53 protein-coding genes, 1 pseudogene and 1 riboswitch (1 of these 55 only partly in view) are annotated in these 56,724 nt (G+C 73.5%); of the genes and pseudogenes, 39 read left to right on the forward strand and 15 right to left on the reverse strand.

Annotated features, from left to right (window positions below; all coding sequences use genetic code 11):
* From ADL08_RS16840 to ADL08_RS16880, 9 genes are all read left to right on the forward strand, one after another.
* Positions 1-217 (forward strand): hypothetical protein (locus ADL08_RS16840; RefSeq protein ID WP_159043087.1); only part of this gene is annotated, 217 nt, incomplete at its 5' end.
* A gap of 79 nt (positions 218-296) precedes the next feature.
* Positions 297-1,406: a quinone-dependent dihydroorotate dehydrogenase gene (locus ADL08_RS16845; RefSeq protein ID WP_053643710.1), complete on the forward strand. Its 1,110-nt coding sequence runs from the start codon at positions 297-299 to the stop codon at positions 1,404-1,406.
* The gene (pyrF, locus tag ADL08_RS16850) at positions 1,403-2,248 is read left to right on the forward strand and encodes an orotidine-5'-phosphate decarboxylase (RefSeq protein ID WP_053643712.1); all 846 of its coding nucleotides are present in this window, start codon (positions 1,403-1,405) and stop codon (positions 2,246-2,248) included. Before ADL08_RS16845 ends, pyrF begins: the two co-directional genes overlap by 4 nt.
* Positions 2,249-2,558: 310 nt before the next feature.
* Positions 2,559-2,882, forward strand: a complete 324-nt coding sequence (locus ADL08_RS16855; protein WP_053643714.1) for an integration host factor — start codon at positions 2,559-2,561, stop codon at positions 2,880-2,882.
* Between the two features lie 72 nt (positions 2,883-2,954).
* Positions 2,955-3,527, forward strand: coding sequence for a guanylate kinase (gene gmk, locus ADL08_RS16860; protein ID WP_053643717.1), 573 nt, complete (start codon positions 2,955-2,957; stop codon positions 3,525-3,527).
* Between the two features lie 65 nt (positions 3,528-3,592).
* Positions 3,593-3,865: a DNA-directed RNA polymerase subunit omega gene (gene rpoZ / locus ADL08_RS16865; protein WP_005319902.1), complete on the forward strand. Its 273-nt coding sequence runs from the start codon at positions 3,593-3,595 to the stop codon at positions 3,863-3,865.
* A gap of 120 nt (positions 3,866-3,985) precedes the next feature.
* Positions 3,986-5,197: a bifunctional phosphopantothenoylcysteine decarboxylase/phosphopantothenate--cysteine ligase CoaBC gene (gene coaBC / locus ADL08_RS16870; protein WP_053643719.1), complete on the forward strand. Its 1,212-nt coding sequence runs from the start codon at positions 3,986-3,988 to the stop codon at positions 5,195-5,197.
* A 265-nt stretch (positions 5,198-5,462) separates the two neighbouring features.
* A complete protein-coding gene (metK, locus tag ADL08_RS16875) occupies positions 5,463-6,671 on the forward strand; it encodes a methionine adenosyltransferase (RefSeq protein WP_053643720.1) in 1,209 nt (402 codons plus the stop codon).
* Between the two features lie 95 nt (positions 6,672-6,766).
* Entirely contained in the window at positions 6,767-8,899 is a 2,133-nt protein-coding gene (locus tag ADL08_RS16880) for a primosomal protein N' (RefSeq protein WP_053643722.1), read from the forward strand.
* 124 nt (positions 8,900-9,023) lie between these two features.
* Here the strand turns inward: ADL08_RS16880 and ADL08_RS16885 are convergent, their stop codons facing one another.
* Complete coding sequence (locus ADL08_RS16885) at positions 9,024-9,545, reverse strand: hypothetical protein (RefSeq protein ID WP_053643724.1); 522 nt, start codon at positions 9,543-9,545, stop codon at positions 9,024-9,026.
* 258 nt (positions 9,546-9,803) lie between these two features.
* On the opposite strand from ADL08_RS16885, the gene fmt reads away from it, so the two are divergent.
* Positions 9,804-10,736, forward strand: coding sequence for a methionyl-tRNA formyltransferase (gene fmt / locus ADL08_RS16890; RefSeq protein ID WP_053643726.1), 933 nt, complete (start codon positions 9,804-9,806; stop codon positions 10,734-10,736).
* On the opposite strand, the gene ADL08_RS16895 is transcribed toward fmt, so the two are convergent.
* Positions 10,708-11,070, reverse strand: coding sequence for a hypothetical protein (locus tag ADL08_RS16895; RefSeq protein ID WP_053643728.1), 363 nt, complete (start codon positions 11,068-11,070; stop codon positions 10,708-10,710). The genes fmt and ADL08_RS16895 overlap by 29 nt on opposite strands.
* A 162-nt stretch (positions 11,071-11,232) precedes the next feature.
* Between ADL08_RS16895 and ADL08_RS16900 the strand changes: the two genes are divergently transcribed.
* The 6 genes from ADL08_RS16900 (at position 11,233) to ADL08_RS16925 (ending at position 17,027) form a co-directional block, all read left to right on the forward strand.
* The gene (locus ADL08_RS16900) at positions 11,233-12,645 is read left to right on the forward strand and encodes an RsmB/NOP family class I SAM-dependent RNA methyltransferase (protein WP_053643730.1); all 1,413 of its coding nucleotides are present in this window, start codon (positions 11,233-11,235) and stop codon (positions 12,643-12,645) included.
* A gap of 150 nt (positions 12,646-12,795) precedes the next feature.
* Positions 12,796-13,479, forward strand: coding sequence for a ribulose-phosphate 3-epimerase (rpe, locus tag ADL08_RS16905; protein WP_053643732.1), 684 nt, complete (start codon positions 12,796-12,798; stop codon positions 13,477-13,479).
* Positions 13,480-13,647: 168 nt separating this feature from the next.
* Positions 13,648-14,664 carry a sugar-binding transcriptional regulator gene (locus ADL08_RS16910; RefSeq protein ID WP_053643734.1) on the forward strand — a complete coding sequence of 339 codons (1,017 nt, stop codon included), beginning with the start codon at positions 13,648-13,650 and terminating at the stop codon, positions 14,662-14,664.
* Positions 14,665-14,716: 52 nt separating this feature from the next.
* Positions 14,717-15,157, forward strand: a complete 441-nt coding sequence (locus ADL08_RS16915) for a ribonuclease domain-containing protein (protein ID WP_053643736.1) — start codon at positions 14,717-14,719, stop codon at positions 15,155-15,157.
* Positions 15,147-15,479, forward strand: a complete 333-nt coding sequence (locus tag ADL08_RS16920; protein ID WP_053643738.1) for a barstar family protein — start codon at positions 15,147-15,149, stop codon at positions 15,477-15,479. Before ADL08_RS16915 ends, ADL08_RS16920 begins: the two co-directional genes overlap by 11 nt.
* A 105-nt stretch (positions 15,480-15,584) precedes the next feature.
* Entirely contained in the window at positions 15,585-17,027 is a 1,443-nt protein-coding gene (locus tag ADL08_RS16925) for a GuaB1 family IMP dehydrogenase-related protein (RefSeq protein ID WP_053643740.1), read from the forward strand.
* Between the two features lie 139 nt (positions 17,028-17,166).
* Here ADL08_RS16925 and ADL08_RS16930 read toward each other — a convergent pair whose 3' ends face one another.
* On the reverse strand, positions 17,167-18,186 hold the full coding sequence (locus tag ADL08_RS16930; protein ID WP_053643742.1) for a GDSL-type esterase/lipase family protein: 1,020 nt from the start codon (positions 18,184-18,186) through the stop codon (positions 17,167-17,169).
* A 341-nt stretch (positions 18,187-18,527) separates the two neighbouring features.
* Between ADL08_RS16930 and ADL08_RS16935 the strand changes: the two genes are divergently transcribed.
* The 4 genes from ADL08_RS16935 (at position 18,528) to ADL08_RS16950 (ending at position 23,240) form a co-directional block, all read left to right on the forward strand.
* Positions 18,528-20,003 (forward strand): amino acid permease, encoded by a 1,476-nt coding sequence (locus ADL08_RS16935; RefSeq protein WP_053643744.1) that lies wholly within the window; start codon positions 18,528-18,530, stop codon positions 20,001-20,003.
* Between the two features lie 10 nt (positions 20,004-20,013).
* Positions 20,014-20,469 (forward strand): Lrp/AsnC family transcriptional regulator, encoded by a 456-nt coding sequence (locus ADL08_RS16940; protein WP_015032260.1) that lies wholly within the window; start codon positions 20,014-20,016, stop codon positions 20,467-20,469.
* A gap of 217 nt (positions 20,470-20,686) precedes the next feature.
* Positions 20,687-21,493: a carbon-nitrogen hydrolase family protein gene (locus ADL08_RS16945; protein ID WP_053643746.1), complete on the forward strand. Its 807-nt coding sequence runs from the start codon at positions 20,687-20,689 to the stop codon at positions 21,491-21,493.
* Positions 21,494-21,548: 55 nt separating this feature from the next.
* Positions 21,549-23,240 carry a flavin monoamine oxidase family protein gene (locus ADL08_RS16950; protein ID WP_053643749.1) on the forward strand — a complete coding sequence of 564 codons (1,692 nt, stop codon included), beginning with the start codon at positions 21,549-21,551 and terminating at the stop codon, positions 23,238-23,240.
* Positions 23,241-23,250: 10 nt separating this feature from the next.
* Here ADL08_RS16950 and ADL08_RS16955 read toward each other — a convergent pair whose 3' ends face one another.
* From ADL08_RS16955 to ADL08_RS16965, 3 genes are all read right to left on the reverse strand, one after another.
* On the reverse strand, positions 23,251-23,958 hold the full coding sequence (locus ADL08_RS16955; RefSeq protein ID WP_053643751.1) for a DUF5995 family protein: 708 nt from the start codon (positions 23,956-23,958) through the stop codon (positions 23,251-23,253).
* 73 nt (positions 23,959-24,031) lie between these two features.
* The gene (locus tag ADL08_RS16960; protein ID WP_053643753.1) at positions 24,032-25,426 is read right to left on the reverse strand and encodes a uracil-xanthine permease family protein; all 1,395 of its coding nucleotides are present in this window, start codon (positions 25,424-25,426) and stop codon (positions 24,032-24,034) included.
* A 122-nt stretch (positions 25,427-25,548) separates the two neighbouring features.
* Positions 25,549-26,772, reverse strand: a complete 1,224-nt coding sequence (locus ADL08_RS16965; protein WP_053643755.1) for an MFS transporter — start codon at positions 26,770-26,772, stop codon at positions 25,549-25,551.
* A gap of 140 nt (positions 26,773-26,912) precedes the next feature.
* Here ADL08_RS16965 and ADL08_RS16970 point away from each other — a divergent pair, with 140 nt between their 5' ends.
* Complete coding sequence (locus tag ADL08_RS16970) at positions 26,913-28,037, forward strand: ROK family transcriptional regulator (protein ID WP_053643757.1); 1,125 nt, start codon at positions 26,913-26,915, stop codon at positions 28,035-28,037.
* 224 nt (positions 28,038-28,261) lie between these two features.
* Here the strand turns inward: ADL08_RS16970 and ADL08_RS16975 are convergent, their stop codons facing one another.
* Positions 28,262-30,619 carry a chitinase C-terminal domain-containing protein gene (locus tag ADL08_RS16975; RefSeq protein ID WP_053643759.1) on the reverse strand — a complete coding sequence of 786 codons (2,358 nt, stop codon included), beginning with the start codon at positions 30,617-30,619 and terminating at the stop codon, positions 28,262-28,264.
* Between the two features lie 243 nt (positions 30,620-30,862).
* Positions 30,863-30,992: riboswitch (FMN riboswitch) on the forward strand.
* Positions 30,993-31,158: 166 nt separating this feature from the next.
* Here ADL08_RS16975 and ribD point away from each other — a divergent pair.
* The 10 genes from ribD (at position 31,159) to ADL08_RS17025 (ending at position 39,793) form a co-directional block, all read left to right on the forward strand.
* Positions 31,159-32,238 carry a bifunctional diaminohydroxyphosphoribosylaminopyrimidine deaminase/5-amino-6-(5-phosphoribosylamino)uracil reductase RibD gene (gene ribD, locus ADL08_RS16980; RefSeq protein ID WP_107092045.1) on the forward strand — a complete coding sequence of 360 codons (1,080 nt, stop codon included), beginning with the start codon at positions 31,159-31,161 and terminating at the stop codon, positions 32,236-32,238.
* 2 nt (positions 32,239-32,240) lie between these two features.
* Positions 32,241-32,849 carry a riboflavin synthase gene (locus ADL08_RS16985; RefSeq protein WP_053643761.1) on the forward strand — a complete coding sequence of 203 codons (609 nt, stop codon included), beginning with the start codon at positions 32,241-32,243 and terminating at the stop codon, positions 32,847-32,849.
* Positions 32,846-33,481: a nicotinamide mononucleotide transporter family protein gene (locus tag ADL08_RS16990; protein WP_053643763.1), complete on the forward strand. Its 636-nt coding sequence runs from the start codon at positions 32,846-32,848 to the stop codon at positions 33,479-33,481. Before ADL08_RS16985 ends, ADL08_RS16990 begins: the two co-directional genes overlap by 4 nt.
* Positions 33,478-34,755, forward strand: coding sequence for a bifunctional 3,4-dihydroxy-2-butanone-4-phosphate synthase/GTP cyclohydrolase II (locus tag ADL08_RS16995; protein ID WP_053643765.1), 1,278 nt, complete (start codon positions 33,478-33,480; stop codon positions 34,753-34,755). Before ADL08_RS16990 ends, ADL08_RS16995 begins: the two co-directional genes overlap by 4 nt.
* 57 nt (positions 34,756-34,812) lie before the next feature.
* Entirely contained in the window at positions 34,813-35,298 is a 486-nt protein-coding gene (ribH, locus tag ADL08_RS17000; protein ID WP_053643767.1) for a 6,7-dimethyl-8-ribityllumazine synthase, read from the forward strand.
* 35 nt (positions 35,299-35,333) lie between these two features.
* Positions 35,334-35,606, forward strand: a complete 273-nt coding sequence (locus ADL08_RS17005) for a phosphoribosyl-ATP diphosphatase (protein WP_053643769.1) — start codon at positions 35,334-35,336, stop codon at positions 35,604-35,606.
* Positions 35,607-35,655: 49 nt separating this feature from the next.
* Positions 35,656-36,504 (forward strand): ATP phosphoribosyltransferase, encoded by an 849-nt coding sequence (gene hisG, locus ADL08_RS17010; RefSeq protein WP_053643771.1) that lies wholly within the window; start codon positions 35,656-35,658, stop codon positions 36,502-36,504.
* Between the two features lie 51 nt (positions 36,505-36,555).
* On the forward strand, positions 36,556-37,008 hold the full coding sequence (locus ADL08_RS17015) for a PH domain-containing protein (protein WP_053643774.1): 453 nt from the start codon (positions 36,556-36,558) through the stop codon (positions 37,006-37,008).
* Between the two features lie 281 nt (positions 37,009-37,289).
* The gene (locus ADL08_RS17020; RefSeq protein WP_078968241.1) at positions 37,290-38,708 is read left to right on the forward strand and encodes a hemolysin family protein; all 1,419 of its coding nucleotides are present in this window, start codon (positions 37,290-37,292) and stop codon (positions 38,706-38,708) included.
* The gene (locus ADL08_RS17025; protein ID WP_053643776.1) at positions 38,705-39,793 is read left to right on the forward strand and encodes a hemolysin family protein; all 1,089 of its coding nucleotides are present in this window, start codon (positions 38,705-38,707) and stop codon (positions 39,791-39,793) included. Before ADL08_RS17020 ends, ADL08_RS17025 begins: the two co-directional genes overlap by 4 nt.
* 9 nt (positions 39,794-39,802) lie before the next feature.
* Here the strand turns inward: ADL08_RS17025 and ADL08_RS17030 are convergent, their stop codons facing one another.
* The gene (locus ADL08_RS17030; RefSeq protein ID WP_053643817.1) at positions 39,803-41,731 is read right to left on the reverse strand and encodes an AAA family ATPase; all 1,929 of its coding nucleotides are present in this window, start codon (positions 41,729-41,731) and stop codon (positions 39,803-39,805) included.
* A gap of 309 nt (positions 41,732-42,040) precedes the next feature.
* On the reverse strand, positions 42,041-42,670 hold the full coding sequence (locus ADL08_RS17035; protein ID WP_053643777.1) for a uridine kinase family protein: 630 nt from the start codon (positions 42,668-42,670) through the stop codon (positions 42,041-42,043).
* Between the two features lie 473 nt (positions 42,671-43,143).
* Here ADL08_RS17035 and ADL08_RS17040 point away from each other — a divergent pair, with 473 nt between their 5' ends.
* From ADL08_RS17040 to ADL08_RS17045, 3 genes are all read left to right on the forward strand, one after another.
* Positions 43,144-44,514 (forward strand): peptidase C39 family protein, encoded by a 1,371-nt coding sequence (locus ADL08_RS17040; RefSeq protein WP_053643779.1) that lies wholly within the window; start codon positions 43,144-43,146, stop codon positions 44,512-44,514.
* Between the two features lie 75 nt (positions 44,515-44,589).
* Positions 44,590-44,739, forward strand: coding sequence for an SCO1431 family membrane protein (locus ADL08_RS36685; RefSeq protein ID WP_234352161.1), 150 nt, complete (start codon positions 44,590-44,592; stop codon positions 44,737-44,739).
* 128 nt (positions 44,740-44,867) lie between these two features.
* On the forward strand, positions 44,868-46,040 hold the full coding sequence (locus ADL08_RS17045) for an acyl-CoA dehydrogenase family protein (protein WP_053643781.1): 1,173 nt from the start codon (positions 44,868-44,870) through the stop codon (positions 46,038-46,040).
* On the opposite strand, the gene ADL08_RS17050 is transcribed toward ADL08_RS17045, so the two are convergent.
* Positions 46,003-46,518, reverse strand: a complete 516-nt coding sequence (locus ADL08_RS17050; RefSeq protein WP_053643783.1) for a hypothetical protein — start codon at positions 46,516-46,518, stop codon at positions 46,003-46,005. The two genes, ADL08_RS17045 and ADL08_RS17050, sit on opposite strands and share 38 nt — an antisense overlap.
* A 267-nt stretch (positions 46,519-46,785) precedes the next feature.
* Positions 46,786-47,154, reverse strand: coding sequence for a hypothetical protein (locus ADL08_RS17055; protein WP_053643785.1), 369 nt, complete (start codon positions 47,152-47,154; stop codon positions 46,786-46,788).
* A 227-nt stretch (positions 47,155-47,381) separates the two neighbouring features.
* On the opposite strand from ADL08_RS17055, the gene ADL08_RS17060 reads away from it, so the two are divergent.
* The 4 genes from ADL08_RS17060 (at position 47,382) to fxsA (ending at position 51,596) form a co-directional block, all read left to right on the forward strand.
* Positions 47,382-47,822, forward strand: coding sequence for an Lrp/AsnC family transcriptional regulator (locus ADL08_RS17060; RefSeq protein ID WP_053643787.1), 441 nt, complete (start codon positions 47,382-47,384; stop codon positions 47,820-47,822).
* A gap of 87 nt (positions 47,823-47,909) precedes the next feature.
* Positions 47,910-49,553 carry an amidohydrolase gene (locus ADL08_RS17065; protein ID WP_053643789.1) on the forward strand — a complete coding sequence of 548 codons (1,644 nt, stop codon included), beginning with the start codon at positions 47,910-47,912 and terminating at the stop codon, positions 49,551-49,553.
* A 428-nt stretch (positions 49,554-49,981) separates the two neighbouring features.
* A complete protein-coding gene (locus tag ADL08_RS17070) occupies positions 49,982-50,758 on the forward strand; it encodes a polyprenol monophosphomannose synthase (protein WP_053643791.1) in 777 nt (258 codons plus the stop codon).
* Positions 50,759-50,999: 241 nt separating this feature from the next.
* Positions 51,000-51,596 carry an FxsA family membrane protein gene (gene fxsA / locus ADL08_RS17075; protein ID WP_053643793.1) on the forward strand — a complete coding sequence of 199 codons (597 nt, stop codon included), beginning with the start codon at positions 51,000-51,002 and terminating at the stop codon, positions 51,594-51,596.
* Positions 51,597-51,694: 98 nt separating this feature from the next.
* Here the strand turns inward: fxsA and ADL08_RS17080 are convergent, their stop codons facing one another.
* From ADL08_RS17080 to ADL08_RS17095, 4 genes and pseudogenes are all read right to left on the reverse strand, one after another.
* Entirely contained in the window at positions 51,695-52,069 is a 375-nt protein-coding gene (locus tag ADL08_RS17080; protein WP_026278069.1) for an RNA polymerase-binding protein RbpA, read from the reverse strand.
* Between the two features lie 255 nt (positions 52,070-52,324).
* Complete coding sequence (locus ADL08_RS17085; protein WP_053643795.1) at positions 52,325-53,695, reverse strand: MFS transporter; 1,371 nt, start codon at positions 53,693-53,695, stop codon at positions 52,325-52,327.
* A gap of 73 nt (positions 53,696-53,768) precedes the next feature.
* On the reverse strand, positions 53,769-54,533 hold the full coding sequence (locus ADL08_RS17090; protein ID WP_053643797.1) for a glycerophosphodiester phosphodiesterase: 765 nt from the start codon (positions 54,531-54,533) through the stop codon (positions 53,769-53,771).
* 152 nt (positions 54,534-54,685) lie between these two features.
* Positions 54,686-55,372, reverse strand: a pseudogene (locus tag ADL08_RS17095) (YczE/YyaS/YitT family protein); the annotation flags it as partial.
* Between the two features lie 103 nt (positions 55,373-55,475).
* Between ADL08_RS17095 and ADL08_RS17100 the strand changes: the two are divergent.
* Positions 55,476-56,724, forward strand: partial view of a PLP-dependent aminotransferase family protein gene (locus ADL08_RS17100; protein ID WP_107092047.1) — the 5' portion only. The gene runs 254 nt beyond the window's last position; only the first 1,249 of its 1,503 coding nucleotides appear in the window; its start codon is at positions 55,476-55,478; its stop codon lies beyond the right edge, outside the window.

Below are 56,724 nucleotides of genomic sequence, written 5' to 3' on the forward strand. Positions count from 1 at the left end.
CGAGGTCGACCTCATCGTCAACACCCCCTACGGCACCGGCGGCCGCCTGGACGGCTACGAGATCCGCACCGCCGCCGTCGCCCGCGGCGTCCCCTGCCTGACCACCGTCCAGGCACTCGCCGCGGCCGTCCAGGGCATCGACGCGCTCAACCACGGCGGCGTCGGCGTCCGCTCCCTCCAGGAGCACGCCGAGCACCTCGTCGCGGCCCGCGACTAGCAGCCCGTACGGAGAAGGGGGACACCGGCCACAGCGCGGTGTCCCCCTCTTCATGACCGAACAAGGGATATTTCGGACGATGTACAAGCTGTTCTTCCACCTGGTCTTCAAGCGGATGGACCCCGAGAAGGCCCACTACCTGGCCTTCCGCTGGATCCGCCTGGCCGCCCGCGTCCCGGTGCTCCGCACCTTCGTCGCCGCCGCCCTCGCCCCCCGGTACGAGGAGCTGCGCACCGAGGCCCTCGGCCTGCGCATGCACGGCCCCTTCGGCCTCGCCGCCGGCTTCGACAAGAACGCCGTCGCCATCGACGGCATGGCCATGCTCGGCTTCGACCACGTCGAGATCGGCACCGTCACCGGGGAGGCCCAGCCCGGCAACCCCAAGAAGCGCCTCTTCCGGCTGGTCCCGGACCGCGCCCTGATCAACCGCATGGGCTTCAACAACGAGGGCTCCGCCGCCGTCGCCGCCCGCCTCCACGCGCGCGTACCGGTGTTCAGGACGGTCGTGGGCGTCAACATCGGCAAGACCAAGGTCGTCCCCGAGGCCGAGGCCGCCGCCGACTACGTGAAGTCCACCGAGCGCCTCGCCGCGCACGCCGACTACCTCGTCGTCAACGTCTCCTCCCCGAACACCCCGGGCCTGCGCAACCTCCAGGCCACCGAGTCCCTGCGGCCCCTCCTGACGGCCGTACGGGAGGCCGCCGACCGCACGGTCACCGACCGCCGGGTCCCGCTCCTGGTCAAGATCGCCCCCGACCTGGCCGACGAGGACGTGGACGCGGTCGCCGACCTCGCCCTGGAGCTCGGCCTCGACGGCATCATCGCCACCAACACCACCATCGCCCGCGAGGGCCTCGGCCTGAAGTCCGCCCCCGAGCTGACCAAGGAGACCGGCGGGCTGTCCGGCCGCCCGGTCAAGCAGCGCTCCCTGGAGGTCCTGCGCCGCCTCCACGCGCGCGTGGGCGACCGCCTGGTCCTCGTCGGCGTCGGCGGCGTCGAGAACGCCGAGGACGCCTGGCGGCGCATCCTCGCCGGCGCCACCCTCGTCCAGGGCTACAGCGCCTTCGTCTACGAGGGCCCGTTCTACGCCAGGGCGATCCACAAGGGCCTCGCCGCGCGCCTCGCGGCCTCCCCGTACGCCACCCTCGCCGAGGCCGTCGGCGCCGACAACCGAAAGGCCACCCCGTGACGCTCTCCTTCGGATCCCGTCTGCGCGCCGCCATGGACGAGCGCGGCCCGCTCTGCGTCGGCATCGACCCGCACGCCGCCCTGCTCGACTCCTGGGGCCTCACCGACGACATCGCCGGTCTGGAGCGCTTCACCTTCACCGTCGTCGAGGCCCTCGCCGGCACCGTGGCCGTCTTCAAGCCCCAGTCCGCCTTCTTCGAGCGCTTCGGCTCGCGCGGCGTCGCCGTCCTGGAGCGCGCCGTCTCCGACCTGCGCGCGGCGGGCGGCCTGGTCGTCATGGACGCCAAGCGCGGGGACATCGGCTCCACCATGGCGGCCTACGCCGAGGCCTTCCTGCGCAAGGACTCCCCGCTCTTCTCCGACGCGCTCACGGTCTCCCCGTACCTCGGCTACGGCTCCCTGAAGCCGGCCGTCGACCTGGCCCGGGAGTCCGGCGCCGGCCTCTTCGTCCTGGCCCTCACCTCCAACCCGGAGGGCAGCGAGGTCCAGCGGGCCGTCCGCACCGACGAACCGGCCGGAAGGACGGTCGGCGCCACGATGCTCGCCCACCTGGCCGAGGAGAACGCGGGGGAGACCCCGATGGGCTCCTTCGGCGCGGTCGTCGGCGCCACCCTCGGCGACCTCTCCTCCTTCGACCTGGACGTCAACGGCCCGCTCCTCGCCCCCGGCATCGGCGCCCAGGGCGCGACCCCCGCCGACCTCCCCGCCGTCTTCGGCGCGGCGGTCCGCAACGTCGTCCCGAACGTCAGCCGGGGGGTCCTGCGGCACGGTCCGGACGCCACCGCCCTGCGGGACTCGGCGCTCCGGTACGCGGACGAGATCCGCGCGGCCGTCGGCGCCTGATCCCCGGCGGGACCAATCCGCAGGTCGGAGCGGATCGGGCCCGGTTCGGCGGCCCGCCCCGGCCGGTCGTCTCACCACTTGACGAAAACTTGGCCCAAAACCCGGTCCTTATGTCGGGAAAGTCCTGGTCGGTCGATGCTGACCAGGACTTTTCCGCTGTTCTCGCTGACTGGAGCGGCCTCGGCCGCTAGTCTCCGGGGCAGAGCAGGCGTTCAGCGGCCACTCCGTTGATCGTTGCTCCACTGGTGCGGGGCGACTAGGTTCCTCACCGGTCCGTATCCGACAGATCGACATCCGAGGTGACGTAGGCGTGGCTCTTCCGCCCCTTACCCCTGAACAGCGCGCAGCCGCGCTCGAGAAGGCCGCCGCGGCTCGCCGGGAGCGGGCCGAGGTCAAGAATCGACTCAAGCACTCCGGCGCATCCCTCCACGACGTCATCAAGACCGGGCAGGAGAACGACGTCATCGGCAAGATGAAGGTCTCCGCGCTCCTTGAGTCGCTGCCGGGCGTGGGCAAGGTCCGCGCCAAGCAGATCATGGAGCGGCTCGGCATCTCCGAGAGCCGCCGGGTGCGCGGTCTCGGCTCCAACCAGATCGCCTCCCTGGAGCGGGAGTTCGGTTCCACCGGCGTCTGACCTTTCGGGACATTCCCGGCATGAGGCGTCCTCCCTGCGCAAGCAGGGGTGAACCACTGGAATAATCGCTGCATGGCAGCAGAGGTACGTCCGCGGCTGACCGTGCTCTCCGGCCCCTCCGGGGTCGGCAAGAGCACGGTCGTCGCGCATATGCGCAAGGTCCACCCCGAGGTCTGGCTCTCGGTGTCGGCGACGACACGGAAGCCCCGCCCCGGCGAGAAGCACGGCGTCCACTACTTCTTCGTGACGGACGACGAGTTCGACAAGCTGATCGCCAACGGCGAGCTCCTCGAATGGGCCGAGTTCGCGGGCAACCGCTACGGCACCCCGCGCGCCGCGGTCCTCGACCGACTGGACGCCGGCGAGCCCGTCCTCCTGGAGATCGACCTCCAGGGCGCCCGCCAGGTGAAGGACTCCATGCCGGAGTCCCAGCTGGTCTTCCTGGCCCCGCCGAGCTGGGAGGAGCTGGTCCGCCGCCTCACCGGCCGCGGCACCGAGTCCCCCGAGGTCATCGAGCGCCGTCTCGACGCCGCGAAGGTCGAGCTGGCCGCCGAGTCCGAGTTCGACACCACCCTCGTCAACACCTCCGTCGAGGACGTGGCGCGCGAGCTGCTAACGTTGATGCTGCTGTCTTCTGGGGAATGACCCCCGGGCCACATCCCAGGCCGCACAGTGTGTCTGATCTTTTTTCCATCTTCGGAAGGTAGAGCGTGTCCTCTTCCATCACCGCGCCCGAGGGCATCATCAACCCGCCGATCGACGAGCTGCTCGAGGCCACCGACTCGAAGTACAGCCTCGTGATCTACGCGGCCAAGCGCGCGCGTCAGATCAACGCGTACTACTCCCAGCTCGGCGAGGGCCTGCTGGAGTACGTGGGTCCGCTCGTCGACACCCACGTGCACGAGAAGCCGCTCTCGATCGCCCTGCGCGAGATCAACGCGGGTCTGCTGACGTCCGAGGCCATCGAGGGCCCGGCGCAGTAGGCGCGCAGCGCTTGTAACGCTTGTCACCACAGGCCCGGCGGAACATCCGCCGGGCCTGTGGTGTCTCATGGAGTCGTACGCATCCGAGTGCGCGTCCGAGTGCGGGGAGTCGTGGAAGTCGTGGCAAAGCCGAAGGTCGTTCTGGGCGTCACCGGCGGCATCGCCGCCTACAAGGCGTGCGAGCTGCTCCGCCGGCTCACCGAGTCGGGCCACGACGTCCGGGTCGTGCCCACCGACTCCGCACTGCACTTCGTCGGCGAGGCCACCTGGTCCGCGCTCTCCGGCAACCCCGTCTCGACCGAGGTGTGGGAGTCCGTCCACGAGGTGCCGCACGTGCGGATCGGCCAGGCCGCCGACCTCGTCGTGGTCGCCCCCGCCACCGCCGACATGCTCGCCAAGGCCGCCCACGGCCTCGCCGACGACCTGCTCACCAACACGCTGCTCACCGCGCGCTGTCCCGTCGTCTTCGCCCCCGCCATGCACACCGAGATGTGGGAGCACCCGGCGACCCGGGAGAACGTGGCGACCCTGCGCCGCCGCGGCGCCGTCGTCATCGAGCCCGCCGTCGGCCGCCTCACCGGCGTCGACACCGGCAAGGGCCGGCTGCCCGACCCCGGCGAGATCTTCGAGGTCTGCCGCCGCGTCCTCGCCCGGGGCGCCACCGCCCCCGACCTCGCCGGCCGCCACGTCGTGGTCAGCGCGGGCGGCACCCGCGAACCCCTCGACCCCGTCCGCTACCTGGGCAACCGCTCCTCCGGCAAGCAGGGCTACGCCCTCGCCCGGGCCGCCGCCGCCCGGGGCGCCCGGGTCACCCTCGTCGAGGCCAACACCGGCCTCCCCGACCCGGCCGGCGTCGACGTCGTCCACGTCGGCACCGCCGTCCAGCTCCGCGAGGCCGTCCTCAAGGCCGCCGCCGACGCCGACGCGGTGGTCATGGCCGCCGCCGTCGCCGACTTCCGCCCCGCCGTCTACGCCCCCGGCAAGATCAAGAAGAAGGGCGACGACGGCGCCCCCGTCGTCGAACTCGTCCGCAACCCCGACGTCCTCGCCGAGCTCTCCGCCGACCGGGCCCTGCCCGGCCAGGTGGTCGTCGGCTTCGCCGCCGAGACCGACGACGTCCTCGCCAACGGACGCGAGAAGCTCGCCCGCAAGGGCTGCGACCTCCTCGTCGTCAACGAGGTGGGCGAGCGCAAGACCTTCGGCTCCGAGGAGAACGAGGCCGTGGTGCTCGCGGCGGACGGCGCCGAGACCCCCGTCCCGTACGGACCGAAGGAAGCGCTCGCCGAGACGGTCTGGGACCTCGTCCTGCCCCGGCTGCGTCCCACCGGCTGAGATGACCGGGTCCGGTCAGCCCGGCGCGCCGTCACCCGGGCGGAGGAGCGAAACACCGCCCGGCGAGTGATTCGCGTCCCACCGGGACGGCCGCCCCGCCCTTGTCGGCGGCCGGTTCCGGCCGCTCAGGGGCATTCGCCAGGCGAGACACCTGGTCCATTGTCCGAGCACGACCGATAGACTGTTCGTGGAACGTCGCGGGGCGCAGCCCCCTGCCGGTCCGAGCCACGAGTAGCCAGCAGCCGCTGCAACCCCAGGGAGCGTTGTGTCCCGTCGTCTGTTCACCTCGGAGTCCGTCACCGAGGGGCACCCCGACAAGATCGCTGACCAGATCAGCGACACCATCCTCGACGCACTGCTGCGCGAGGACCCCACCTCTCGCGTCGCCGTCGAGACGCTGATCACCACCGGCCTGGTGCACGTCGCCGGCGAGGTGACCACCAAGGCGTGGGCGGACATCCCGACCCTCGTCCGGAACAAGATCCTCGAGATCGGTTACGACTCCTCGAAGAAGGGCTTCGACGGCGCCTCCTGCGGCGTGTCGGTGTCCATCGGATCCCAGTCCCCGGACATCGCCCAGGGCGTCGACACCGCGTACGAGAAGCGGGTCGAGGGCGACGAGGACGAGCTCGACAAGCAGGGCGCCGGCGACCAGGGCCTGATGTTCGGCTACGCGTCGGACGAGACCCCCGAGCTGATGCCGCTGCCGATCCACCTCGCGCACCGGCTCTCGCGCCGCCTCACCGAGGTCCGCAAGAACGGCACCATCCCGTACCTGCGCCCCGACGGCAAGACCCAGGTCACCATCGAGTACGACGGCGACAAGGCCGTCCGCCTCGACACGGTCGTGGTCTCCTCCCAGCACGCCTCCGACATCGACCTGGAGTCGCTGCTCGCGCCCGACATCCGCGAGTTCGTCGTCGAGCACGTGCTCAAGCAGCTCGTCGAGGACGGCATCAAGCTCGACACCGAGGGCTACCGCCTCCTGGTGAACCCGACCGGCCGCTTCGAGATCGGCGGCCCGATGGGCGACGCCGGCCTCACCGGCCGCAAGATCATCATCGACACGTACGGCGGCATGGCCCGCCACGGCGGCGGCGCCTTCTCCGGCAAGGACCCGTCGAAGGTCGACCGCTCGGCCGCCTACGCCATGCGCTGGGTCGCCAAGAACGTCGTCGCCGCGGGCCTCGCCGCGCGCTGCGAGGTCCAGGTCGCCTACGCGATCGGCAAGGCCGAGCCCGTCGGCCTCTTCGTCGAGACCTTCGGGACCAACGCGGTCGACGTCGAGAAGATCGAGAACGCCATCGCCGAGGTCTTCGACCTCCGCCCGGCCGCGATCATCCGCGACCTCGACCTGCTCCGCCCGATCTACTCCCAGACCGCCGCCTACGGCCACTTCGGCCGCGAGCTGCCGGACTTCACCTGGGAGCGCACCGACCGCGTCGACGCCCTCAAGCAGGCCGCCGGGCTGTAGTCCCCGCACGTGCGCGACCGAAGCCCGGCGTCCCCCGAGGGGCGCCGGGCTTCGCTCCGTCCGGACTGTCGGTGGCGTCTGGTAGGTATGGGGCCGTGAGCAGCGAGAACGAGAAGCCCTCCGAGGAACCCGAGCAGCTCGCGCTCATTCGGGAGACCGTGCGGAAGGCGAAGGTGCCGCGGGCCAAGCCGCGGACGTGGCGGGGGGCCGCGCTCGCCAAAGAGCTGCCCGTCGCCCGGGTCGTCGTGAACAAGGGGGTGCTCCACCTCGACCAGTTCTTCGACTACGCGGTCCCCGAGGAGCTGGACGAGGCCGCCCGGCCCGGGGTGCGGGTGCGGGTGCGGTTCGGGGCCGGGGCGCACCAGGTCAAGAACGGGCGCCGGGAGGGCGGACGGCTGATCGACGGCTTCCTCGTCGAGCGCCGGGCCACCTCCGACTACTCCGGACCCCTGGCCGCCCTCGCCGACGTCGTCTCGCCCGAACCGGTCCTCGGACCCGAGCTGCTCGGCCTCGCCCGCGCCGTCGCCGACCGCTACGCGGGCAGCCTCGCCGACGTGCTCCAGCTCGCCGTGCCGCCGCGCAGCGCCGCCGCCGAGCGCCGCCCCTCCCCGGAGCCGCTGCCGCCGCCGGACGCCCCGGAGCCGGGGAGCTGGACGCGGTACGACCAGGGGCCCGCCTTCCTGGACGCCCTCGCGCACGGCGGGGCGCCCCGGGCCGTGTGGAACGCGCTGCCGGGGCCGCACTGGGCCGAGGAGATCGCCCGCGCCGTCGCCGCGACCCTCGCCTCCGGGCGCGGCGCCCTCGTCCTCGTCCCCGACGGGCGGGCCGCCGACCGGGTCGACACGGCGCTCACCACCGTCCTGGGGGAGGGGCGGCACGTCCTGCTCACCGCCGAGGCGGGCCCCGAGAAGCGCTACGCGCGCTGGCTCGCCGTGCGGCGCGGGGCGGTGCGGGCCGTCGTCGGCACCCGGGCGGCGATGTTCGCCCCCGTACGGGACCTGGGCCTGGTCGTCGTCTGGGACGACGGCGACGGCAGCCACAGCGAACCGCACGCCCCCCAGCCCCACGCCCGCGAGGTGCTCCTGCTGCGCGCCGCCCACGACCGGTGCGCCTTCCTCCTGGGCAGCACCAGCTGCACCGTCGAGGCCGCCCAGCTCGTCGAGTCCGGCTGGGCCCGGGCACTGACCGCCGGACGCGAGCTGGTCCGCGCGGCCGCGCCCCTGATCCGCACCGTCGGCGACGGCGAACTCGCCCGGGACGAGGCCGCGCGCGCCGCCCGGCTGCCCTCGCTCGCCTGGCAGGCCGTACGGGAGGGGCTGAAGACCGGTCCGGTGCTCGTCCAGGTGCCCCGCCGGGGGTACGTGCCGAGGCTGGCCTGCGAGCGCTGCCGGGCGCCCGCCCGCTGCCGGCACTGCGCCGGGCCCCTGGAGGCCCCCGAGCAGCGGGAGCTGCGCTGCGGCTGGTGCGGGCGCGGCGCCCCCGACTGGCACTGCGTGGAGTGCGGCGCGAACCGGCTGCGCGCCCAGGTGGTCGGCGCGCGGCGGACCGCCGAGGAACTGGGCCGGGCCTTCCCCGCGGTGCCGGTCCGCACCTCGGGCCGTGACCACGTCCTGGACACCGTGCCCGGGCGCCCCGCGCTCGTCGTCTCCACCCCCGGCGCCGAGCCCGTCGCCGAGGGCGGCTACGCGGCCGCGCTGCTCCTCGACGGCTGGGCCATGCTCGGCCGGCCCGACCTGCGCGCGGGCGAGGAGGCGCTGCGCCGCTGGATCGACGCGGCCTCCCTGGTGCGGGGGCAGCCCGAGGGCGGCACGGTCGTCGTGGTGGCCGAGCCGACGCTGCGGCCGGTGCAGGCGCTCGTCCGCTGGGACCCGGTCGGGCACGCCCGGCGCGAGCTGGCCGAGCGCGCCGAGCTGGGCTTCCCGCCGGTCTCCCGGATGGCCGCGGTGACCGGCCCGCCGGAGGCCGTCGAGGACTTCCTGACGGCGGCCGCGCTGCCCCCCGACGCCGAGGTCCTCGGCCCGGTGCCGCTGCCCGTGGTGCGCCCCGGCGGCGCCCGCCGGCCCGGCGACCCCCCGCCGGGCGAGCAGTGGGACCGGGCCCTGGTCCGGGTCCCGCCCGGCAGCGGCGCGGCCCTGGCGGCCGCCCTCAAGCAGGCCAGGGCCTCCCGCCTCGCACGCGGCGGCGGGGACCCGGTGCGCGTCCGCGTGGACCCGCCGGACATCGGCTGACGCCGAGGTCCTCCCTCACGGGTCCCCGTACGGACAGGGCGTCGGGGTCCTTCCTCAGGGGCCCGTACGGACGCGAGACGGCCGCCCGTCCCACGAGGGGCGGGCGGCCGTGGTGTCTCGTGCGTCAGACGTTCCGGGGCGCGGGGAAGGCCGACGGACGGGGGTCCTCGCGGAGGGCGGAGCTGCCCGAGGACGGCTGCGGCGGCATCGAGCGGGCGGCGGGGACCGAGGGGACGGGACGGATCACGCCCGGCTCCACCCCGTGCTCCTGCTCCACGGCGGGGTTCTGCCGGGGGGACGCCCGGCGGGCCCCGTAACGGCGGTGGACGGCCTGCTTGGTGACCCCGAGCGCGGAACCCACCGCGTCCCACGAGAAACCGAGCGAGCGGTCGAAGTCGACCGCGGCGGTCACCAGGGTCTCGATGCTGTCCCGCAGCTCCTGGGCGAGGCGTACGGTCGGGGCGGGCGCGCGCCCGTAGACGACGAAGCCCGTCGACGGGCCGGAGCGGCGAGGGCGGTAGACGTTGCCCAGCTGGGCCGTGAGCGTGCGCAGCGCGTCCACCTGCCGCCGGACCCGCTCGATGTCCCGCACGAGCAGGTGCAGACTCGCCCGGGCTTGGGCGTCGTGGGTTGCGTGGTCGGCCATGTGAAAGCCTCTCGAACCGGCGTATGAGGGAGCGGGTCGCGAGGGGGAGCGGCGACCCGGTGAGGTCAATCTCTCTTGACCAACGCGCCACCGGGAGTTGGGTCACGCTGCGGGGGCGTACACGCATATGCGCGGAGCGCCCGCCCCTCCGTACGCCCCCTTTCCCGCCCGGCGCCGCACGCCGGGCGGGACCCGCCGGGCACCGCCTAGACTGGTGCGCTGCCCCAACGCCCCCGGAGAGACAGGCAGTCGCCACCCATGAAGCTCGTCTTCGCAGGCACCCCCGAGGTCGCCGTTCCCGCCCTGGACGCCCTGATCGCCTCCGGGCGGCACGAGGTGGCCGCCGTGGTCACCCGGCCCGACGCCCCGGCGGGACGCGGCCGGCGGCTCGTCGCCAGCCCGGTGGCCCAGCGAGCGGAGGAGGCGGGGATCGAGGTCCTCAAGCCGGCCAGGCCCCGCGACGAGGACTTCCTCGCCCGGCTGCGGGAGATCGCGCCGGACTGCTGCCCGGTCGTCGCCTACGGCGCCCTGCTGCCCAAGGTCGCCCTCGACGTCCCGGCCCGGGGCTGGGTCAACCTGCACTTCTCGCTGCTGCCCGCGTGGCGCGGGGCGGCGCCCGTGCAGCACGCGCTGATGGCCGGCGACCAGGTGACGGGCGCCTCCACCTTCCTGATCGAGGAGGGCCTGGACTCCGGCCCCGTCTACGGCGTCGTCACCGAGGACGTCCGCCCGACCGACACCAGCGGCGACCTGCTCACCCGGCTCGCCTTCGCCGGCGCCGGACTGCTCGCCGCGACCATGGACGGCATCGAGGACGGCACGCTCCGGGCCGTCCCGCAGCCCGTCGAGGGCGTCACCCTCGCCCCGAAGATCCAGGTCGAGGACGCCCACGTCGACTTCGCGGCCCCCGCGCTCCGGGTGGACCGCGTGGTGCGCGGCTGCACCCCGGCCCCCGGCGCCTGGACCGCCTTCCGCGGCGAGCGCCTCAAGCTGATCCAGGTCACGCCCCTCCCGGACCGCACCGACCTGGCCCCGGGCGAGCTCGCGGTCGGCAAGAACAACGTGTACGCGGGCACCGGCTCGTACGCCGTCGAACTCCTCTGGGTCCAGCCCCAGGGCAAGAAGCCGATGAAGGCCGCCGACTGGGCCCGCGGGGTGCGGATCACTCCGGGGGAGCGGCTGGGCGCGTGACCCCGGCCGTGCTCCAGGGCGCCGGCTCTCCGTCGCAGGGCCCGGGGTCTCCCCACCGGTTCCAGAGCGTGTGCCGCCAGTCGTCGGCGCCGGGGCCGGGCCGGGTCACCGGCGGCACCGGGCCCGGGGCGGTCTCGATCAGGTGCAGCAGCGACCAGGCGACGCCGTAGCAGTCGTCCGGGCCGAAGCAGGCCGCGAGAGCCCGTGCCTCGTCGGGGGTGACGGGCGCGGAGACGGCTTCGAGCTGTTCGACCCGCCGGTCGATCTCCTCCTCGTCGGCCTCCTGGTCGGGGAGGGGGCCGTCGGCGGTGAACGCCTTCACTTCGGGTCTCATCCGCGCATGATCGCCGCCTCGGGGAGTCCCGGGCAAGCGGTCGCGCGACGGATCGCGCGGCGGCCCGCACCGGGCCGCGGGCCCGCACCGCTCCGGGCCCGCACCCGCGGAGGGACTACGCTGGGAGCGTTCGACCTCGTCATTTCGTCACGCGGAGCACCTTTGAGCGAGCAGGCACGTCGCCGTCCCCCCAAGCCCTACCGGAAGCCCAAGAAGGATCCCGTCCGGATGCTCGCCTTCGAGGCGCTGAGGGCGGTCGACGAGCGGGACGCCTACGCGAACCTGGTGCTGCCGCCCCTGCTGAAGAAGGCCCGCGAGGGCGGGGACTTCGACGGGCGGGACGCGGCCCTCGCGACCGAGCTGGTCTACGGGACGCTGCGCCGCCAGGGCACGTACGACGCGATCATCGCCGCCTGCACCGACCGCCCGCTGCGCGAGGTCGACCCGCCCGTGCTCGACGTGCTCGCGCTCGGCGCGCACCAGCTGCTCGGGACCCGGATCCCCACCCACGCCGCCGTCTCCGCCAGCGTCGAGCTGGCGCGGGTGGTGCTCGGCGACGGGCGGGCCAAGTTCGTGAACGCCGTGCTGCGGAAGATCTCCCGGCAGGACCTGGACGCCTGGGTGGCGCAGGTCGCCCCGCCGTACGACGACGACCCCGAGGACCACCTCGCCGTCGTCCACTCGCACCCCCGCTGGGTCGTCTCGGCGCTCTGGGACTCCCTCGGCGGCGGCCGCGCCGGGATCGAGGACCTCCTGGAGGCGGACAACGAACGCCCCGAGGTCACCCTCGTCGCCCGCCCCGGCCGCTCCACCACCGAGGAGCTCGCCGCGGCCACCGAGACCCTGCCGGGCCGCTGGTCCCCGTACGCCCTGCGGATGGCGGAGGGCGGCGAGCCCGGCGCCATCGAGGCGGTCAAGGAGGGCAGGGCCGGCGTCCAGGACGAGGGCAGCCAGCTGGTCGCCCTCGCCCTCGCGAACGCGCCCGTCGAAGGACCCGACGCCCGCTGGCTCGACGGCTGCGCGGGCCCCGGCGGCAAGGCCGCGCTCCTCGCCGCCCTCGCCTCCGAGCGGGGCGCCGCCCTGCTCGCCTCCGAGAAGCAGCCGCACCGCGCCCGCCTGGTCGAGCGCGCCCTCGCCGGCAACCCCGGCCCGTACCAGGTGATCGCCGCCGACGGCACCCGCCCGCCGTGGCGCCCCGGCTCCTTCGACCGGGTCCTGGTGGACGTGCCCTGCTCGGGCCTCGGCGCCCTGCGCCGCCGTCCCGAGGCCCGCTGGCGCCGCCGCCCCGACGACCTGGACGGCTTCGCCCCGCTCCAGCGCGCGCTGCTCACCGAGGCGCTGCGCGCGGTGCGCGTCGGCGGCGTCGTCGGGTACGCGACCTGCTCGCCGCACCTGGCCGAGACCCGGGTCGTCGTCGACGACGTCCTGAAGAAGACCGGCGGCGCCGAGCTGATCGACGCCCGTCCGCTGCTGCCCGGCGTCCCCGCGCTCGGCGAAGGACCGGACGTCCAGCTGTGGCCGCATCTGCACGGTACGGACGCCATGTACCTGGCGCTGCTGCGCCGGACCGCCTGACCCCGGGGCGCCCTACCCTTCGATCACCTGACCGCAATCTCCCGGTCTGTACAGGTCCCGGGCTCGTCGTTTCGTACCGAACCTGGTCCGGACCTGAATCGAAACCGCCCAGCGGCAAAGAAGTGCCCAAGAACGTGGGAGGCTTGGCGCATGGCGCAGATCAACCCCAGCATCCTGTCCGCGGACTTCGCCCGGCTCGCCGAGGAGGCCCGGGCGGTCGAGGGAGCCGACTGGCTGCACGTCGACGTGATGGACAACCACTTCGTGCCCAATCTGACGCTGGGCGTGCCGATCGTGGAGTCCCTCGCCCGCGCGACGGACACCCCGCTCGACTGCCACCTGATGATCGAGGACCCCGACCGCTGGGCCCCGCGGTACGTGGAGGCCGGCGCCGGTTCGGTGACCTTCCACGTCGAGGCCGCCGCCGCCCCCGTGCGGCTCGCGCGGGAGATCCGGGCCAAGGGCGCCCGCGCCTCGATGGCGCTCAAGCCGGCCACGCCCATCGAGCCGTACGAGGACCTGCTCCCCGAACTCGACATGCTGCTGATCATGACCGTCGAGCCCGGCTTCGGCGGCCAGGCCTTCCTCGACATCATGCTGCCCAAGATCCGCCGCACCCGTGAGCTGATCTCCAAGCACGGCCTGGAGCTGTGGCTCCAGGTCGACGGCGGGGTCGCGGAGTCCACGATCGAGCGGTGCGCCGAGGCCGGCGCCGACGTCTTCGTCGCGGGCTCGGCGGTGTACGGAGCGGCCGACCCGGCCGCCGCCGTCGCCTCGCTGCGGGCCCGCGCCGAGACCGCGACGGCCTCCGCCGCGTGGGCGTGTGGCCACTGAGCCTCCGGCGGATGAACGCGGCCCGTCGGGCCGCCGACAGGACTGATCAAGGCACGTCGTTTCTGACAGGATGAACGGCGAGCAGGAGTGTGAACGACCTCGGCACGTGAACGGCGTGACGCGGGCAAGCGGTACGTGAACGGCAGTGAGGAGATCGCGGTGGCGGGTATGTCGGCGGGACGGTCAGCCCTGCGGATGGGCCCCGCGGAACTGGTGCAGGCGGCGGCCATGGCCCGCCGCTTCTACCTGGAGGGCAAGTCCAAGATCCAGATCGCCGAGGAGTTCGGCGTGAGCCGCTTCAAGGTGGCCCGGGTCCTGGAGACCGCCCTGGAGCGCGATCTCGTACGGATCGAGATCCGCGTGCCGGCCGAGCTGGACGCCGAGCGCTCCGACGCCCTCCGCGCCCGCTACGGGCTCCGCCACGCCGTCGTCGTCGAGTCCCCGGCGGAGGGCGAGGACGAGTCGCCCGACCCGGAGAACCTCGGCGAGGTCGCCGCCGACCTGCTCGGCGAGCTGGTCGCCGAGGGCGACGTCCTCGGCCTGGCCTGGGGCCGCTCCACCATCCACATGGCGGCCGCGCTCGACCGGCTGCCGCCCTGCACGGTCGTCCAGCTCACCGGCGTGTACGACGCCGGGACCGCCGAGCGCGGCTCCGTCGAGGCCGTCCGCCGGGCCGCCCAGGTCTCCGGCGGCGAGGCCCACCCGATCTACGCCCCCATGCTGCTGCCCGACCCGGCGACGGCCGCCGCCCTGCGCAACCAGACCGGCATCGCGCGCGCCTTCGAGTACTTCGACAAGGTGACCGTCGCCTGCGTCTCCATCGGCTCCTGGGAGCCGGGCATCTCCACCGTCCACGACATGCTCTCCGACGAGGAGCGCGCCCACTACGCCTCGCTCGGCGTCGCCGCCGAGATGTCCGCGCACCTCTTCGACTCCGAGGGGCGCCGGGTCGGCCGCGACCTGGGCGAGCGCTGCATCACCGTCGAGGCGGACCGGCTGCGCCGGATCCCCGAGGTCGTCGCCATCGCCGGCGGCCAGCGCAAGGCGGCGGCGATCGGCGCGGTGCTCCGCTCCGGGCTCGTCACCAGCCTGGTGACCGACCGCGCCGCGGCGGACTACCTGCTCACCGAGTCCAGCCCGGGCACGCACCCGGCGCTCGACCGGACGGACCCCGACGGCAGCTGAACCGCCGGTGTTCCCGGGGGCCGGAGCCGTTCCGCGACGCTATGTTCGGGACATGCTGCTCCGGCCCCCGCGCGTGCTCCTCGCGCTCGTCCTCTCCGTCCTCCTGGGCGGGTTCCTCGCCGGCTGTTCCCCGGCGGCCGGCGGAGGCGCGCGGACCGCCGCCCCGACCCGTACGCCCGCCACCGCCGCGCCCACCGGCGCCTCCGGCCTGCCCGTCGTACGGGCCGCCGACCTGCCGCCCGAGGCGCGCGGGACGCTCGACCTCATCGCGCGCGGCGGGCCCTACCCGTACGCCAAGGACGGCACCGTCTTCTCCGACTTCGAGAAGGCCCTGCCCCGCGAGGAGCGCGGCTACTACCGCGAGTACACCGTGAAGACCCCCGGCGAACGCGACCGGGGGGCGCGCCGCCTCGTCGTCGGGCGCGGCGGCGAGACGTACTACACCGACGACCACTACGAGACCTTCCGGGAGGTGGTCGCGGATGAGGCCTGACGGCCCCGTCGTCCTCGACCTGACCGGAGTCGCGGACAAGGCCGCCCTCATGGACCGGTGCGCCGACGTCCTCGCGCTGCCCGACTGGTTCGGCCGCAACTGGGACGCCCTGGCCGACTGCCTCACCGACCTGCCCCGGCCGGTCGTCCTCGTCGTCACCGGCTGGCGGGGGTACGCCGAGGCCCGGCCGCGCGAGTGGCGGACCGCCCAGGACGTCTTCGCCGCGGCGGCCGACGAGAGCCCCGCCCGCCTCTCCGTCCTCCTCTCCCTGGGAAAAACGTTCGGAGGATCCTCCGAACCACCTGCGGCAAGCCTCGGATGATCGGCCCGGGACTGGTATGCGTACACCCGTGGGACAATGAACTACGTGCTTTTTCCCCTGGCTGAAATGCCTAGGGGCCGATCCGAACGACTGGGATGTCAGCACGTGCGTTTCCTCAATGACGTCAAGCCGCCCTACGACCTGACGTACGACGATGTGTTCATGGTGCCGAGCCGCTCGGCCGTCGGCTCCCGCCAGGCCGTGGACCTCACCTCGCCCGACGGCACCGGGACGACCATCCCGCTCGTCGTGGCCAACATGACCGCCATCGCGGGCCGCCGGATGGCCGAGACCGTCGCCCGTCGCGGCGGCCTGGTCGTCATCCCGCAGGACATCCCGATCGAGGTCGTCACCGACGTGATCTCGTGGGTGAAGAGCCGCCACCACGTCCTCGACACCCCGATCGTCCTGGAGCCGCACCAGACCGTCGCCGACGCGCTCGCCCTGCTGCCCAAGCGCTCCCACGACGCCGGCGTCGTCGTCGACGAGGACCGGCGCCCGGTGGGCGTCGTCACCGACGCCGACCTCTCCGGCGTGGACCGCTTCACCCAGCTCTCCGAGGTCATGTCCAAGGACCTGCTCCTCCTGGACGCGGACATCGACCCGCGCGAGGCCTTCAACACCCTCGACGCCGCCAACCGCCGCTACGCCCCCGCCGTCGACGCGGAGGGCAGGCTGGCCGGCATCCTGACCCGCAAGGGCGCCCTGCGCGCGACCCTCTACACCCCTGCCGTCGACAAGAACGGCCGGCTGCGCGTCGCCGCCGCCGTCGGCATCAACGGCGACGTGGCGGGCAAGGCCAAGCTGCTGCTCGACGCGGGCGTCGACACGCTCGTCATCGACACCGCGCACGGCCACCAGGAGTCGATGATCTCCGCCGTCCGGACCGTCCGGGCGCTCGACCCGCAGGTCCCGATCGTCGCGGGCAACATCGTGGCCGCCGAGGGCGTCAAGGACCTTATCGAGGCGGGCGCCGACATCATCAAGGTCGGCGTCGGCCCCGGCGCCATGTGCACCACCCGCATGATGACCGGCGTCGGCCGCCCGCAGTTCTCGGCCGTCCTGGAGTGCGCCGCCGAGGCGAAGAAGTACGGCAAGCACGTCTGGGCCGACGGTGGCGTCCGGCACCCGCGCGACGTCGCCATGGCGCTCGCCGCCGGCGCCTCCAACGTCATGATCGGCTCCTGGTTCGCCGGCACCTACGAGTCGCCGGGCGACCTCCACCAGGACGCCAAGGGGCGCTTCTACAAGGAGTCCTTCGGCATGGCCTCGGCCCGCGCCGTCAAGAACCGGACCTCCGACGAGTCCTCCTACGACCGCGCCCGCAAGGCGCTGTTCGAGGAGGGCATCTCCACCTCCCGCATGTTCCTCGACCCGCAGCGTCCGGGCGTCGAGGACCTGATCGACTCGATCATCGCGGGCGTCCGCTCCTCCTGCACCTACGCCGGTGCCGGCTCGCTCGCCGAGTTCGAGGAGAAGGCCGTGGTCGGCATCCAGTCCGCCGCCGGCTACGCCGAGGGCAAGCCGCTGCACGCCAGCTGGAGCTAGTCCCGCACGTACGAAGGCCGTGGGCCCCCGGGAAGCCGTTCCCGGGGGCCCACGGCCGTGTCGACGCGTTCCGGTGCCGTCACCCTTTCCCTGTGCCCCGGGCCCGTCAGCGGCCCGTCAGCGGCCCGTCAGCGGCCCGTCATCGGGCCGGCGCCGAGGACGGCGCGCCCGGGACGCCCGGGACCCCGCTCAGCGCCTCCGCCACCGCCGCCGCGATCCGGGCGTGTCCCCGGTCGTTCGGGTGCAGTCCGTCCGCCAGGTGCTCCGGGCCGAGCAGCGGGCCGCCGGGGAGGACGAGCAGGTGCCCGTCGCCCTCGGCCGCCAGGTCCCGGCCCGCCCGCTCCATGGCCCGGCGCAGCTCCGTGAGGGTCGCCCCGAGGGCGTTGCGGGTGTGCTCGGCCTCCGGGCGCAGGACGGGCGAGACGATCAGCAGCGGGGTCTCGGGGTGGCCCTTGCGGACGAGCCCGACGAAGGCCCGCACGGTCTCGTACAGCCAGTCCGCCGTCGCGGGCGCCTTGGACCAGCAGTTGGTGCCGAAGGCCAGGGTGATCAGCTCGCCCGGGAGCCGCGCCAGGTGCTCGGCGAGGGGCAGTTCGCCGCGCGCCGCGCCCGCGTACCCCAGGTTGACCGGGTCGAGGCCCAGGAGGCGGCCCGCCGTGGCCGGCCAGGAGCGGGCCGGGCGGGTCGACCACCACCCCTCGGTGATGGAGTCGCCGTGCACGAGCCAGCGGGGCCGGGCCGGGGCGGGGGAGAGGGCGCCGCCGACGGCCCGCAGGGCGAGCGGCACGGGCGCCTGGCCCTCCGGCAGGTAGACGCTGAAGACGCCGCCGCCCGGGGGCAGCGGGAGCTTCACGACGGTCTCGGCGGCCGGGGCGACACAGGTCTCCCCGACGAACCGCGCCCCGCTCCAGAGGGCGAAGCAGTGGCGCAGGTCGCGCAGCGGATCGTCCGTGTCCGGGACGGCCGCCCGGTAGCGCAGCTCCACCGCGCGCGTGCCGGGCGCGGCCGTGAACTCGATCCGCACCCCGATGGGCAGCTCGGCCCGCGCCGCCACGTCCCACGGCAGCCGCGCCAGATCGTCCGGGTCGGCCCGCACGGGCCGCTTCCCGTCCAGCCAGGCCGTGCCGCGCAGGAACGGTTCCGGGTCGAGCCAGTCCACCGGGGCCTCCGATCGTCGGGCCGCCGGGCCCCGCGGAGCGGGTCGTCCGGCACGAAGAGCCCATGCGTGCGTGGAACGCTGCATGCCCCCGATGTACTGATTCATGCGGGGGAGCGCAATGTTTCCCCCGTTCGTGCCGCAAGTGCGCAATGATCATCCGGCATTGCGCAACAACCCTGCATTACGAGTGCGAACTCTGGCCCTTAGGCTCGTGCCTCGTACCAGGAGTGGCGGCGACCGCCTGCTCGGCGGTTCCGTCCCCCGTGGGTCTGCTCCGGCATGCCCGCGCACCGCCGCGGTCCCCGCTCCGCCCCCACAGGCAGCGATAAGGAGCCTCCGCAGTGCTGGACCACGGCGTAGCCCCACCGGTCGACGACACGACCGCCCCCAAGCCCTCCGCTCTTCGTGCCCTCACCCGGCGCAAGCCGGTGGAAGCCCTGGTCGCGGAGGGTGGACAGGGTGAGGGCGGCAGCCTCCGCCGCTCGCTTTCGATGTGGCAGCTGACCATGATCAGCATCGGGGCCACGCTCGGCACGGGCATCTTCGTCGTCCTCGGCGACGCCGTGCCCAAGGCCGGCCCCGCCGTCACCCTCGCCTTCGTCATCGCCGGCCTCACGGCGCTCTTCTCGGCCCTCTCGTACGCCGAGCTGGCCGGTTCCATACCGGTGGCCGGATCCTCGTACTCGTACGCGTACGCAACGATGGGCGAACTCGTCGCCTGGGTCTGCGGCTGGTGCCTGGTCCTGGAGTACGGCGTCTCGGTCGCCGCCGTGGCCGTCGGATGGGGCGAGTACCTCAACGAGCTGCTCGACGGGACCATCGGGGTCACCCTCCCCGCGGCGGTCTCCTCCGCGCCCGGCGAAGGCGGCTTCATCAACCTGCCCGGTCTGATCGTCGTCCTGCTCGCGATGGTCTTCCTGCTCGGCGGCGCCCGCGAGTCCGCCGTCGTCAACACGATCATGGTGTTCGTGAAGATCGCCGCGCTCGTGCTCTTCTGCGCCATCGGCTTCATGGGCTTCAAGTCCGGCAACTACGCCGACTTCATGCCCCTCGGCATGGCCGGGGTCAGCGCCGCCGGAGCCAGCCTCTTCTTCTCGTACATCGGCTTCGACGCCGCCTCCACCGCCGGCGAGGAGGCGAAGGACCCCAAGCGCGACCTGCCGCGCGCGATCATGCTGTCGCTGCTCATCGTCACCGTGCTCTACGTCCTGGTCGCCGCCGTCGCCGTCGGCGCGTGGAACTGGAAGGACTTCGAGGGCTCCGAGGCCTCGCTCGCCGCGATCATGAACGACGTCAGCGGTCAGAAGTTCTGGGGCACCCTGCTCGCCGCCGGCGCCGTCATCTCGATCGCCAGCGTCGTGCTCACCGTCCTCTACGGCCAGACCCGGGTGCTCTTCGCGATGTCCCGCGACGGACTCGTGCCCAAGGTCTTCGGCAAGGTCAACGGCAAGACCGGCACCCCGCGCGTGAACACGGTCATCGTGTCCCTCTTCTGCGGCGCCCTCGCCTCCGTCATCCCGCTCGGCAAGCTCGTCGACGCCACCAGCATCGGCACCCTCTTCGCCTTCGCCCTGGTCAACGTCGCGGTGATCGTGCTGCGGAAGACCCGCCCGACCCTGGACCGCACCTTCCGCGTCCCGCTCGGCTGGACCTTCCCGATCCTCGGCTTCCTGTTCTGCGTCTACAACATGTTCAGCCTGGACGCGATCACCTGGATCGTCTTCGGTTGCTGGATGGCCGCCGGGCTCGTGTTCTACTTCCTGTACGGCATGCGCCGCTCCCGTCTGGCCACCGCGGTGCCCTCAGCAGAGAAGTGATCCACCCGTAGTGCGACTCAACGACCTCGACGAACGCATCGTCCACGCCCTCGCGGAGGACGCCCGCCGCTCGTACGCCGACATCGGCTCGCTCGTCGGCCTCTCCGCGCCCGCCGTGAAGCGGCGCGTGGACCGGCTCCGGGCCGAGGGCGCCATCACCGGCTTCACCGTACGGGTGGACCCGGCGGCGCTCGGCTGGGAGACCGAGGGCTTCGTCGAGATCTACTGTCGCCACAACACCTCGCCGGACGACATCCGGCGGGGTCTGGAGCGGTACCCCGAGGTGGTGTCCGCGTCGACCGTCACCGGCGACGCGGACGCCGTCGTCCAGGTCTTCGCCTCGGACATGCGCCACTTCGAGCGCGTCCTGGAGCGCATCGCGGGCGAGCCCTTCGTGGAGCGCACCAAGTCCGTCCTGGTGCTCTCGCCGCTGCTGCGGCGCTTCTCCTCCGGCTCGCCCGCCTAGGACCCACCCCCTCGCCGCGGCACGGGTCCCGTTTCCGCCGCGCGACGGGGGAGTCGTACGGCCCCGCAGGGCCCGTACGCAACGAATCGCCGCCGGCAGCGGGGATCGCGCAACGGTTCGACGGTCGGTCCGCAACGCTCCCGCCTTGTCCCGGCCGAGTCCGGAACCGTACCGTTTTTGACGTCTTCCCCCTGTACTCCGGACCCCGAGGATCGCCATGCCCGCGCTGCGCACCGCCCTGCTCCAGAGCTCCGGCGAGCTCGGTGACGTGGCCGCCAACCTCAAGATCCTCGACGAGGCCGCCGCCCGGGCCGCCGCCGCCGGAGCGGGCCTGCTGCTCGCCCCCGAGCTGTTCCTCACCGGCTACGCCATCGGCGCCGACATGGCCCGCCTGGCCGAACCGGCCGACGGCCCCTCCGCCCGCGCCGTCGCGGCCGTCGCCGTGCGCCACGGCCTGGCCGTCGGCTACGGCTACCCGGAGCGCAACACCGAGGAGCACGGCGTCCTCCACAACTCCGTGCGGCTCGTCGGCGCCGACGGCGTCCCGCTCGCGAACTACCGCAAGACCCACCTCTACGGCGCCTTCGAGAACCAGTGGTTCACGCCCGGCGACGACGGCGTCGTCCAGGCCGAGGTCGGCGGGCTCACCGTCGGCCTGATGATCTGCTACGACGTCGAGTTCCCCGAGAACGTACGGGCGCAGGCCCTGGCCGGCACGGACCTCCTCCTCGTGCCGACCGCGCTCATGCACCCCGCCGAGGTCGTCGCCGAGTCCGTCGTCCCCGTGCGCGCCTTCGAGAACCAGCTCTACATCGCGTACGCCAACCGGACCGGCCCCGAGGGCGACTTCGAGTTCGTCGGCCTCTCCGCCCTCGCCGCCCCCGACGGCACCGCCCGCGCCCGCGCCGGACGCGGCGAGGACCTCGTCGTCGGCGACGTCGACCCCGCCTTCCTGGCGGCCTCCCGCGAGCTGAACCCCTACCTCCGCGACCGGCGCCCGGACCTCTACGGCCCCCTGGTCTGAGCCCCCTCCGCCCCCCCGCCTCACCCTTCTTTTCCGCGCAAGGAGTCCGTACCCCATGACGTCCACGGTGCCCAACGCCGTCCAGCACACCGACGCGCAGCCGCCGATCACCATGTTCGGTCCGGACTTCCCGTACGCCTACGACGACTTCCTGGCCCACCCGGCCGGGCTCGGCCAGATACCGGCGACCGAGCACGGCACCGAGGTCGCGGTCATCGGCGGCGGCCTGTCCGGGATCATCGCCGCGTACGAGCTGATGAAGATGGGCCTCAAGCCCGTCGTCTACGAGGCCGACAAGATCGGCGGCCGGCTGCGGACCGTCGGCTTCGAGGGCTGCGACGACTCGCTGACCGCCGAGATGGGCGCCATGCGCTTCCCGCCCTCCTCGACCGCGCTCCAGCACTACATCGACCTGGTCGGCCTGGAGACCGTTCCCTTCCCGAACCCGCTCTCCGAGGCCACCCCGTCGACCGTGGTCGACCTCAAGGGCGAGTCGCACTACGCGGAGACCATCGACGACCTGCCGCAGGTCTACCGCGACGTCGCCACCGCCTGGGGCAAGTGCCTCGAAGAGGGCGCCGACTTCTCCGACATGAACACCGCCATGCGCGAGCGCGACGTCCCGCGCATCCGCGAGATCTGGGCGCAGCTCGTCGAGAAGCTCGACAACCAGACCTTCTACGGCTTCCTCTGCGAGTCCGAGTCCTTCAAGTCCTTCCGGCACCGCGAGATCTTCGGCCAGGTCGGCTTCGGCACCGGCGGCTGGGACACCGACTTCCCCAACTCCATCCTGGAGATCCTCCGCGTCGTCTACACCGAGGCCGACGACCACCACCGCGGCATTGTCGGCGGCTCGCAGCAGCTGCCGCTGCGCCTCTGGGAGCGCGAGCCGGAGAAGATCGTCCACTGGGCGCAGGGCACCTCGCTCGGCTCCCTGCACGGCGGCGACCCGAAGCCGGCCGTGACCCGCCTGAACCGGACCGCCGGCAACCGGATCACGGTCACCGACGCCTCCGGCGACATCCGCACCTACCGGGCGGCGGTCTTCACCGCCCAGTCCTGGATGCTGCTGTCCAAGATCGCCTGCGACGACTCGCTCTTCCCGATCGACCACTGGACGGCGATCGAGCGCACCCACTACATGGAGTCCTCGAAGCTGTTCGTCCCCGTCGACCGGCCGTTCTGGCTGGACAAGGACGAGGAGACCGGGCGGGACGTCATGTCGATGACGCTCACCGACCGGATGACCCGCGGCACGTACCTCCTGGACGACGGCCCGGACAAGCCGGCCACCATCTGCCTCTCGTACACCTGGTGCGACGACAGCCTGAAGTGGCTGCCGCTGTCCGCGAACGAGCGGATGGAGGTCATGCTGAAGTCGCTCGGCGAGATCTACCCGAAGGTCGACATCCGGAAGCACATCATCGGCAACCCGGTGACGGTCTCCTGGGAGAACGAGCCCTACTTCATGGGCGCCTTCAAGGCGAACCTGCCGGGCCACTACCGCTACCAGCGGCGCCTGTTCACGCACTTCATGCAGGACCGGCTGCCCGAGGACAAGCGGGGCATCTTCCTGGCCGGCGACGACATCTCCTGGACGGCCGGCTGGGCCGAGGGCGCGGTGCAGACGGCGCTCAACGCGGTCTGGGGCGTGATGCACCACCTCGGCGGCTCCACCGACGGCACCAACCCGGGTCCGGGCGACGTCTACGACGAGATCGCCCCGGTCGAGCTGCCGGAGGACTGAGCCGTACGGTTCAGGGCCTGGCCAGGGGCGTGAGCAGCATCCTCCCCACCAGGCCCACCGACCGGTCCAGGCGCTCGGTGAACTCCCCGGCCAGCTCGGGAAGCCCGCGCAGCTGCCAGAGCGAGCGCGCCGCCAGCCAGGCCCCGTCCCTGGCCCGGTCCAGGCTCCAGCAGCCGAGCAGATGGGTGAGCGGGTCCGCGAGCTCCAGGAGGTCCGGGCCCGGCATCAGCTCCTCCCGGATGCGCTCCTCCAGGAGGACGAGGACGTCCCCGACCCGGTCGAACTCGTCCTCCAGGTCGGCGGGCGCGCACTCCAGGTCCCGGCAGGCGTCCACGACGGCGAGCGCCAGGTCGTGGCCGATGTGGGCGTTGATCCCGGCGAGCGCGAACTGGAGCGGGCGCACGCCGGGGTGGCGCCGGTAGTGGAAGAGGGGCCGCCAGCAGGCGGGCGCCGGGCCGCCGCGGGCGAGGGAGTCGACCGCCGCGAAGTACCGCTCGGCGAACCGCACGTCGAGCGTGGCGGCGGCCCGCCGGTCCTCGAAGGCGCCCGCCGCGAGGGCGTGGCCGATCTCCTCGGTGACGGTCAGGTAGACCCGGTTGAAGACGGCGACCCCGTCGGCCGGGTGCCAGGCCGAGCGGAGCGCCCGCATCCGGTCCACCACCGGGTCGACCGCCAGGAAGGGTCCGAGTTGCTGCCCGAGCTGCTGGGTCTGCGCCATGGGGGCAGGCTCCCAGCCGCCGGGCCCGCGGGGGAGCCTTCCGGGCCCGGCTTCCCCAGAACGGGCGAATCCCTCAGCTCTTCGCCCCGCCGTCCGTCCCGCTCTCGTACGAGCTGGTGCCGGAGTCCAGGAGCGGCTCCTGCTCCTTGAGGTGGGCCGGGGCGAAGGCCCGCAGCACGTGGTAGCCGGTGATGACGACGATCGTGCCGAGCGCGATGCCGCCCAGTTCGAAGGTGTCGGTGAAGGTCAGCTTCACGCCGCCGACGCCGATGATGATGCCGGCGGCGGCCGGGACCAGGTTGAGCGGGTTGCGCAGGTCGACCCCGGCGTTGATCCAGATCTGGGCGCCGAGCAGGCCGATCATGCCGTACAGGATGACGGTGATGCCGCCGAGGACGCCGCCGGGGATGGCGGCGACGACCGCGCCGAACTTCGGGCAGAGGCCGAAGAGCAGCGCGAAGCCGGCCGCGGCCCAGTAGGCGGCGGTCGAGTAGACGCGGGTGGCGGCCATGACGCCGATGTTCTCGGAGTACGTGGTGTTCGGCGGGCCGCCCACGGCGGTCGACAGCATCGAGGCGGCGCCGTCGGCGGCGATCGCGGTGCCGAGCTTGTCGTCGAGGTCGTCCCCGGTCATCTCGCCGACGGCCTTCACGTGCCCGGCGTTCTCGGCGATCAGGGCGATGACCACGGGCAGCGCGACCAGGATCGCGGACCACTCGAAGGCGGGGCCGTGGAAGGAGGGCAGGCCGATCCAGTCGGCCTTCGAGACGCCGGAGAGGTCGAGCCGCCAGTGGTCGGTGACCTGGCCGGACGGCGACATCGAGTGGATCTTGCCGAGGACCAGGTCGAGCACCCAGGACAGGGCGTAGCCGAAGACCAGGCCGAGGAAGATCGCGATCCGGGACCAGAAACCGCGCAGGCAGACCACGGCCAGACCGGTGAACAGCATCACCAGGAGCGCCGTCCACTGGTCCTGCGGCCAGTAGGTGGCCGCCGTGACCGGGGCCAGGTTGAAGCCGATCAGCATGACGACGGCGCCGGTGACGATCGGGGGCATCGCCGCGTGGATGATCCGCGCGCCGAACTTCCGGACCGCGAGGCCCGCCAGGAAGAGCACGGCGCCCACGACGAGGACCGCGCCGGTCACGGTGGCGCTGGTGCCGCCGGAGGCCCGGATGGCGGCGGCGACGCCGACGAAGGAGAGCGAGCAGCCCAGGTAGGACGGGACCGTGCCGCGGGTCGCCAGGAGGAAGATCGCGGTCGCGACGCCGGACATCATGATCGCGAGGTTCGGGTCCAGACCCATGAGCACCGGCGCGACGAAGGACGCTCCGAACATCGCGACCACGTGCTGGGCGCCGAGCCCGACGGTCCGGGGCCAGGAGAGCCGCTCGTCCGGGCGGACGACGGCCCCCGGAGCGGGTGTTCTCCCGTCCCCGTGCAGGGTCCAGCGCACGCCGAGGTTCATGAGGTCGCTCCCGTTCTCCGGTTCCGGCGGTCGCGTCGTGACCGCAAAAGATCAGCCACATGGTATGCGCGACCACCGGCCGGGGACGCCCGGGAGGACGGCGCCCCGGCCGGTGGCCGCCGTCACGCGGCCGGGCCCCCGCTCTTCGCGGGGACGCCGCCGGCCGGGGGCGCCGCCGGGTCCTTCCTGTCGGCGCTCCGGAGCACGCCCGCGCCCACCACCAGACCGAACGCCAGCAGCGTGACCAGGGCGAAGGAGAAGACGAGCGAGGTCGCGTCGGCGATGCCGCCGATCGCGGAGGGCGCGATGAGACCCGAGGTGTACGTGATGGTGGCGACGCCCGCGATGGCCTGGCTGGGGTTCGGGCCGCTGCGCCCGGCCGCCGCGAAGGCCAGCGGGACGACGACCGCGACCCCGAGCCCGATCAGACCGAATCCGGCCAGGGCGACGGCGACGTGCGGGGCCAGGACGACCATGAGCCCGCCGAGGGTGGCGACCACGCCCCCGACCCGTACCGTACGGACCGCGCCGAAGCGGTCCACCACCCGGTCGCCGACCAGCCGTGCCACGGCCATCATCAGGGCGAAGGCGGTGGTCGAGGCGGCCGCGAGGCCGGCCGAGGTGCCCAGCTCGTCCCGGAAGTAGACGGCCGACCAGTCGAGGCTGGCGCCCTCCGCGAACACCCCGCAGAAGCCGATGGCGCCGATGACGAGCGCGGACTTCGGCGGCAGCGAGAAGCGCGGCGGCGCCTCCTCCTCCGGGGTGCTGCGCACGTCGAGGACGCCCTGGCAGAAGACCAGGCCGAGCGCGGTGAGGACGAGGGCCGCGATCAGGTGGTGGATCCGGGCGTCGCCGCCGAGGTGGGCCGCGACCGTGCCGGCGGCGGAGCCGATCAGGGCGCCCACGCTCCACATGCCGTGCAGACTGGACATGATGGAGCGGCCGAGCCGGTTCTCGGTCTCGACGCCCAACGCGTTCATCGCCACGTCGGACATGCCGGCGGTCGCGCCGTACACGAAGAGCGCCCCGCACAGGCCCCAGACGTTCGGGGCGAGCGAGGGCAGGATCAGGGAGAGCGTCCACAGGACGAGCAGGCCGCGCAGCGCGGTGCGGGCGCCGAAGCGGTGGGAGATCGCCCCGGCGAGCGGCATCGCGAGCGAGGCGCCGAGCGCGGGGAAGGCGAGCGCGAGCCCGAGCTGCCCGGCGCTCACGTCCGCGTGCTCCTGGATCCAGGGGATGCGGGTGGCGAAGCTGCCGGTGACCGCGCCGTGGACGCAGAAGACGGCGGCGACGGCGAAGCGCGCCCGCCGCAGGCGTTCGGTGCTGGTGACGGTCTCCGCCGCCATGGGCCCTCCCGGTGTCGTGGTGCACGGCCGTCGTGTTCGTGCCGCTGTCGTGGTGTGCCGCGTAAACTATCAGGAACCCTGCCTGATAAATAGTCCGCAAGAAGGACCCCCGTCCCGGGACCGTCTGAGAGGATCGCCGCATGGCCGCATCCCCGAGCACCGCACGGGCCATCAACGACCGGCTCGCCCTGCGACTGCTCCAGGACGAGGGCCCGTTGACGGCCGCTCAGCTCAAGACGCTCACCGGACTCTCCCGTCCGACCGTCGCCGACCTCGTCGAGCGGCTCCGGAGCTCCGGGCTCGTCCACGTCGTCGGCGAGGCCGGGGCCGAGCGCCGGGGCCCCAACGCCAAGCTGTACGGGATCGTCGCGGGCCGCGCCCACCTCGCCGCCCTCGACGTGCGCACCCGCTCGGTCTCCGTCACCGTCGCCGACCTGCTGGGCGCCACGCTCGCCGAGGCCTCCGTGCCCGTCGTCGACGACGACGGCACGGGCCCGGCCGTGGAGAAGGCCGTCGCCCTCCTGGAGCGGACCGCGAAGGAGGCCGGCGTCGACGCGCCGCACAGCGTCGCGGTCGGCGCCCCCGGGCTCATCGAGCCGGTCACCGGCGAGCTCCGCGACTCCACGGGGCTGCCCGCCTGGCACCGGCGGCTCGTCGCCGTCCTCCAGGAACGGCTCCCCGCGCGCGTGCTCGTCGAGAACGAGACCAACCTCGCCGCCCTCGCGGAGCTGCGCGAGGGCGCGGCCCGCGACCGCGAGGACTTCGTCCTGCTCTGGCTCGGCCAGGGCGTGGGCGCCGCCGTCGTCCTCGACGGGCGGCTGCGCCGGGGCGCCTCGGGCGGTGCGGGCGAGATCGGCTTCCTGCCGGTGCCCGGCACCACCGGGCTCCCCTCGGCCACCGGCTGCGACGGCGGCTTCCACGAACTGGCCTGCACCGCGGCCGTCGAGGCGCTCGCCCGGGAGCACGGCCTGGCCCCGGAGGCCGCGCTCGCCTCCGGCCACGAGCCCTTCCTGGACGCCGTCGCCCGCCGGCTCGCCGTCGGCGCGGCGGCCGTGGTCTCGGTCCTCGACCCCGGCTGCGTGGTCCTCGGCGGCGAGACCGGCCACAGCGGCGGCGCGGACCTGGCGGCCCGGGTGGAGGCGGAGCTCGCCGTCCTCTCGCCGCTGCGCACCGAGGTCCGGGCCACCGCCCTGGGCGACGCGGCCGTGCTGCGCGGCGCCCTCCTGACGGCCCGGGACGCGGCCCAGGAGGACCTGTTCCCGTAGGGGCACCGGAAACACCGGAAACACCGGACAAGGCACCGGAAACACCGGACAAGGCACCGGAAACACCGGGCAGGGGCACCGGAAAGCCGGGGAACAGGCCCCGGAAACGCCGCCGCGCCGCGCCCCGGACAGGGAAGCGCGGCGCGGAGGGTGCCCGGCGGCGGCAAGGGCCGTGAGTCTCCGCCGCCGGGGGTTCTCGGAAGGGTTCCTTCAGGAGGCGGGGGTCAGCAGGCCCCGAGGTCCTGCCAGACGCCCCACTCGCCGGTCGTGCCCGGCGCCTCGTTCTGGGTCCACCACTTGGCCTTGTACTTGCGGCCGTTGTGGGAGACCTCGTTGCCCGCGTTGTAGACGGTGCCGGCCACGTACGCCGGGGCGGCGCAGCCGGTGGGCGGCGTCGTCGGCGGGGTCGTGGGAGGCGTCGTCGGCGGGGTGGTCGGAGACGTGGTGGGCGGGGTGGTGCCCGTGCCCGGCTGCACGAGCGTCGTGCCGCGCGCCAGGTCGCCGGCGAGGGCGTACGCCGTGCCGTTGATGTTCACCGTCCAGTTGGAGGGGGTGGACACCGGCAGGTAGTAGTTGAAGGACAGGTCGACCGTCGCGCCCGGGGCCAGCGTCTGCCAGGCCGGGAGCTTCAGGGAGACGCGGTGGAAGTCGCCCTTCAGACCGCCGACGTTGCCGCCGGTGTGGTCGCTGCTGATCACCTTGGTGCCGAAGCCCGACTGGTCGGAGGCGTTGGCCGGGGCCGCGGTGGAGTAGTCGAACTGGAACTCCGTGCCGCCGGGCAGCGTGGCCGCGGTGTTGTTGGTGATCTTCAGCTTGGGCGTGATCGGGTAGTTGGAGTCGCCCAGCTTGAACTCGGTGAAGTCCACCGCGATGTCGACGGCCTGCGTGGGCAGCGCCTTGTTGGACTTCTTCGCGCCGTACGGGGCGGCCGTCTTGAACTTGTCGTACATCAGCGAGGTGAGGGTGGAGCCCGCCTCGTACTGGCCCTTGGCCGCGTTCCAGCCGTAGTCGCCGGCCATCTCCCAGACCATGGTGCCGCCGATGCCGCGGTCGACCACGTAGTCCGCCTTCTTGGCCACCGACTGCTCGTCCTCGGTGGAGAGGAAGACCTTCTTCTGCGCGTTCCACAGCCACGGCGCGACCAGGGCCGAGTCGTACTTGCGGGCGTAGGTGCCGGTCAGCTGGGTGTTCGCGGGGAAGCCGTACTGGGTGACGTAGTCGCCGACGATCCCCTTCTCCAGGTTCTTGGCGTGCCACATCGGGTTGGAGCCCGCGGGGGACTCGACGCCGTTGTCGTCCTTGTCGTGCCAGAGGTTGTCGATGCCGACGGCGCCGTCACCGCACTTGGTCAGGCCGGAGCCCGCCGGGCAGGAGGTCGCGGCGGCCTTGCCCCACAGTCCGTCCGTGCCGCCCTGCACGTTCTTGTGGCCGCGGGTGTAGTACGGCAGGCCGATGTTGATGCGGCCGGCCGGCATGGAGCCGCGGAAGTAGTGGTACGCCCAGTCGGTGTTCAGGTAGCCGATGCCGCCGTACTGCGCGCTGCCGTAGACGTTGGCGGAGGCCAGCTCGGCGTCCTTGCCGTCGTCGAAGAGGGAGGCGTTCGGGCCGACGTACTCGTTCCAGGCGCCGTGCAGGTCGTACGACATGATGTTGACGTAGTCCAGGTACTTCTGGACCTGGAAGGTCTCCATGCCGCGCAGCAGGTAGCCGGAGGAGGGGGCGGCGACGGTCAGCAGGTAGTGCTTGCCGTCGGTGGCGCCGGCCCGGTCCAGCTTCTCGCGCAGGGTCTTCATCAGGGCCGCGTAGCCCTTGTTGAGGCCCGCGCGGCGCGCGTTGGAGATCGGGAAGTCGGCCGGGTGCCCGGCGTCCTTCATCGACGTCGGGTACTCGTAGTCGATGTCGACGCCGTTGAAGCCGTACTTCTTGATGAACGCCACGGCGGAGTCGGCGAAGGTGTTGATGCCCGCCTGGTTCACGGAGCCGTCCGCGTTGGTGGCCATCGTGTAGAAGCCGCCGGAGCCGACCCGCTTGCCGCTGTCGTCGAAGTAGCCGCCGGTCTCGGCCCAGCCGCCCACGGAGATGAGCGTCTTGACGTCCGGGTGCTGCTTCTTGAACTTGTTGAGCTGGTTGAAGTGGCCCTTGTAGGGGAGCGCCGGGTCCATCTCGGCGCCCGCGACGCCGGGCCAGGTCATGCCGGTCGCCGCGTTGTTCGGACCGTCGGTGCCCACGGACACCTTGTTGCCCGCGTCCACGTGCGCGAAGGCGTAGTTGATGTGGGTGATCTTGTCCCACGGGATGTCGTCGGCGAGGTAGGCGTCCTGGCCGTTCTTGCCGGTGCGCCAGCCGGTGAAGTAGCCGATGACCCGGCGCTGGTGGTCCGCGCCCATCTTCTCGCGGCCCTCGGCGTCGTAGACCGAGCAGTACGGAACGTCGACGCCGGGCGTCTTGTAGAGGCCGTCGGGGCGACAGGACTCGTTGTCGGCCGCGTACGAGACGCCGCCGGAGAGCGAGCTGAGCAGCAGCCCGGCGACGGCCGCGCCGGACGCGAGCAGCGAGGCTCTCTTCGTCGTGGGGGACAACACGATCGGTTCCTCCTGGGGAGGTGATGGAACACAACGAACAAGGGGGTGGGTCGTGTTGGGTCCGTGGCGTGCGCACCCCGACGGACCGTTACCTCGGAGGTGACACGGAGATTAAGAGGACTAGACCAGTGCGTCAATAGGTCTGGACCAAAGAAGGTGAATGTGGGATCCTGTGAGCCAGCCCACAGGGCCGTGGCCGCACCGCCGTTCACCGGCCGTGGCACACTGGCCCTGTATCAGCAGCAGCGCACTCCGGGGTCGGTGTAATTCCGAACCGGCGGTATAGTCCGCGACCCGTCCGCAGCCAGCGGCCGGTTGACCAGGTGAGATTCCTGGACCGACGGTGAAAGTCCGGATGGGAGGCAGTGCGCGGCGGGCGAACCCCTTTCGAGGGGTGTGCCGGCCGTACGTCCGCTGTCCGCCGTCTTCCGGCGGGCCCGGACCCTCGGCCCCGGCGCACCCTGCGCGAGGCGTCCTTCCCGCTCTTCTGTCGTCCAGACAGGCCCCGGAGTCCGTGCCCGAAGAGGCAGGAGGACCCGGTGGACCGGCAGGCCGACACCACCGCCATGCGACGCGCCGTCGGGCTCGCCGCCCGCGCGCTCGGCGCCACCAGCCCCAACCCCGTCGTCGGCTGCGTCATCACCGACGCCTCCGGACACCGGGTCGGAGAGGGCTACCACCAGCGCGCCGGCGGCCCGCACGCCGAGGTCCACGCCCTGCGCGAGGCCGGCGTCCTCGCCCGCGGCGGCACCGCCTACGTCACCCTCGAACCCTGCGACCACACCGGCCGCACCGGACCCTGCTCCCAGGCCCTGGCCGAGGCCGGGATCAGCCGCGTCGTCTACGCGGTCGGCGACCCGAACCCGCAGGCCACCGGCGGTGCCGACACCCTGCGCGCGGCCGGCGTCGAGGTCGAGAAGGGACTCCTGGAGGCCGAGGCCGAGGCCGTCAACATCGCCTGGCTCACCTCCGTCCGCCGCGGCCGCCCCTTCGTCCGCTGGAAGTACGCCGCCACCCTCGACGGCCGGACCGCCGCCGCCGACGGCACCTCCCGCTGGATCACCTCCCCCGAGGCCCGCGCCGACGTCCACCGGCTGCGCGCCGAGTCCGACGCGGTCCTGGCCGGCGGCGGCACCCTGCGCGCCGACGACCCGCACCTCGCCGTCCGGGGGATCGAGGGCGCGACCCAGCCGCTGCGGGTCGTCCTCGACACCCGCGCCACGATCCCGCCGACCGCCCGCGTCCTCGACGACGCCGCGCCCACCCTGGTCGTCGTCGGCGAGGACGCCGACACCCGGCACCTGCCCGGCGCCGAGACGCTCCGGCTGCCCCTGCGCGACGGCCGGATCGGCGTCCACGACCTGCTCGACCGGCTCCACGCCCGGGGCGTGCGCTCGGTCCTCCTCGAAGGCGGCCCCACCCTCGCGGGCTCCTTCGTCGCCGCGGGCGCCGTCGACCAGGTCGTCGGCTACCTCGCCCCGGTCCTCCTCGGCGACGGCCCGCAGGCCCTCACCGGGGCGGGAATCGGCACCATCGCCGAAGCGTTGCGGCTCGACATCACCGAGACCGTCCGCATCGGCCCCGACCTCCGCATCACCGCCACCCCCAAGGGAGCCTGACCGTGTTCACCGGAATCGTCGAAGAACTGGGCGAGGTCGTCGCCGTCGAGCAGCTGGAGGACGCCTCCCGCTTCCGACTGCGCGGCCCCCTGGTCACGGAAGGCGCCCAGCACGGCGACTCCATCGCCGTCAACGGTGTCTGTCTCACGGTCGTCGAGCACGGCGACGGCGAGTTCACCGCCGACGTCATGGCCGAGACCCTCAAGCGGTCCGGCCTCGGCGCCCTCGGCGTCGGCTCCCGCGTCAACCTGGAACGGCCCATGGCCGTCGGCGGCCGCCTCGGCGGCCACATCGTCCAGGGCCACGTCGACGGCACCGGCACCGTCCTGGAGCGCACCCCGTCCGAGCACTGGGAACTGGTCAAGGTCGGCCTCCCCGCCCCCCTCGCCCGCTACGTCGTCGAGAAGGGCTCGATCACGGTCGACGGCGTCAGCCTCACCGTCGTCGAGGTCGGCGACGACTGGTTCACCATCAGCCTCATCCCCACCACCCTCGACCTGACCACGCTCGGCATCAAGAAGAGCGGCGACCCGGTCAACCTGGAAGTGGACGTCATCGCCAAGTACGTCGAGCGGCTGCTCGGCCCGAACGCACGGGAGAACGTCAAGTGAACTGGCTCGACTCCGAGGCGTTCACCCTCCTCGGCCAGCGCATCATCTGGTCCGACATGGTCGGCAACCTCTTCGGCCTCGCCGCCCTCGCGCTCGGCTGGCGCCGCTCCGTCTGGACCTGGCCCGTGCAGTTCCTCGCCGGCCTCATCCTCTTCGCGGCCTTCTACGGCCACCTCGCCGGCAGCGCGGGCAAGCAGGCCGTCGTCGTGCTCGTGGCGATCTACGGCTGGTGGCAGTGGCAGCGCGGCAAGGGCCAGGGGGCGGACGGCCACATCACCGTGCGCTTCGCCACCTGGCGCGAGCGCGGCGCCATGATCGCCGCGGCCGCCGCCGGCACCGTCGCCGTGGCCCTTTTCTTCGAGGCCTTCCCGAAGCTGTCCTGGGACCCCTGGCCCGACGCCTACATCTTCGTCGGCACCGTCGTCGCCATGTACGCCCAGGCCCGGGGCATGGTCGAGTTCTGGTTCGCCTGGCTGCTCGTCGACCTGGTCGGCGTCCCGCTGAACTTCGCCAACGGCTACGCCTTCTCCGGCTTCGTCTACGTCATCTACGGCGCGCTCGCCCTGTGGGGCATGCGCGACTGGTGGCTCCGCTCCCGCACCGCCCCCGCTCTGGAAGGAGCCCACGCATGAGTTCCCTCCCCTCCTGGGACGCCGCCGACCTCGCCCTCGACCCCGTCGAGCAGGCGATCCGGGACATCGCCGCCGGCCGCCCCGTCGTCGTCGTCGACGACGAGGACCGCGAGAACGAGGGCGACCTCGTCATCGCCGCCGAGAAGGCCACCCCTGAGATCGTCGCCTTCATGATGAGCGAGTGCCGCGGCCTGATCTGCGCCCCCATGGAGGACGAGGAACTGGAGCGCCTCGAACTCCCGCAGATGGTCGCGCACAACACCGAGTCGATGCGCACGGCCTTCACCGTCTCCGTCGACGCGTCCCCCGCCCACGGCGTCACCACCGGCATCTCCGCCGCCGACCGCGCCACCACCCTGCGAATGCTGGCGGGCGGACGCCACGAGCCCTCCGACTTCGTCCGCCCCGGCCACGTCTTCCCGCTGCGCGCCAGGCCCGGCGGCGTCCTCGCCCGCAACGGCCACACCGAGGCGGCCGTCGACCTCGCCCGCCTCGCGGGCCTGCGCCCGGCCGGCGCCATCGTCGAGATCGCCGGCGAGGACGGCGTCATGCTGCGCCTGCCCGAGCTCGTCCCCTTCGCCCGCAAGCACGGCCTCACGATCATCTCCATCGAGGACCTGATCGCCTACCGCCGCTCCGCCGAGCCGACCGTCCGCCGCGAGGCCGAGGTCCGGCTCCCCACCGCGCACGGCGACTTCACCGCGTACGGCTACCGCTCCACCGTCGACGGCGTCGAGCACGTCGCCCTCGTCCACGGCGAGATCGGCGACGGCGAGGACGTCCTGGTCCGGGTCCACTCCGAGTGCCTGACCGGCGACATCTTCCACTCGCTGCGCTGCGACTGCGGCCCCCAGCTCCAGGCCTCCATGGACCGGATCACCGAGGCCGGCCGGGGCGTCGTCGTCTACCTGCGCGGCCACGAGGGCCGCGGCATCGGCCTGCTGTCCAAGCTGCGCGCGTACGAGCTCCAGGAGCTCGGCCGCGACACCCTCGACGCCAACCTGGAGCTCGGGCTGCCCGCCGACGCCCGCGACTACGCGGCCGGCGCGCAGATCCTCGCCGACCTCGGCGTCCGCGGCCTGCGCCTGATGACCAACAACCCCGACAAGATCGACGCCCTCACCCGGTACGGCCTCGTCGTCGAGGGCCGCGAGCCCATGCCGGTCCAGGCCGGCGAGCACAACCTCCGCTACCTGCGCACCAAGCGGGACCGGATGGGCCACGACCTGCCCTGGCTGGACGGCTCCCCGGCCTCCACCTGCGGCAACCAGTAACCCCGTACGCATCCACCGGTACCACCCGTACCAGCGGCACCATCGGCAAGGAGAAACATGAGCGGCAAGGGCGCACCCGTCCTCAGCGTGAAGAACTGCGGCGACCTCCGCGTCGCGGTCATCGCGGCCCAGTGGCACGAGAAGATCATGGACGGCCTCGTCGACGGCGCCCTGCGCGCCCTGGGCGAGCTCGGCATCGACGAGCCGACCCTGCTCCGCGTCCCCGGCAGCTTCGAACTCCCGGTCGTGGCGAAGGTCCTCGCCGGGCGCGGCTACGATGCCATCGTGGCGCTCGGCGTCGTCATCCGCGGCGGAACGCCGCACTTCGAGTACGTGTGCCAGGGCGTCACCCACGGCCTCACCCAGGTCTCGATCGACACCGGCGTACCCGTCGGATTCGGCGTCCTCACCGTCGACAACGAGGAGCAGGCGCTCGACCGGGCCGGCCTCGAAGGCTCCTCCGAGGACAAGGGCCACGAGGCCGTCACCGCCGCCGTCGCCACCGCCACCACACTGCGCACGGTCAGCGAACCCTGGCGCTGAGTGGCGCACGCGCACCCCGTACTCTTAGGACCATCATGGCGAACAAAACCTTCGAAGAGCTCTTCGCCGAGCTGAAGCTCAAGGCCGAGAACGGTGACCCGGCCACCTCCCGCACCGCGGAACTGGTGGACAAGGGCGTCCATGCCATCGGCAAGAAGGTCGTCGAGGAGGCCGCCGAGGTCTGGATGGCCGCCGAGTACGAGGGCAAGGAAGCCGCCGCCGAGGAGATCTCGCAGCTGCTGTACCACGTCCAGGTGATGATGGTCGCCCGCGGGATCTCGCTCGACGACGTCTATGCCCACCTCTGAACCAGCCCGTTCCCCACACCCGACTCCCCAGGCAAAGGAAGCCCACCCCATGCTGCGCATCGCCGTCCCCAACAAGGGTTCCCTCTCCGGACCTGCGTCGGCCATGCTCCATGAGGCCGGCTACCGCCAGCGCAAGGAGTCCAAGGAACTGGTGGTCATCGACCCCGACAACGAGGTCGAGTTCTTCTACCTACGTCCCAAGGACATCGCGATCTACGTCGCCTCCGGGAAGCTGGACATCGGCATCACCGGCCGCGACCTGCTCCTGGACTCCGGCGCCAGCGCCGAGGAGATCCTCCCGCTGAACTTCGGCCGCTCCACCTTCCGGTACGCCACCCGGCCGGGCACCGCGAACGGCCCCGAGGACTTCGGCGGCATGACGATCGCCACCTCCTACGAGGGCATCGTCGCCAAGCACCTGGCCGATCAGGGCATCGACGCCTCCGTCGTGCACCTGGACGGGGCGGTCGAGACCGCGATCCAGCTCGGCGTCGCCCAGGTCATCGCGGACGTCGTGGAGACCGGCACCAGCCTGCGCAACGCCGGCCTGGAGGTCATCGGCGACCCGATCCTCACCTCCGAGGCCGTCGTCGTCCGCCGCCAGGGCGCCACCGACGACCACCCGCAGGTCCAGCAGTTCCTGCGCCGCCTCCAGGGCGTCCTCGTCGCCCGTTCGTACGTGATGATGGACTACGACTGCCGCGCCGAGCACCTGGAGCAGGCCGTCGCCCTCACCCCGGGCCTGGAGTCGCCCACCATCTCCCCGCTGCACAACGAGGGCTGGGTCGCCGTCCGCGCGATGGTCCCCGCCAAGGAGGCGCAGCGGATCATGGACGACCTGTACGAGCTGGGCGCCCGCGCCATCCTCACCACCGCGATCCACGCCTGCCGCCTCTGACGGCCGGGCGCCGCACGTCCCACCCCGCACCACCAGGCACCGAGGAACCCCATGTCCGAGCCCACGACGCCCGCCCTCCCGGTCACCTTCCGGCCCGGCCGCACCCGGGCCGTCCTGCTGACCGTGGGGATCGCGATGTTCGCCACCGTCACCCTGGTGGCGATGATGCTGGAGCGGCTCGGACCGGGGGAGCGCGCCAGCTTCGTCCTCACCGCCGCGCTCTTCCTCGGGGTCCTCGTCCTGCTGAGCCGCCCCAAGGTCGTCGCCGACGACGAGGGCGTCACGGTCGTCAACATCACCCGGAGCCGCCGGCTCGCCTGGGCGGAGATCCTGCGCGTCAACCTCCGTGCCGGCGACCCGTGGGTCTTCCTGGACCTGAGCGACGGCACCAGCCTGCCCGTGCTCGGCATCCAGCCCGGCATCGCCAGGGAGGCGGCCCTCCGGGACGCCCGCGCCCTGCGGGCCCTGACCGAGAGCCGGGGAACGGGCGCGGAGGGGGCCTGACCCCCCGGGGGCTCCACCGGAAGGGGCGCCGGGGGGAACTCCTTCCCGCCCGTCGGGGAGAACCCCGGTCCGTCCCCCATCCGGAGCCGACCCCCTGCCCTTCGGGGCGTCCGCGTGACTACTCTGGAGGCGGTGGTGCCGAGCGCACCACCGCCTCGCGTGTGCAGGGCCGCCGTCACGGCGGCCCGCGAGGCCGCCCTTCTACCCGAGGAGTGACTCCCTCCAGCAATGGACGGATCGTCCGGTAATACCCGCGCCGCCCCCTCCCAGGAGGCGGCGGCATGATCGTCTCCCTTCTGCTGCTCGCCGCGGCCTTCCTCCTGATCCTCGCCAACGGCTTCTTCGTGGCCGCCGAGTTCGGTCTCGTGACCGTCGAGCGCGCCGAGGCCGAGCGGGCCGCGGCCGCCGGCGACCGGCGCGCCCGCACCGTCGTCACCGCGCTGCGCGAGCTGTCCTTCCAGCTCTCCGGCACCCAGCTCGGCATCACCCTCACCTCGCTCGTCGTCGGCATGCTCGCCGAGCCCGCGCTCGCCGGGTTGCTGCACGGGCCGCTCACCGCGACCGGACTGCCCACGGGGGCCGTCTCCGGGGTGTCGGTGGTGATCGGGATGCTGCTCGCCTCCGCCGTCCAGATGGTGGTCGGCGAGCTGGTGCCGAAGAACTGGGCGGTCTCCCGGCCGCTCCAGGTGGCCCGTTTCGTCGCCACCCCGCAGCGCCGCTTCTCCGCCCTCTTCCGGCCGGTGATCGCCCTGCTCAACCGGGTCGCCAACCGGCTCGTCCGGCTCCTGGGCGTCGAGCCCACCGAGGAGCTGGACTCGGTCCGCACCCCCGGCGAGCTGGTCTCCCTGGCCCGGCACTCGGCCCTGGCCGGCACCCTCGAACAGGACACCGCCGACCTCTTCGTACGGACCCTGTCCCTCGGCGGCCTCACCGCCGAGCAGGTCATGACCCCGCGCGTGAAGGTCAACGCCCTCCAGTGGGACGCCACCGCGGCGGACGTCCTCAACCTCACCCGGGCCACCGGCCTCTCGCGCTTCCCGGTCTACCGCGACCGGATCGACGAGGTCGTCGGCATGGTCCACCTCAAGGACGCGCTCGCCGTCGCCCCGCACGCCCGGCTGCGCACCCCCGTCGGCCGGATCGCGGTCCCGCCGCTCCTCGTCCCCGAGTCGCTGCCCGCCCAGGCCCTCCTGGAACGGCTGCGCCGCGAACAGCCGATCGCGGTGGTCGTCGACGAGTACGGCGGCACCGCCGGCGTCGTCACCCTGGAGGACATCGTCGAGGAACTCGTCGGCGAGGTCCGCGACGAGCACGACACCGCGGCCGACGGACGGCCCGAGCCGGTCGCCGCCCCCGCCGAGGACGGACGTCCCGCCTGGGAGGCCGACGGCTCCTGCCGGGTCCACGCCCTGCGCCGGGTGGGCCTCGACGTGCCCGACGGGCCGTACGAGACCGTCGCCGGGCTCGTCGCCGACCTCCTCGGCCGCATCCCCGCAGCCGGGGACCGGGTCGAACTGCCCGGCTGGCAGCTCTCGGTCCGCCGGGTCGACCGCTACCGTGCCGAGAGCGTCCGGATCGTCCGGACGACCCCGGACCCGTCCCCGGCCGCGGCCCCGGCCCTGAATCCGGACCCGAATCCGGTCCCGGTCCCGGTCGCGGCGTCCGCCGCCGGTCCGCTGGTCGCGGAGGGCGCCCGATGAGCACCCTCCCACTCCTCCTCGCGCTCCTCCTGGTCCTCGCCAACGGCTTCTTCGTCGGAGCCGAGTTCGCGCTCGTCTCCGTCCGGCGCAGCCAGATCGAACCGCTCGGCGGAGCCCGGGCCAAGCAGGTCCTGTACGGCCTGGAGAACCTGCCGCGGATGATGGCGGCCGCCCAGTTCGGCATCACGGTCTGCTCGCTGACGCTCGGCGCCGTCGCCGAGCCGACCGTCGCCCGGCTCCTCGAACCCGTCTTCCACGTGGTCGGGGTCCCCGAGGGACTGATCCACCCGCTCGGCTACGCCATCGCCCTCGCCGCCGTCGTCTTCCTCCACCTCGTCATCGGCGAGATGGTCCCGAAGAACCTGGCGATGGCCGCGCCCGAACGGACCGCGCTGTGGCTGGCCCCGGCCCTCGTCGGCTTCGCCCGGCTCTGCCGCCCCGTGACGACCGCCCTGGGCGCCTGCGCCCGGCTGGTCCTGCGGGCGTTCAAGGTCGAGCCGAAGGACGAGGTGGAGGCCGTCTTCACCAGCGCCCAGCTGGGCCGTCTGGTGGAGGACGCCGGACAGGCCGGTCTGCTCGACCCGGCCGAGCAGGAGCGTCTGGAGGACGCCCTCGAACTGGGCTCCCGCCCGGTGACCGACGTCCTCATCACCTCCGCCTCCCTGGTCACGGTCCCGCCGTCCGTCACCCCGCGCGAGATCGAGGAGCTGACCGTACGGACCGGGTACTCGCGCTTCCCGGTCCGCGCCGAGACGGGCGCCGCCTTCACGGGCTTCGTGCACGTGAAGGACGTCCTCGACCTGGAGGAGCGGGAGCGGGCGGTGCCGCAGCGGCTGTGGCGCCCGATGGCGACGCTCCGGGCGGAGCTCCCGCTCGACGACGCCCTCACCGTGATGCGCCGCGCCGCGACCCATCTGGCGCAGGTCGCGGACGGCTCGGGCCGGGTCCTCGGACTCGTCGCCCTGGAGGACGTCCTGGAGATGCTGGTGGGCGAGGTCCGCGACCCCGCCCACCGGGTGCGCCCCCGGACCGCCACGGTCACGATCCCGGTCACGGCCCCCGCCCCGGCTCCCGTGCGGAGCTAGGGCACCGGGTCAGTACCCCGGCGGGTCCTGCTGCGGGCCGCGGTCGACCGGACCGCGGCCCGACAGCACCTCGCCGTACGCCTGCATGAGGTCCGCGAGCCTGAGGGTGGCGAGGTCCTCCCGGGTCGGGCTGCCCGGATAGCCGGAGAGCCGCAGGTCCCGGTAGGCGCAGGACTTCTCGTACAGGGTGCGCAGGAAGCGTCCGTTGCCCAGCTCGTCGATCCAGCCCTGCTCGACGACGTGCCCGCTGATCGAGCGCAGCTCGTCGCGGGCCTCGTCGTCCCAGCCGTCCCCGTCGGCCGCCGCGAGGACCTCGCCGATGGCGGTGAGTTCGAGCGGCCGGTACGAGGGGAAGTCCACCCGGGTGGTGAACCGGGAGGACAGGCCGGGGTTGGTGGAGAGCAGCCGGTCCATGCCCTCGGGGTAGCCGGCCAGGATGACCACCAGGTGGTCGCGGTTGTCCTCGGCCCGCTTCAGGAGCACCTGGAGCGCCTCGTCGCCGTACGCGTCGCCCTTGCTGTAGCCGGTGTTGGAGAGCGCGTAGGCCTCGTCCACGAAGAGCACCCCGCCGACCGCCGAGTCGATCAGCTCGTTGGCCTTGACCGCCGTCTGGCCCAGGAACTCGCCGACCAGATCGGCCCGCTGGGCCTCCACGAGGTGGTCGCCGCCGAGCAGCCCGAGGGCGTAGAAGACCCGGCCCAGGATCCGGGCGACCGTGGTCTTCCCGGTGCCCGAGGGGCCGGAGAAGACGAAGTGCCGCTTCGGCGGCTGGACCGGAAGCCCCTGGTCGGCCCGGAGCCGCGCCATCTCCAGCTGCGCCGAGAGCGCCTTGACCTGGCGCTTCACCGGTTCGAGGCCGACCATGCCCTCCAGCTCGGCGAGCGCCTCCGCGAGCAGGGCCGGATCGGTGGGTCCGGCCGGGAAGCGCGGCGGCTCCGGCTGCCGGGGGACCCTGGCCTTCCGCCGTACGACCTCCGGGGGCGCGGCCGGCGGCACCGGATCGGGCGCGAGCCGCAGGCCGTCGCCGAGCCCGCCGCCGTCGGGCTCGGTGCCCGGCACGGTGTCCACCGCGTCCTGGCCGAGACCGCCGCCGACCGTGCCCAGGGCGACCGTCGCGAGCCCGGCCGGATCCTCCGGGCCGTCGTAACCCTCGTACCCCTCGAAGCCGTCGAAGCCGTCGTACGCGGTGATCGCCGCGAGCCGCGCCGCCGTGTCCATGAACGCCGGGTCGATCCGGTGCACGGCCCGGTAGAGCGGCAGCGCGGCGGCGCTGCGCCCGGTGCCCTCGTGGGCGCGGGCCAGCCAGTACCGCAGCTCCTTGCGCTGCGGCTGCTCGCTGCGGCAGCGCATCAGGGAGGCCGAGAGGAGCGGTTCGGCCTGGCCGTACATCTCCAGGCGCACCCGGGCCATGCCGCCGAAGAGCCCGGCCTCGATGCCGAGCAGCGGGTCGTCGACGAGGGGCTCGGTGAGCCGGACGAGCTGCTCCCAGTCCTTGACGAGATAGGCCCGGCAGGCGTGCAGGAAGCGCACCTGGGGATCGGTGTCGACCGGGGGGAGCCCCGCGAGGGCCCGGTCGAGCTCGGGCACGTGGCGCCCGTCGAGCCAGTGGGAGGCGTGCGCGAGCAGCAGGTCGCGCGGGCTCTCCAGGACCGGCTGCACCCACCAGCCGAGCCAGTACCAGGAGTTCAGGGTCCGCCGGTAGCGGGTCCGCTGCTCGCCGAAGCGCTCGCGGTGGCGGTACATGCGCAGCAGCGCGGTCGTGGTGTCGACCCGGAGCGCGTGCAGCCCGAGCCAGGCGTCCGCCATCCCGGGATCGATCCGTACCGCCGCCCGGAACTCGTCCTCCGCCTGCGGATACGCGCCCATCGTGTAGGCGTCGACTCCGCGCAGCCAGGCGAGCTCGGCCGGGGGCTGCGAGCCCTGTGTGCCGATGTCCATCGGGTCCCCCACAACCGTCATCGCATGGACGGGATTTGACCGCACCTGCGGGCATCGTACCTGCGCAGGGGGTGGGCGCTTAAGGAGAAGCGCATGATCCGGAAGCGGTGACCCTGGGTGAGCGTCAGGGAGCGCGAAGGGCCCCGGAGGGGGCTTTCTGGGGCAGAACGAAGCCCCCGATCACGGGGGAACAACCGGGGGCTTCGCGTCCGCGGCGGCTCCGAAAAGCCGCACATTCAGAACGTAAGACCTGTACGCCCCTGGGGTCAAGCGGAGTTGGGGCACTTGCGCAAGCGGAGCCGGAGGCCCTCAGTTCACGGACAGAAACCCGTCACGGTGGGTGATGATCTGGTCCGCGCCCGCTGTCACGCGGGGCCCGGGAAGCCACTCGTACCCCTCACGGCACTCCCGTACCAGGGTGTCGGCGAAGGGCCGGGAGGGGTCCCCGGAGAAATGGCGAGTCTCCGCCACGGTCCAGCCGTCCCAGAACGCCGCCTGCTCCGGGCCGTCCCGGCGCCGGCCCCGCTCCCAGGACTCCTCCGCACCCCGCTCCATCCACAGCAGGCGCGCCAGGAAGGGCCGCACCGCCCGCCGGCCCGCGCCGACGCCCTCGACGAGGACCACCGGCGCCGGGGGCAGCGCGCGCGGCTCCCCGAAGCGCCGCAGCCGCCAGTCGTACGGACGGTAGGACGCGGCCGCGCCCCGCGCGAGGGGCTCCAGGACCTGCTCCCGCAGCCGACCGGTCCACGCGAAGAGCTCGTCGTGGGTGGCGAGGTCGTCGAGGTGGAGGACGGGGGCGTCGCCGAGGGCGGTGGAGAGGCGGGCCGCGAGGGTGGACTTGCCGGAGCCCGCGTGGCCGTCGACCGCGACCAGCCGGACCGGCCCGCAGGAGGGCGGCAGCCGGAGCAGCGCGTGCGCCGCGCGGTCGAGGTCGTCCATGGGCCCAGGGTAGGGGAGCGGCGACCTCCCCAGGTCAGGGAGGTGCCGCCGTCAGTGGACGAGACCAATATTGGTGCGGCGACGCGGGGCGAAGTGCTGGCGGAGGCCCGCCGGAAGCCGGGATAGTGGGCCCGCGCGACCCGCCCGCACGCCCGTGGTCCGGGGCGCGCGGACACCGGGCGACGGACGACGGTCCGGAGCCCCGCACGCCCGCACGCCGACACGTCCTCGCACCGACCGTCCCGTACGCCGACAACCCCGTACGCCGACAGATCCGCACTCCGACACGTCCGTAGGGCGCCCCGTCCGTACGACGGCACACCCGCATCCCGCCCCATCCGCATCCGGCCCCATCCGCATCCGGCCCTATCCGCACCCGGCCCCACCCGCATCCCGCCCCACCCGCACCCCGGCACGTCCGTACCCCGGCACGTGTCCGTGCGCCCACCGTTCTCGACTGGGGGTCACCGCCCATGACCAGCTCCACCCCGCGCAGAACCCTCCTCGCCGCGGCGCTCGCGGCCGCCGCGGGAACGGCCGCCACCGCCGTTCCCGCCGTCGCCTCCGGCGCCCCCGGCGCCGTCCGCCGGGGGCACGCCCCCGCGGCCGGCGTCGTCGACAACCGCTTCTGGTCCTCGTACACGGACTGGCGCCGCGGCACCGCCGACGGCACGAAGGCGGTCCCCGGCGACCGGCCGGGCCTGGTCCTCGCCCGGCCCGCCGGCCGCGCCGACCACACCGACCCGCACACCGGACGGACCTCCTCCTGGGAGTACGCGAGCTGGACCTCGCCCGTCCACACCTCCACCGTGCCCGCCACCGAGGTCATCGCCTCCTGGAACGCCCGCACGCCCCCCGGCACCTGGATCCAGGTCGAGCTCTCCGGCACGTACTCCGACTCCACGGCCACGCCCTGGTACGTCCTGGGCCGCTGGACCTCCGGCGACGGGGAGCAGGACATCCGGCGCACCTCGGTCGACGACCAGACCGACGGCAGGAGCAGCGTCTGGACCGACACCTTCGCGATCGACGACCCGGCGAGCGGACTGCGGCTGCGCGCGTACCGGCTGCGCCTGACCCTGTACCGCGCACCGGGCAGCGGCCTCACCCCCACGGTGTGGCGGATCGGCGCCATGGCCTCGGACGTCCCGGACCGCTTCACCGTCCCGGCCTCCGCGCCCGGCCCCGCCCGCGAGCTGGCCGTGCCCCGCTACTCGCAGAACACCCACGTCGGGCAGTACCCCGAGTACGACAACGGCGGCGAGGCCTGGTGCAGTCCGACCTCCTCCCAGATGGTCGTCGAGTACTGGGGGCGCCGGCCCTCGGCGGAGGACCTGGCCTGGGTGGACCCGGCCTTCGCCGACCCCCAGGTCTGCCACGCGGCCCGCTTCACCTACGACAACCAGTACGAGGGCTGCGGCAACTGGCCCTTCAACGCCGCCTACGCCGCCACCTACCCCGGCATGAACGCCGTGGTCACCCGGCTGCGCTCGCTCACCGAGCTGGAGGGCCTGGTCCGGGCCGGCATCCCGGTCATCACCTCGCAGTCCTTCCTCGAGGAGGAGCTGACCGGCGCCGGGTACGGCACCTCGGGCCACCTGATGACCGTCGTCGGCTTCACCCCGGACGGCGACGTCGTCGCCAACGACCCCGCCTCGCCCGGCAACGAGGCCGTCCGCCGGGTCTACCGGCGGCGCGAGTGGGAGAACATCTGGCTCCGCACCAAGCGGTACAACGCGAGCGGAAAAGTGGCGTCCGGCACAGGAGGGGTCTGCTACCTCTACTTCCCCGACCGCCTCTCGGCCGCCCGGCACAAGGCCCTCGCGGCCCTCGGCGTCCTCTGACGCGGCGGTGCGGTCCGGGGGGACGTGACGGACGTCTCTACCCCCGGGCCGCCCCCGTGGCGCATGGTGGTCGCCATGACCTCCACCACCCACAGCCCCGCCCTCGTCCGCGCCCGCACCGGCGGTCCCCGGGACGACGACGGCCCCAAGCTCCTTGAGCACGTCCTGGGCTGGACCCTGGTCGTGCTGCTCGCCGTGCTCGTCACCCGGGCCGGCCTCATGTGACGTCCCCCTTCTCCACCCTCTTCACCCCGGCGGCCGTGTGATCCGGGGCCGCCGGGCGGGCATACTCCCCGCGACCCCGGCATCCCGCGTGCGACCCGCCCGCGCCCGGCAGGGAGGAGCGTCCGGCCGTGCCCGACACCCCCGCGGACGGCGTGGAGCGCCGACTGCCCACCGACGAGGCCCGTGAACTGCTCGCCCTGGTGCGCGACGTCGCCCGGCGAGAGATCGTCCCGTCCGCCGCGGCCGAGGAGGCCGCCGGGCGCTTCCCCCGCGAGCTGTTCGTCCTGCTCTCCCGCTCCGGTCTCCTCGGGCTGCCCTACGACCCCGCGCACGGCGGGGGAGGCCAGCCGTACGAGGTGTACCTCCAGGTCCTGGAGGAGCTCGCCGCGGCCCGGCTCACCGTCGGCCTCGGCGTCAGCGTCCACACCCTCTCCTGTCACGCGCTCGCCGGCTTCGGCACCGAGGAGCAGCGGGCCGCGCACCTGCCCGCCATGCTGGGCGGCGGTCTCCTCGGCGCGTACTGCCTCTCCGAACCCTCCGCCGGTTCGGACGCGGCGGCGCTGCGGACCCGGGCCGTCCGCGAGGGCGACGGGTGGACGATCGACGGCACCAAGGCGTGGATCACGCACGGCGGGATCGCCGACTTCCATACGGTCATGGCCCGCACCGGCGGCCCGGGCGCACGCGGCGTCACGGCCTTCCTGGTCCCCGGGGACGCGCCGGGCCTGGACGCGGACCCGCCCGAGCGGAAGATGGGCATGAGCGGCTCGCCCACCGCGCAACTGCGCTTCGACGGCGTACGGGTCCCCGACGCGCGGCGGCTCGGCGGGGAGGGGCAGGGCTTCGCGATCGCGCTCGACGCCCTGGACTCGGGGCGGCTCGGCATCGCCGCCTGCGCCGTGGGGCTCGCGCAGGCCGCCCTGGACGAGGCCGTCGGGTACGCCGGGGAGCGCCGCCAGTTCGGCCGTCCGATCGCCGACTTCCAGGGGCTCCGCTTCCTCCTCGCCGACATGGCGACCCAGGTCGAGGCGGGCCGGGCGCTGTACCTGGAGGCGGCGCGGCTACGGGACGAGGGGCGGCCCTTCGGGCGGTGCGCGGCGATGGCCAAGCTCTTCTGCACGGACGCGGCGATGCGGGTCACGACGGACGCGGTGCAGGTGCTCGGCGGGTACGGCTACACGGCGGACTTCCCGGTGGAGCGCTATCTGCGCGAGGCCAAGATGCTCCAGATCGTCGAGGGGACCAATCAGATCCAGCGGGTGGTCATCGCCCGTCACCTGGTCGGACCAGAGTCCCGCTGACGCGGACGGTCCGGTCCGCCCAGACGGGCCCCGCGGCGAGCCGGGCCCACTCCTGGTCGCGGTGGCCGGGCAGGGTGCGGCCCTGGCTCGCCCAGAGGGAGAGCACGTCCTGGTAGATGGGCGGGTGCGCCGGGACGGGAGCGGGGGCGGGAAGGGCGACGGGGACCGGGGCCTGGGCGGCGAGCGGGACCGGGGCGTCGACCGGAACGGGGGTGGTGATCGTGACCGGCGGACCGGCCGGAAGAGGAGGCCCGACCGGGGCCGGGACCGGGACCGGAGCCGGGGGCTGGGCCTGGGACCGTACGCGGGCCTGGGGCTGGACGCGCGACGGGGCCTGGAGCTCGGCCCGGACTTCGGGCCGGACGCGCGACTGGACCGGGGCCTGCGCCGGGGGCCGGACCTGCGTCTCCGTCCGGGCACCCGCCTCCGCCTCGGGCTGCGCCTGTGCCGGTACGGGCAGGGGAACGGGGGCGGACACGGCTGTGGTCGCCGGTGCCGCGGCCGATTGAGGAACCGATTCTTCAATGCGCGGCTCGGCCTGCCGGTGCCGACCGTAACCGCTGGGAGTCGTGTGCAGCGTGGTCATGCCCGGACCAACGCGCTCCGGTGGTCCGGGGTCACCGCCGGGCGGATTCGAGCGGCAGTTCGCCCGGTACCCGGCCGGAGGCGACACACCGTCCGACGGCCGGGTTTCCCGTACCGCGCCACGGCGCGGCACGGGAAGGACGTCCGGTGCCGCGCGGCCTCAGGCCGCGCGGCGCATCTGCGGCACCCGGATCGGGCGCGAGCCCGGGCCGCCGACGTGCGAGAAGGGCTGCGTGCGCCAGTCGAGTCCCCGGGGCAGCGTCAGGAGCAGCGCGGTGTCCTGCTCCTGGACCTCCAGGGTGTCGTCGGCCGGGCGCGCCGCGGAGGCCGCGAGACCCGTGCCCGGGCACACCGTGAGGACGAAGGGGTTCCACGGCGTGGGGCAGAGCGCGTGCTCCGGCAGCACGTCCTCGTCCGCGAGCAGTGCGATGGGCTGCACGCACTCCGGGCAGACGACCCGGAACATCTCAAAGGTGTCGTACGCGTCGAGCTCGTCGGACGTGTCGACCGAATCAACAGGCTCCTGCATGGAGAATCTCCCCCTCGGGTGGGTCGGCCGGATCTGTGCGGCCTTCGACCACAGCAACCACTTCCCATGCGGAACTCCGCATAACCGTGAGGCGGCGTCCCGAGCCGGGCGCAAACCTGTGGCGTTCGTCACATGCCCGTCGCAGGTGCCTCGTGACGGCGCATAGCGCCCCATAAGAGGTCGCCCCGGGCTGTGCCCCGGCCTCTCCGGAGCACTAGGGTCACCGCATGGAGGAGCTGGATCGTCAGATCGTGGATTTGCTCGTCAAGGACGGGCGCATGAGCTACACCGACCTGGGCAAGGCCACCGGCCTGTCCACGTCGGCCGTGCATCAGCGCGTCCGCCGTCTGGAGCAGCGCGGTGTCATCCGCGGCTATGCCGCCGTCGTCGACCCGGAGGCCGTGGGCCTGCCGCTGACCGCCTTCATCTCGGTCAAACCCTTCGACCCCAGCGCCCCCGACGACACCCCCGACCGGCTCGCCGACATCCCCGAGATCGAGGCCTGCCACAGCGTCGCGGGCGAGGAGAACTACATCCTCAAGGTCCGGGTCGCCACCCCGCTGGAGCTGGAGCACCTGCTCAGCCGCATCCGCTCCCAGGCCGGCGTGTCCAGCCGTACGACGGTCGTCCTGTCCACCCCGTACGAGGCCCGGCCCCCGCGCGTCTGACCCGCCGGCACCCATCGGCGGAGCCGTGGAGACCCACCGGGGGACCTGCCGGACAAACCGGGTCCCCCCAGGTCCTAGCCTGGTGGCATGAGTGAGTCCACGCCTGCCGCGTCTCCCGGCGAACACCGCACCGTGCTGCTGCGCGGTGGAGAAGTCCACAGCCCCGCCGACCCCTTCGCCACCGCCATGGTGGTGGAGCGCGGGCACGTCGCCTGGGTGGGGTCGGAGGGCGCGGCCGACGCCTTCGCGTCCGGCGTGGACGAGGTGGTCGACCTGGAGGGCGCGCTCGTCACCCCGGCGTTCGTCGACGCGCACGTGCACACCACCGCCACCGGATTCGCCCTCACCGGCCTGGACCTCTCCTCCGCCGCCTCGCTCGCCGAGGCGGCGGACCGGATCCGGGCCCACGCCGCCGCCCGCCCCGAGGACCGGGTCCTCATCGGCCACGGCTGGGACGCCTCCCGCTGGCCCGAGCGCCGCCCGCCCACCCGCGAGGAGCTCGACGGGCTCACCGGCGGCCGCCCGCTCTACCTGACGCGGATCGACGTCCACTCGGCCGTCGTCACCACCGCCATGCTCGACCTGGTGCCCGGCGTCCGGGACCTGGACGGCTTCCACGACGGCCTGCGGCCGCTCACGGGCGACGCCCACCACGCCGTGCGCGCCGCCGCCTTCGGCGCCGTGTCCGCCCGCCAGCGCACCGAGGCGCAGCGCGCCGCCCGCGCCCGGGCCGCCTCCCTCGGCATCGGCACCCTGCACGAGTGCGGCGGCCCGCGGATCTCCTCCGAGGAGGACTTCACCGGACTGCTCGACCTCGCGCGCGAGGAGGCCGGGCCCCGGATCGTCGGCTACTGGGCCGACCTCGACGTGGAGCGGGCGCGGGACCTCGGCGCGCTCGGCGCCGCCGGCGACCTCTTCGCCGACGGCTCCCTCGGCTCCCACACAGCCTGCCTCCACGAGCCGTACGCCGACCACGCCGACACCGGCCACACCGGCGCCGCCCACCTGGACGCGACCGCCGTCGCCCTCCACGTCGTCGCCTGCACCGAGGCGGGGCTCCAGGCCGGCTTCCACGCCATCGGGGACGCCGCCGTCACCGCGGTCGTCGAGGGCTTCGCGGCCGCCGCCGAGAAGCTGGGCCTCGCCCGGATCCGGGCCGCCCGGCACCGGGTCGAGCACGTCGAGATGCTCACCCCCGAGACGATCGCCGCCTTCGCGGAGCTGGGCCTCACCGCCTCCGTCCAGCCCGCCTTCGACGCGCTCTGGGGCGGCGAGGAGGGCATGTACGCCGACCGGCTCGGCGCCGACCGGGCCCGCACCCTCAACCCGTACGCGGCCCTGCTGCGCGCCGGCGTGCCGCTGGCCTTCGGCTCCGACAGCCCCGTCACCCCGCTCGACCCCTGGGGCACCGTCCGGGCCGCCGCCTTCCACCGCACCCCCGGGCACCGGATCTCCGCCCGCGCCGCCTTCACCGCCCACACCCGGGGCGGCTGGCGGGCCGTCGGCCGCGACGACGCCGGGACGCTCGTCCCCGGCGCCCCCGCCGACTACGCGGTCTGGCGCACCGAGGAGCTCGTCGTCCAGGCGCCCGACGACCGGGTCGCCCGCTGGTCCACCGACCCGCGCTCCGGCACGCCCGGCCTGCCCGACCTGACGCCCGGCACCGACCTCCCCGTCTGCCTGCGCACGGTGGTGCACGGACGGACGGTGTTCGTACAGCCGGACGTGTGACGGAGGGGCTCCTCCCCGCCGGACACCGCTCCGCACGCTTCTCCCCGACCTGCGCTCTTCCCCTCCGACCTGGCCTTTCGGGAAGCAACCGCAGGTCGGGCGGCTATTGACAGCCGCCCGTCGGGGGCGGGTAGGTTCTCCGCGTCCACCACAGGACGTCCGACCGGATCGCGCCCCGCGCGTCAGCCGAACGCCGCCCGCGCCTCGGCCGCCAGGGGAGGGCCCCGGCGGAAGGTGCGACCAGGGTGGGGCCCGGACGTTCAGTAGACAACGGCTCCCGATCGACCCGCAGCCGGCGGATCCCGGGCCGGACCGAAGGACGACGGGCCCCGCGCCGCACGTCACCCGCCCCACCCGACCCGCCGCGCCGGAGCATCCCGGGGACCTCGCTATGGTGGGGGCCTGTGTTTGTATCCGAAGGGGCAGCAGTGAACGACGGTGGCCAGAGGCGTTACGGCCCGCTCGGCAAGGCCTTGGTGATCATTCCGACCTACAACGAGGCGGACAACATCAAGCCGATCGTCGCGCGGGTGCGGGAAGCCGTACCCGACGCGCACGTGCTCGTCGCCGACGACAACAGCCCCGACGGCACGGGCAAGTTCGCGGACGAGCTCGCCGCCGACGACGACCACGTGCACGTCCTGCACCGCAAGGGCAAGGAGGGGCTCGGCGCCGCCTACCTCGCCGGCTTCCGGTGGGGCATCGAGCACGGCTACGGCGTCCTCGTCGAGATGGACGCCGACGGCTCCCACCAGCCCGAGGAGCTTCCCCGGCTGCTCACCGCCCTCAAGGGCGCGGACCTGGTGCTCGGCTCCCGCTGGGTGCCGGGCGGCCGGATCGTGAACTGGCCGAAGTCCCGCGAGTTCATCTCCCGGGGCGGCAGCCTCTACTCGCGCGTGATGCTCGACGTGCCGATCCGCGACGTCACCGGCGGCTACCGGGCCTTCCGCAAGGAGACCCTGGAGGGCCTGGGCCTGGAGGACGTGGCCTCGGCCGGGTACTGCTTCCAGGTCGACCTGGCCCGCCGCGCGGTCGCCGCGGGCTACCACGTCGTCGAGGTCCCGATCACGTTCGTGGAGCGGGAGGTCGGCGACTCGAAGATGAGCCGCGACATCCTCGTCGAGGCGCTGTGGCGGGTCACCGGCTGGGGCCTGACGGCGCGCGCGGAGAAGGTCGGCAAGCGGCTCGGCCGCAAGCCCTCCTGACCCCTTCCCCGGTCCGTACGCGCCGGTCTCCGGTCCGTACGCGCCGCTTCCCGACCCGTACGCGCCGGTCTCCGACCCGTACGCGCCGCTTCCCGGTGCGTACGGCCTGCTCCCCGGTGCGTAAGCGCTGCTCCGCGGTCCGTACGCGCAGGTCCGCGGCCCGGGGGCGCCGGTCACCGGCCCGGGCGTCCTGATCTTCCCCTTACGCCGTTCCGGCGGGGCTCCAGGCACACTGGGGACCATGACGACCGGCGTACCGCCCTCTCCCGCCCCCGCGAAGCGCTCCCGCGCGCGCACGTTCCTTCCGCTCGGCCTCGCCGCCTGGCTGGTCCTGGAGATCTGGCTGCTCACGGTGGTGGCGGGCGCGACGGGCGGACTGACCGTCCTCGCCCTGCTCGTCGTCGGTGCCGTGCTCGGCACCGTCGTCGTCAAGCGGGCCGGCCGCCGCGCCTTCCGGAACCTGACCTCGACCTTCCAGCAGGCCCAGGAGGCCGCGCGGACCGGCGGGGTGCCCTCCGCGCCGGAGCGGACCGGCGCGGAGGACCGCAACGGCTTCCTGATGCTGGGCGGTCTGCTCCTGATGCTCCCCGGCCTGGTCTCCGACGTTGCCGGTCTGCTCCTGCTGATCCCCCCGGTCCGCTCGTTCCTCGGACGGCGCGCGGAGAGGGCGGTCGAGCGCCGGATGGCCGCCGCGCCCCACGGAGGCCTCCAGGACGCCTTCCAGCAGGCCCGCATCCGCCGCCCGGACGGGAAGGTGGTCCAGGGCGAGGTCGTCCGCGAGGACGCCCCCCGGAGCCCGTACGGGGCCGACGGCCCCCGCCCGCCCCTGACCCCCTGACCCCGGGGCCGCCCGGAGCGGCGCACGCGGAAACGCCGCGGGGCCCGGTACACACCTTCGTGTACCGGGCCCCGCGGCGTTGATCGTCCGGCGGTCCGCTAGGCGGACTTGCGGCTGTCGCGCGGATGCACGGCGATGTTCATGGCGCCGGAGCGCAGGACGGCCAGCCTCTCGGCGAGGACCTCCTCCAGCTCCTCGCGGGTGCGCCGCTCCATGAGCATGTCCCAGTGCGTACGCGCAGGCTTGCCCTTCTTCTCCTCGGGACCGTCTCCGTCCACCAGGAGTGCCTGGCTTCCGCAGACCTTGCACTCCCACTCCGGCGGAATCTCCGCCTCTACCGAGAAGGGCATCTCAAAGCGATGTCCCTTCTCGCATGCGTACTCCACCGCCTGGCGCGGGGCCAGATCGATGCCGCGGTCGGTCTCGTAGCTCGTCACCACGAGGCGCGTGCCGCGAAGAGCTCGCTCACTCATGAATCGTGCCTCCCGGGCTTGTCGCCCACAGGACAGATGTCGCTGTCGTCGTTATCCGGTCAACGTCCGGTCGGCGGTAAAGATTCCCGTGCCGGGTCATGCGTCGCCCGTCGTGCCGCCCCTTGTTGTACCCACCAGTGCCCGTTTTGTCACATCTGACGGCAGGTGTGACGTGGTGTCTTCACCAAAGCAGCACGCAGTAACGGTCCGCCTGGCAGGCCAAACGCGTACACTACCGCCCTTTCACCGCCACGTCTAAATACGCTCCGGCACCGGGTTTCCCGCGGCCTCGGCCGCGCGTCGCACCGGGACCCTGGCGAGCAGGACGAAGCCGACGATGAAGAAGATCAACAGGGAGATGATGGCATCCCGATAGCTTCCGGTCAGCTGATACGCGAGACCGAACACGAGCGGACCCAGCCAGCTGAGCCCCCGGTCGCTCATCTCGTACGCCGAGAAGTACTCCGCCTCCTTGCCGCGCGGCACCAGGTGCGAGAACAGCGAGCGCGACAGCGCCTGGCTGCCGCCCAGGACCAGGCCGATCGCTGCCGCCAGGAGGTAGAAGAACACGGGCGCGTCGGCCGGCAGGGCGTAGGCCGCTCCCAGGATCAGGGTCCAGACCGCCAGCGAGCCCAGGATCGTCCGCTTGGCGCCGTGCGACCGGGCGAGCCGCCCCATGCCGAGGGCCCCCGCCACCGCGAGCACCTGGACGAGCAGGACCGCCGTGATGAGCGTCGTCTGGTCCAGGCCCAGCTCCTCCGAGCCGTACAGCGAGGCCTGTGAGATCACCGTCTGCACGCCGTCGTTGTAGACCAGGTAGGCGAGCAGGAAGGAGAGCGTCAGCGGGTGGCGGCGCATGTCCTTCAGGGTCGCCCGCAGCTGGCGCCAGCCGCTGCCGACCGCGCCCTCGCCGATCCGCTCCCGCCCCTCCGGGGGGATCCGCCGGTCGCGCAGCAGCCGCAGCGGCACGAGCGTGAACGCGCCCCACCACACGCCGGCCGAGGCCAGGCAGATCCGGACCGCCTCCCCCTCGGTGAGGCCGAAGGAGTCGTGGCCCGAGTAGAGGACCAGGTTCAGGACGAGGACCAGCGCGCCGGACGTGTAGCCGAAGGCCCAGCCGCGCGAGGAGACCGCGTCCCGCTCGTCCGGCGTCGAGATCTGCGGCAGATAGGCGTTGTAGAGCGCCATCGAGACCGAGAGCGAGGCGTTCGCCACGATCAGCAGGAAGGCGCCCAGGAGATAGCGGTCGCCGTCCAGGAAGAACATCCCGGCCGTGGCCGCCGCCCCCAGGTACGCGGCCGCCGCGAGCAGCGGCTTCTTCCGGCCCGTCCGGTCGGCCGCCGCGCCCGCCAGCGGCATCGCGAGCACCGCGACCACGAGCGAGGCGGACACGGCGTACGCGAAGAGCGAGCCCGCCCGCACGGGTATGCCCAGCGGATGGACGAACCCCTCCGGGTCGGCCGCCGCCCGCGCCACCGAGGTCAGGTACGGGCCGAGGAAGACGGTGAGCACGCTCGTCGAGTACACCGAGCACGCGAAGTCGTAGAAGTACCAGCCCCGCTGTTCGCGCCGCCGCCCGGCGGGACCGGCGGCGTGCTCCTCCGGCTCGGTGGTGTCAGCGGTCACGGCCGCGCCCCCTCGTTCGTCCCCGTGGGCCCGTGCCCCTTGCGGTCCGCCCCCGGGCCGCCCGGGCGCGCGCTCAACTCCACGCGCCCCGCTCGGTCAGCACCGAGCGCAGCGTCTCCAGGTGATCGGTCATGATGCCATCCACCCCCAGGTCGAGGAGAGAGGTCATCCGGGCCGGATCGTTCACGGTCCACACGTGGACCTGGAGCCCGCGCGCGTGCGCCTCCCGGACGAACCGCCGGTCGACCACCGGGATCCCGCCCTGGCGCTCCGGGACCTGCGCCGCCACCGCCCCGGCCCGCAGCGCGGCCGGGACGCCCAGGGAGCGCAGCCGCAGCCCGACCACCCCGCGCACCCCGTACGAGGTGGCGAGCCGCGGACCGGCCAGGCGCTGGGCCCGGGCCAGCCGGGCCTCGGTGAAGGAGCCCACGCAGACCCGGTCCCAGGCGCCGGTCCTGCGGATCAGGTCGATCAGCGGGACCAGGGCCGACTCCGCCTTGAGGTCCACGTTCCAGCGGGCCTCCGGGAACTCCTCCAGGAGGTCGGCGAAGAGCGGCAGCGGCTCCCGGCCCGCCACCCGGGCCTCGCGCACCGCCTCCCACGGCAGGTCGCGGATCCGCCCCGAGGCGTCCGTCACCCGGTCCAGGGTCGCGTCGTGGAAGGCGACGAGCGCGCCGTCGGACGTCGTGTGGACGTCGGTCTCGAAGTAGCGGTAGCCCGCCGCGGCGGCCCGGCGGAAGGCGGCCGCGGTGTTCTCCAGGCCGTTCGCCGTGCCGCCGCGGTGGGCGAACGGAAGGGGGGCGGGGTGGTCGAGATAGGGGTGGCGTACGCGAGTCACCGCCGCAGTATGGCCTGTTCCGGTGTCCCGGGGGCGACCGCCGGGGGACGGGCGGCCGTCGCGGGACCGGCGTCCCCGGAGCCCTCGGCGGGACGGGGGTCCTCGGCCTGACGGGGGCCTTCGGCGGGACGGGGGTCCTCGGCCGGGTGGGAGTCCTCGGCCGGGCCGGGCCCATCGGCCGGGCGGAGGCCCGGGGCGGGTCCGGAAGAGGCCACCGTGATGCCGCCCTCCCGCTCCGGGACCGCGAAGCGGCGCAGGAAGAACTGGGCCAGCGGGCCGATCGAGAGGGCATAGAGGACCGTGCCGATCCCCACCGAGCCGCCGAGCAGGAAGCCGGTCGCCACCACGGCCACTTCGAGGGCCGTCCGCACCAGGCGGACGGAGCGGCCGGTGAGCCGGTGCAGACCGGTCATCAGGCCGTCACGCGGGCCGGGGCCGAACCGCGCCGCGATGTACAGACCGGTCGCGACCCCGTTGAGCACGATCCCGAGCGCGAGCAGCGGCACCCGCACGGCCAGGCCGTCGGCGTCCGGGACCAGGGCCAGGGTGCCGTCCATCGCCAGACCGATCACGAAGACGTTGGACACCGTGCCGAGCCCCGGCCGCTGGCGGATCGGGATCCACAGCAGCAGCACCACCGCCCCCACCACGATCGACACCGCGCCGATCGTCAGCCCGGTCCTCCCGGCGAGGCCCTGGTGGAGGACGCCCCAGGGCTCCAGGCCGAGCGCGCTGCGCACGAGCAGCGCCGAGCTGACGCCGTACAGCGTCAGTCCCCCGTACAGCTGGACCAGTCGACGGGTGAGGTGCCGGCCGCGGAGGCCGGAGGCGATGGACAAGGTGCTGCCCTCCAGGGTGGTGATAGTGGACTGACTCGTGTCACTCTGTGGCAGGGGATCGAAGGCCAACCATGGCCAATTCGGGGAAGGTGGACTGATTTCGATGGCGCAGTGGACTTCGGCGGTGGGACCGGCACAGCTCGCCCGGCAGCTCCAGGCACAGCAGCCGCGGCCCGCCGGGCCCGGCACCCGCAAGCCGCCCGCCTACCGCGCCCTCGCCGACGGCATCCGCCTGCTCGTCCTGGAGGGCCGCGTCCCGGTCGCCGCCCGGCTGCCCGCCGAGCGGGAGCTCGCCCTCGCGCTCGCCGTCAGCCGGACGACGGTGGCCGCGGCCTACGAGGCGCTCCGCGCCGAGGGCTTCCTGGAGTCGCGGCGCGGCGCCGGCAGCTGGACCGCCGTCCCCGCCGGGAACCCGCTGCCCGCGCGCGGCCTCGAACCGCTGCCGCCCGAGGCCCTCGGCTCGATGATCGACCTGGGCTGCGCGGCCCTCCCCGCCCCCGAGCCCTGGCTGTCCCGGGGCTTCCAGGGCGCCCTGGAGGAGCTGCCGCCGTACGCCCACACGCACGGGGACTACCCGGCGGGCCTGCCCGCGCTGCGGCAGACGCTCGCCGACCGGTACACCGCCCGCGGCATCCCCACCATGCCCGAGCAGATCATGGTCACGACCGGCGCCATGGGCGCCATGGACGCGATCTGCCACCTCTTCGCCGGGCGCGGCGAGCGCGTCGCCGTCGAGTCGCCCTCGTACGCCAACATCCTCCAGCTGATGCGCGAGGCCGGGGCCCGGCTCGTGCCCGTCGCCATGTCCGAGGGCCTCGGCAGCTGGGACCTGGGCCGCTGGCGCCAGGTGCTGCGGGACGCGGCGCCCCGTCTCGCGTACGTCGTCGCCGACTTCCACAACCCGACCGGCGCGCTCGCGGACGAGGACCAGCGGCGGCAGCTGGTGGAGGCGGCCCGCTCGGCCGGCACGGTGCTCGTCGTCGACGAGACCATGGCCGAGCTGCGCCTCGACGACGACCTGGAGATGCCCCGGCCGGTCTGCGCCTTCGACCCGGCCGGCTCCACCGTCCTGACGGTCGGTTCGGCCAGCAAGGCCTTCTGGGCGGGCATGCGCATCGGCTGGGTCCGGGCCGCGCCCGACGTCATCCGCTCCCTGGTGGCCGCCCGCGCGTACGCGGACCTCGGCACCCCCGTCCTGGAGCAGCTCGGCGTGAACTGGCTCATGCGGACGGGGGGCTGGGAGGAGGCCGTGGGCCTGCGGTGCGAACAGGCCAGGGAGAACCGGGACGCGCTGGTGGCCGCGGTCCGCAGGGACCTCCCGGAGTGGGAGTTCACGGTCCCGCGCGGCGGCC

Origin of the sequence: Streptomyces sp. NRRL F-6492, assembly GCF_001280125.1 — a bacterium.
Lineage (GTDB): Bacteria > Actinomycetota > Actinomycetes > Streptomycetales > Streptomycetaceae > Streptomyces.

Coding starts and splice junctions, on each gene's coding strand:
- ADL08_RS16845 (WP_053643710.1), top strand. CDS start 297: ATGTACAAGCTGTTCTTCCACCTGGTCTTCAAGCGGATGGACCCCGAG.
- gmk (WP_053643717.1), top strand. CDS start 2,955: ATGGCAGCAGAGGTACGTCCGCGGCTGACCGTGCTCTCCGGCCCCTCC.
- ADL08_RS16885 (WP_053643724.1), bottom strand. CDS start 9,545: ATGGCCGACCACGCAACCCACGACGCCCAAGCCCGGGCGAGTCTGCAC.
- fmt (WP_053643726.1), top strand. CDS start 9,804: ATGAAGCTCGTCTTCGCAGGCACCCCCGAGGTCGCCGTTCCCGCCCTG.
- ADL08_RS16895 (WP_053643728.1), bottom strand. CDS start 11,070: ATGAGACCCGAAGTGAAGGCGTTCACCGCCGACGGCCCCCTCCCCGAC.
- rpe (WP_053643732.1), top strand. CDS start 12,796: ATGGCGCAGATCAACCCCAGCATCCTGTCCGCGGACTTCGCCCGGCTC.
- ADL08_RS16910 (WP_053643734.1), top strand. CDS start 13,648: ATGTCGGCGGGACGGTCAGCCCTGCGGATGGGCCCCGCGGAACTGGTG.
- ADL08_RS16915 (WP_053643736.1), top strand. CDS start 14,717: ATGCTGCTCCGGCCCCCGCGCGTGCTCCTCGCGCTCGTCCTCTCCGTC.
- ADL08_RS16920 (WP_053643738.1), top strand. CDS start 15,147: ATGAGGCCTGACGGCCCCGTCGTCCTCGACCTGACCGGAGTCGCGGAC.
- ADL08_RS16945 (WP_053643746.1), top strand. CDS start 20,687: ATGCCCGCGCTGCGCACCGCCCTGCTCCAGAGCTCCGGCGAGCTCGGT.
- ADL08_RS16950 (WP_053643749.1), top strand. CDS start 21,549: ATGACGTCCACGGTGCCCAACGCCGTCCAGCACACCGACGCGCAGCCG.
- ADL08_RS16955 (WP_053643751.1), bottom strand. CDS start 23,958: ATGGCGCAGACCCAGCAGCTCGGGCAGCAACTCGGACCCTTCCTGGCG.
- ADL08_RS16960 (WP_053643753.1), bottom strand. CDS start 25,426: ATGAACCTCGGCGTGCGCTGGACCCTGCACGGGGACGGGAGAACACCC.
- ADL08_RS16965 (WP_053643755.1), bottom strand. CDS start 26,772: ATGGCGGCGGAGACCGTCACCAGCACCGAACGCCTGCGGCGGGCGCGC.
- ADL08_RS16970 (WP_053643757.1), top strand. CDS start 26,913: ATGGCCGCATCCCCGAGCACCGCACGGGCCATCAACGACCGGCTCGCC.
- ADL08_RS16995 (WP_053643765.1), top strand. CDS start 33,478: ATGAGTTCCCTCCCCTCCTGGGACGCCGCCGACCTCGCCCTCGACCCC.
- ribH (WP_053643767.1), top strand. CDS start 34,813: ATGAGCGGCAAGGGCGCACCCGTCCTCAGCGTGAAGAACTGCGGCGAC.
- ADL08_RS17005 (WP_053643769.1), top strand. CDS start 35,334: ATGGCGAACAAAACCTTCGAAGAGCTCTTCGCCGAGCTGAAGCTCAAG.
- hisG (WP_053643771.1), top strand. CDS start 35,656: ATGCTGCGCATCGCCGTCCCCAACAAGGGTTCCCTCTCCGGACCTGCG.
- ADL08_RS17015 (WP_053643774.1), top strand. CDS start 36,556: ATGTCCGAGCCCACGACGCCCGCCCTCCCGGTCACCTTCCGGCCCGGC.
- ADL08_RS17020 (WP_078968241.1), top strand. CDS start 37,290: ATGATCGTCTCCCTTCTGCTGCTCGCCGCGGCCTTCCTCCTGATCCTC.
- ADL08_RS17025 (WP_053643776.1), top strand. CDS start 38,705: ATGAGCACCCTCCCACTCCTCCTCGCGCTCCTCCTGGTCCTCGCCAAC.
- ADL08_RS17030 (WP_053643817.1), bottom strand. CDS start 41,731: ATGGACATCGGCACACAGGGCTCGCAGCCCCCGGCCGAGCTCGCCTGG.
- ADL08_RS17035 (WP_053643777.1), bottom strand. CDS start 42,670: ATGGACGACCTCGACCGCGCGGCGCACGCGCTGCTCCGGCTGCCGCCC.
- ADL08_RS17040 (WP_053643779.1), top strand. CDS start 43,144: ATGACCAGCTCCACCCCGCGCAGAACCCTCCTCGCCGCGGCGCTCGCG.
- ADL08_RS36685 (WP_234352161.1), top strand. CDS start 44,590: ATGACCTCCACCACCCACAGCCCCGCCCTCGTCCGCGCCCGCACCGGC.
- ADL08_RS17055 (WP_053643785.1), bottom strand. CDS start 47,154: ATGCAGGAGCCTGTTGATTCGGTCGACACGTCCGACGAGCTCGACGCG.
- ADL08_RS17060 (WP_053643787.1), top strand. CDS start 47,382: ATGGAGGAGCTGGATCGTCAGATCGTGGATTTGCTCGTCAAGGACGGG.
- ADL08_RS17065 (WP_053643789.1), top strand. CDS start 47,910: ATGAGTGAGTCCACGCCTGCCGCGTCTCCCGGCGAACACCGCACCGTG.
- fxsA (WP_053643793.1), top strand. CDS start 51,000: ATGACGACCGGCGTACCGCCCTCTCCCGCCCCCGCGAAGCGCTCCCGC.
- ADL08_RS17080 (WP_026278069.1), bottom strand. CDS start 52,069: ATGAGTGAGCGAGCTCTTCGCGGCACGCGCCTCGTGGTGACGAGCTAC.